Source organism: Bradyrhizobium sp. cf659, assembly GCF_900113725.1.
Classification (GTDB): domain Bacteria; phylum Pseudomonadota; class Alphaproteobacteria; order Rhizobiales; family Xanthobacteraceae; genus Bradyrhizobium.
On record NZ_FOQJ01000013.1, the window covers coordinates 115,344 to 173,014 of the forward strand.

Genomic DNA, 57,671 nt, shown 5'->3' on the forward strand with positions numbered 1-57,671 from the left:
ACCTGGCCGGCCGCAATCGAGTTTCCGCCCAGCACGAAGAAATCGTCCTCGCGATGCACCGCCGCGACGCCGAGCGCATCGCGCCAGATCGATGCGACGGCGCGCTCGGTCTCGGTCGCCGGTGCGGTCAAGACTGCGCCGCCGCGCCGACGGCCCTTCTCGAACACCATGAAGCTGTCGAGCGTGTCGTCGGCGAGGCCGGCCGCGCAGGCTGACCGCTGTAGCTTGCCGCTCGTGGTCAGCGGCATCGCTTGCGGGTTCAGCAGAACGATCACGGCCGGATATTCCTGCGCCTGCTGCAGCACGGCTGCGCCGATCGCATGTGCGAGCGCTTCCGGATTGCTGCGCTTGAGCACGGCGCGGCTGAATTCCGCCGCCACGCCGATGGCTTCGCGCCCATCGATCTCGACCGGAAAAGCGGCAACCCGTCCACTGCGGACGGACTCGACCTCGGCTTCGACCGCCTGCTCGACATCGGTCGGATAGACGTTCTGCCCGCGAACGATCAGCAGGTCCTTGAGACGCCCGGCCACCACGAGTACGCCGTCGCGAAGGAAGCCGATGTCGCCGGTACGCAGCCAACGCACGCCGTCCCGCTCGACGAAGGCCTGATGCGTGGCCTCGGAATTGTTCCAGTATCCAAGCGCGACGCTGGGGCCCGCGACCCAGATCTCGCCGACCTCATTCGCCCCGGCCGCGGCCGATCCGTCGACGCGCATGATGCGCACGGCGTGACCCGCGGCGGTTCGACCGCATGCCACGAGGTCGGTGCCTTCGCCGGCGCTCGCGATGCGGCCTGCGGCGAGCTCCGCGGTGTCGAGCGTATGGCTGACGGTGTCGGCCGTGATGTCGCCGGCCGTTACCAGCAGCGTCGCTTCGGCGAGACCATAGCAAGCCGTCAACGCCCTTCGATTGAACCCGGCCCGCGCGAACCGGTCGCCGAACTTCTCGAGGGTGGTCCGGCGGACGAACTCCGACCCCGAGAATGCGAATTTCCACCGGCTCAGGTCCAGGCGGCTGATGGTCTCATCCGAAATGCGGTCGGCGCACAGCGAGTACGCAAAGTCGGGGCCACCGCTCATCGTGCCGCCGTGACGGTCGATGGCCTCGAGCCAGCGTCGCGGCCGCTCGAGGAAACTCCGCGGCGACATCAGGACGCCGGTAAAGCCCGTGAACAACGGATTCAGAAGTCCGCCGATCAGTCCCATGTCGTGATAGAGCGGCAGCCAGCTCACAAAGACGTCGTCCGGCATTCCTCCGCCGGCCGCTTCAATGGCGCGCTCGTTGGCCGCAAGATTGCCATGAGAGACGCAAACGCCCTTCGGCTGCGAGGTCGAGCCGGACGTGTACTGGAGGAATGCGATCGCATCGGCCGCGGGCCTCATCTCGCGCCAGTCCGTTGCGAGTTCGGGCAGGATGGTATCCACCGCAACGACATGCACGTCGCCCAATTCGGGCAGCGCCGCCTCGATGAGCGCGCGCAGAGCCGTCTCCACCAGGATGAAGCGAGGCGCCGCATCCCGCAAGATGCCGTTGAGACGTCCTGCATAGCGTTCGGGGCCGCCCTCCGGCGGATAGGCCGGAACGGCGATTACGCCCGAATACAGGCAGGCATAAAACGCCACGGCATAATTGATCCCGCTCGGAAGCAGGATCACTGCCCGCTCGCCTGCGCCGCCCATCTGCTGCAACCACGCCGCAAGCGCCCTGATCCGCACGTCGAGCGCGGCAAACGTCAGCTCATCGGCGACGTCGTCGCCGTCCAGGAATCGCAACGCCACCTTCTCCGGTCGCAAGGCGGCGTGCTCTCGCAAGCGTTCGACCAGGTTGGCTCTGTCCATGTTCTCAAATCCTTGTCCGGCCGCAGCCGGAAATCCTCACCGCCCGAATGACGAGTGCCGCCGATCAACCCTGCCGATGAGCTTCGGCCATTGCGACAATGACCTTTCGCGGCCCCTTGAATGGAGCACGCGCGTGCGCGGTGAGCATGTTGTCGAGCATCACGACGTCGCCGGCCTGCCAGGGAAAGCTGATCTTGTGCTTCTCGAGAACGGTCCGGACCGTTGACAGCGTCTCATCCTCGATTGTCGAACCATCGCCGTAGAAGACGTTGCGCGGCAGATCGGCTTCGTCATCGACCACGTCGAGCAGACTGTCGCGTACCTCCGGCTCGAGATTGGAAACGTGGAACAGATGCGCCTGGTTGAACCAGACCCAGTCACCCGTGACCGGGTGCCGCGCCGTGCCCTGACAGACCTGGCGGGTGCGGAGCTCGCCATCCTCCTTCCACTCGCAATCGATGTCGTGGCGAGCGCAGTAAGCCTCCACCTCCGACCTGGAGTCCGTGCCGAACACCTGCTGCCAGTCGACGTCGAGACCGTTGCCGTAGTTCCGCACATACATCACGCCCTTGTCGGCGAACCGTTCGCGAATGGCCGGCGGCATGTCGCGATAGATGGCGCGGCTGTCGGCGATCGGCGTCTCCCCGCCTTCCAGCGCCGGCTGCATGCAATAGAACCAGATCTTCATCGGCCAATCGCGGGTATAGGCCTGCTCGTTATGCAGCGGGATATGCTGATGCGGCGGATACTCCGTGGACGTGTAGACCCCGGAGGTCACCTGCGAACGCGGCGTCGATCCGAACTCGTAGGTGAGCAGCGGGTGACCGAAATCGGCCGCAAATGCCCGAAACGCATCGGGACCATCGAGCGAGAAATCGCGAAACACGATGCCACCACTGTCGATCAGGTGCCGGTCGATCGTCTCGCGCAGCATGCGAAGTGCTTTGCCGAGCGGCTCCCCGGCCTTACCTGCCTTGAGCAGGAGGGGAAGAGTTCTGCCCTCAATGAGTGGCTGGACGGAGAACGCGCTCATGATCCTCGCTCCGATGCAAACCAATCGATCGCCCCGATTGCCGGGCCAGCGCCGCGCAGATCCGGTCGATCAGCTCAGCCTGCTGCGTGTGAATGAAGAAGTGATGCCCTGGCAGGATATCGAGCGCGAATGACGCCGAGGTCTCCTGTTGCCAGGCCTCGAGCGCTTCGCGCCCGGTCTCGTCATCTGCTCCGCCAAAGACGTGCACGGGGCACGGCAGCGGACGTCGCGGCCGGTAGACATAGGCCCCGCACATCAGAAAGTCGGCACGAAGCACGGGCAGCGCGGACCGCATCAGCTCTGCATTCGACAGCGCCTCGTCGGGCGTGCCCTGAAGATTGCGTAGCTCCTGCATCAGCGCCTCGTCGCTCAGCGGCTCGCGCCACTTGCTGCCGTCCCGAACGGCGGGTGCCTCCGCACCCGAGGCAAAGAGAATGGCCGGCGCGGCCGCGCCGCGATCGAGCAGGCCATGCGCGAGCTCGAACGCGATCACGGCACCGAGGCTATGCCCGAACAACGCGTAAGGCCCGTCCAGCTGCGCGGCGAGCTCGCCAGCGAGCTGCGCTGCCAACACGCGCGGATCGGTCGTCAGCGGCTCGTCCATGCGCGCGCCGCGCCCGGGCCATTCCACCGGCCGCACGTCGATCCACGACGGCAGAAGCCTGCGCCACCGCGCATAGAACATGGCGCTGCCGCCGGAGTAAGGCAAACAAAGAAGCCGCATCGGACGACCGTGCTCCGCTGACTACGCCGACTGCTGAGGCGCCGCGTCGTCCATGAATTTGCGCAAGCTGAGCGGGCGCATGTCGGTCCACACCTGTTCGATGTGGTCGAGACATTCCTTCTTGCTGCCCGTCTTGCCCACCGCCTTCCAGCCGCCAGGAATTTCCTTGAACGTCGGCCAGATGGAGTATTGCTCTTCGTGATTGATGACGACGGTGAAGGTGACGTCGTCTCTGTCGAACACCATCATGGCTCGGTCCCCTTTTCGGAAAGCGAAAGCAGAGACGTTTGACTAGGTCAGAAGCAGACGATGGTCAAAGCAATATCGACGCGACTCTTTGTAAGACCTCAAAACTGGCGACGGACGAACACAATGCAACCTCCGCGCTTGCGCACCAAGATGCAGGAAAATATCGCGATTCCAGAACACGTCGCAGATTGCTGCAATTCTAACGGCGCACGGAGGAACTTTTCCGATGCGACACGATCGCGCGTTTTGTCACGGGCGCTCTTCATCGGCCTGTCATCAATTGCATTGAGTGGCTCACGACGAGACGATGCCGCCGCGGATCAACCGCGGCGGCATGAATTCCGATAAGGAAGTGATTCAGAAATTGAAGGTGGTGGACACCAGATAGGTCCGAGGCGCACCAAGCGTGATAACTCCGCTATAAGCCGAAGCCCAGTACGCCTTGTTGCCGACGTTTTCGATATTTGCGCGCACGACGATCGGTTTTCCGTTCCAGGGGGACGTAAAGGTATATCGCGCCCCAATATCGACACGCGTCCATTCGGGCAAAGTCAGCGTATTCGTGACGTTGACGTACTGCGAGCCGGTATAGATGACCCTGCCCGTGAACGTGAGACCACGTACAAACGGCGTATCCCATTCCGCGCCCATATTGACATTGACGACGGGCACGCCGACCGCCTTCCTTCCGTCGTTTATCCCGCCTTGGGTCTGTTCCTGCACGCCGTCAATCAGTGCAACACCGCCGAGAACGCGAATATCGGGCGTGATCTCACCGAACACATTGAGTTCCGCACCCCGATTGCGCTGCCTGCCATTGAGTTGCTGGGTCGCGGACGTGCCGGAGCCAACCGTGATGATGCTCGGCTGGCTGATGTCGAACACGCTCAAGGTCGTTGTGAATCGACCTGCGTCGATCTTCATACCCACCTCGGCCTGCTTCGTCTGGGCCGGAGGAAAGACCGTCCCGACGTTCGCAAAAGCTCCGCTCACCACTACAGGCGTTTGGAGACCTTCAATGTAATTTGCATAGAGCGAGACGTTTTCGACCGGCTTGACAAGGAGCGCGTACGCCGGGCTCCAAACGGACGTGTCTTGTTCCGGTCGGCTCGAGGCGGGGACGAGAAAGTTCGTCACTTCCGTTCCAGCCGTCTGACGGCGAACGCCAAGTGTGAGCTGAACACGTTTGTCCAAGATCGACATCGTGTCGGAAACGCCGACGCTCGACAGCGTCACGCCGGTAGTCTGGCTGGCAGATAACGTCGAGAAGTTCGGTTTCGCTATGTTTGTCGGCTCGGTGTACAGATTCCAGAAGATCAGATCCGCAAGAGCACTGTTCGAGCGGGTCCAGACCTTCTGATTGTAGGTTCGGTCGTTGATCGAGTAGTTGACGTTCGCTGCATGATTGACCGGGCCGGTATCCACCGTTGCCCGGACGCCGGCCTCACCCGCGAGCGTCTCGAACGTTTCCTTTCCTGCAAACGGCCGCGACCACAAACCTCCCAACTGGAAGGCGCCAGGCGGAGACGTCAATGCCCCCGCCGCGACGTTGGAGATGTTGGGCGACGGATAGGCGTAGTTGATGTTGCTGTCGTGATAGCCGAATGCCCCATAAGCGGTCATCCAGTCAGTGACATCCACCTCACCTCTGGCGGTCGTAAAGAAGTCAGTCGGGGCGTAATAGGCCCACGGGACCTGGAAATTGAGCCCGGCTTTTGGCGGCGGAGGAATGATCGCTGTTGTGGTCGGGACATTGAAGAAGCGCAACGGCGGGTTCAGATTGTCGGCCTGATAGCCGATATCGACCGCCGCACGCACACGCTCTCCGCGATAATCAAGACCCAGAACCGCGTTGCCGAATTCGTCGGTCTGACGATTCCAGGGCGTGTTGCCGTTCGAATAGGTGCTGTTCAGCCGAACGCCCCACTCCTTGTGCTCACCGTACCGGCGGCTGACGTCAATATTCTCGCCAAACTGCGATTTTGAAACGTAGGTTGCCGTGAGCTGCGTAATGTCGACGTCAGGCGCGTGCTTGGTGATCAGATTGACGCTACCGCCAACCGCACCGCCGCTCGCGACTCCGGTGCCACCAGCTGTCATCCCGTTGAGTAGCGCACCCGGCCCCTTCAGCACCTCGACACGCTCCACGAAATTCGCACCCGAGGAATAATAAGGAGCGATTCCGTAGAGACCGTTCAATCCATAATCGCCGCTGTCGTAGTAGAAGCCGCGAATGAAGAGGCTATCTGCACCACCGCCCGCCGCTTGAATGACCCTGACCGAGGGATCGTTGGCGAGAACGTCACGGATCGTGCGCGCTTGCTGATTCTGCATGAGCTCGGCCGTATAGCTCGTCTGGTTGAACGGCGTGTTCATCACGCCGCGATTGCCCAGAAGACCGAGACTTCCGCCGCTTGCAACCTGACCGCCTGCATAGGCGGGCGGCACCGTGCCGAGCGTGCCGGTCGAAGGCACCACATAGGGAACGGGCGCAGCCTGGCGCGGAGCCGCCGCGGCAACTGATCTCTGTCCCCGCGACGCGCGCGTCGACTGTGATCTCTGGACCGGCTGCCGAACTCTCGGCTTGGGAGCGTCGACGGTCACCGGCGGCAGATTCGTTTGCGCAAATGCATGCTGAAGTTCACCCGACGATTCCAGCGACAGCGCAAGATAACTCACCGCTCCCAGCGATAGCGTACGCACAATTTTCCTGGCCGAGAGTTCACGCGTCATTCCTGCACCCCAATTCCACTAGCAAGCAAGTCCCCGCGCTTCGTAACATACGAGGGTGCTTCGAGAAGGGATTGGGAACTAGAAGTTATCTAAGGTTGTACGACAAACCGTCGCGATTGGAGGAGCGATCTCCGGTTTCGAATTTCGTTGCGCGATTTTGAATGCTTCTAGTTTCAACTCGTTCTAATCGTCGATCCGCGTGTGACATGCTGGCGATATTCTGTCACTCCCCCCGGAATTCTCCATTTGGCCGAGCAGGCTGCGCATCGTGCGCATGAATATTCGCGCACCAATTTCCATCAGCTGATCCGGAAAGTCGTAATTCGGCTGATGCGATCCGGAACGCTCTTTGCCCGCTCCCAGGAAAAACATCACCGACTTCGAACGGGTGCCAAAACGTCCGAAGTCCTCGGAACCACGCAGCGGCAGTCCCGGCGCAGAATGTCGCACCCCCTCTGCGTCCAGCGCGCTTCGAGAGGCCCGCATTGATCAAACGCACCGATGCTGGACCATGCGGGGCGATATGTCGGCGTGGTTCGGGAAACACCCCGATAGAACGTGAGCGATACGATGAAATTGGATCACGTCGCCGAACGGCTCGGCCTTCAATCGAAATGAACCGGTTCGGACCCGGGATAAGCAAGGGAGACGAACTCGCAAAAAGCGCGGGCTGCTGGGGAAAGCCGGGCCTTGCTTTTCCAGGCAAGGCCCACGTCCATGGTGTGAACATCGTCATCCAGCGTCTTGAGATCGATCCGATGTCCTTCCAGCGACCATGGCCGATAGACCATATCGGACAGGACCGTGATGCCCATGCCGGTGGCAACCATGCTTCGCACCGCTTCCACGGACAGGGTCCGGAAGATGACATTGGGAACGTGAGGTGTCCGCTGCCAGTAACGCATTGCGGAGCGTTCAGCCTCGTCGACGGTCAGCATCAAATAAGGCTCGCTGGCAAGATCAGCCAACTTGACGCTGTCCTTGTGCAACAGCGGATGGTTTGCGCAGGTCCACAGGCGGCGGGGCGAGCGCAAAAGAAGGCGAGAACGGATGGAACGCCGGTCGTGCAGGTTCGAGACGAGCATGATGGCGGCATCGACGCTGCCTTTCACGAGACTCTGCTCAATCGCGTCGCGCTGGAATTCGTGCAGTCGCACCGTGATACCGGGAAAGGATCGCCAGAACCGCGATAGCAGCGGCGGCAGGAAATAACCTGCAACAGTGTAGCTGACGGCGACATCCACGGTGCCGTCGACCTGGGTCCCCCAGCGATGCGGCCCGCGCATCGCGTCCGACACGCTGGCCTCGATGGCGCGAGCGCGCTGCAGGAATTCCTGGCCATCGAAGGTGAGCGTCACACCGTTCGAATGCCGGTCGAACAGTTTGCGGCCGAGATCGGCTTCAAGCGCCTTGATCGATGCAGTGACGGCGGATTGCGTCACGTTCAGCGCAGCGGCCGCCGCCGAGACCCGTCCGGACTCGGCGGTGGCGATGAAGTGGCGAACCTGACGGAAAGTCAGCGTCATCAATTTTTCCGATATCAGCGACCATTATTTCGAATTTTACAATCCCCCGCCGCAACGCAAAAATCAATCGTTGGCTCGCGTGTCAGAAGGCGTCTTGATGACTTCCCATGGATTGGAACTGGTCGCGCGCGATGTCAGTGTCCAATTCGACGGCTTAAAAGCCCTATCAGAGGTTGCGCTCGCCGTACCCCGCGGACGCATTACCGGTTTGATCGGCCCCAACGGCGCGGGAAAGACTACGCTCATCAACGTCCTGACCGGGTTTCAGCCCGTCGGGACCGGAAGCGTTGAGCTGGAAGGCGAAACGGTCAATGGCGTGGCGGCACACAAGCTGCGGCGCAGGGGCGTTGCACGCACGTTTCAATCGGGTCGACTGTTCCGCGATCTTCCAGTCATCGACAACCTCGAGGTGACCGGCGTCGGGCTCGGCCAAAGGCGACGCGACGCGATCGCGGAAGCCCAGCGCGTGATGGCCTGGCTCGGCATATCGCAGCTCGCCGGCACGATCGCCGGCGCGCTGCCCTACACCGACGAACGCCGCGTCGCCATCGGCCGCGCCATCATGTGCACGCCGCGCTATCTGCTGCTCGACGAACCCGCAGCCGGCATGTCCGAGCACGAAAGCCACGATCTCGCCATCATCATCAAGCGGATCGCCGGCGAGCTCGGAATCGGGGTGCTGTTGATCGAGCACAATATCGGCCTCGTCCTCGAATTGTGCGAGCGCATCTTCGTGCTCGACTCCGGCGAGATCATCGAGGTCGGGCCGCCGGACCAGATTCGCAACAGTGACGCGGTCCGCCACGCCTATATGGGCACCCAGCTCGACGAGGCGATCCCGGCGCTCGTGACCGAAGAGGCCGTCGCCTCATGACGCTGCTGGCAGTCGACGATCTTGCCGTCAGCTATGGGCGCCTCGCCGCCTTGCGCGGCGTCACACTGAAGATTTCCGAAGGCGAAATCCTGTTCGTGACCGGACCCAACGGCGCCGGAAAGTCGACCTTGCTGAACGCCATCGCGGGCGTCGTGCCGTCAGGATCGGGCACCATCACGATAGAGGGCCGAAACATCACGGGAGCGCCGCCCGAGGAGATCGCACGGCGTGGATTTTCGCTGGTGCCCGAAGGACGCAATGTCTTTGGCGCGCTGACCATCGAAGAGAATCTGAAGGTCGGCACCGGCATGCGCACCGACCGCAGGAAGATCGCCGCCGACCTCGATTCCGTCTACACGGAATTTCCGATGCTGGCGGACCGCCGCCACACCACGGCCGGCATGCTGTCCGGCGGCCAGCAGCAGATGCTGGTGATCGGCCGGGCGCTGATGGCTGCCCCGCGCATCATGGCGATCGACGAGCCGTCGCTCGGGCTTGCGCCCAAGATCATCGACCAAGTCTACGAAATTCTGATGCGTCTGCGAAGGCAGCGCAAGCTCACCCTCCTGATCGTCGAGCAGAGCTCGACGCGCGCCAAAATGACCGGCGGGCGGATGATCCTGATCCGTGGCGGCCGCATCGTGCTGGAGGGCGAGGCCGCCGACATGATGAAGGACGAGCGGCTGAGGCAGGCCTATTTCGGCTTCGGGGATCATTAGGCGATGACGGCCGTGCTCCAGATCATCTTCGACGCTTTGAGCCTGGGCAGCATCTATGCGCTTGGCGCACTCGGGATCGCAGCGATCTTCGGCGTCATGCGGCTGGTGAACTTCGCCCATGGCGACTTCATCGCGTTTTGCGTGTTCGCGATGCTGTGGCCCTCGGTCGATGCCGCCGCGATCGTGTTCGCCGGCAGGCTGCCTGCCTATCTCCTGATTCCGCTGCTGCTTCTCGTCGGTGCCGGGCTGTCGATGCTGTCGGAGGTGATCGTCTTCCGCCGCTTCCGCAACGCCAATCCGGCGACGATGATGATCGCCTCCTTCGCGCTCGGCTTCGTGATCCGTCATCTCTTGCTGATGCTGTATTCGAGCCGTCCGAAGTCGATCGCGCTGTGGCCCAATCTCGGCCTGCCCGTGGAGCTTTTCGGCGCCCACATCCCGATGCTCCAGGTCGTCACCATCATCATCACCCTCCTGGTGCTGGGCGCCCTCGTACTCTTCCTCAAGCGCACCCGCTACGGCCTGGAGATGCGCGCCGCCGCGGAAAACTTCACAATGGCCCGGATGCTGGGCGTGCGCGCCAACGGCGTCATCCTGCTGGCCTTCGCCATCAGCGGCATGCTGGCCGCAGCGATCGGCCTGATCCTTGCCACCAATTCCGGCACGGCCGACATCGGCATGGGCGCCAACGTCATGCTGATTGCCTTCATCGCAACCGTGATCGGGGGCCTTGGCAGCGTGCCGGGCGCGGTCGCCGCGGGCTTCCTGATCGGCGCCGCCAGCGTGGTTTTCCAGGCGACGTTGCCGCATGACGCCCGCGTATTCCGCGACGCCTTCGTCTATGGCGCGGTGATCGTGGTCCTGCTGGTGCGCCCGCAGGGCCTGTTCGCCCCCAAGTCCGCCAAGCAGAGGGTCTGATCGATGTCGCAGCCACCGTCAGTCATCCGGCAAACGATCGCGACGCCGATCGTGCTGATCGTGGTGCTGCTCGCAATGACGGCCTTGACCTATCAATTCGGCAGCCGGGCCTTCAACCGTACCGCGATCGAGATGTTCATCAACATCATGCTGGTGGTCGGCCTCTACGCCTTTGTCGGCAATTCCGGCCTGCTGTCGTTCGGGCATATCAGTTTCATGTGCCTCGGCGCCTACATGACGGCGTGGCTGGCCATTCCGCCGGTGATGAAGTCGATCACGCTCAAGGGGCTGCCGGCGTGGCTGCTGCACACGCAATTGCCGATGTGGGTCGCCACGCCGGTCTCCGGCCTGTTCGCGGCGCTGTTCGCGCTGATCGTCGGCCGCATCATCATGCGCCTGTCGGGGATTGCCGCCTCGATCGCCACATTCGGTCTGCTCGGGGTCGTCAACAACGTCTATTCGAACTGGGACTCCGTCACCGGCGGGCAAGGCTCGATCGTCGGGATTCCGCCCACCATGAACGTCTGGATCGGGTGGCTGGGGGCCGCCGTCGCCATCGTGATCGCCTATCTCTATTCGATCTCCCGCTCGGGCCTTGCGCTACGCGCGACGCGCGACGAGGCGGTCGCGGCAAGCGCCTCCGGCATCGACATCGTGCGCGAGCGGCTGATCGCCTTCGTCGTCAGCGCCTTCATCGTCGGCCTTGCGGGCGCGCTCTACGCGCATTTCCTCAGCATCGTCAATCCAGGTTCGTTCTACCTGCGTACGACCTTCATCTCGCTGTCGATGCTGGTGGTCGGCGGCATGTACAGCCTCAGCGGCGCCGTGACCGGCGTCGTCACGGTGTCGGTCTTGATCGAGCTGTTTCGCAATCTCGAGAAGGGCGTCAGCTTCGGCGGCACGACCGTCGCGCTGCCGAACGGCGCCCAGGAGATTGCGATCGGCATCGTCACGATCATCATCCTGATCTATCTGCCGACCGGCCTCACCCGCAACCGGGAGTTCTCCTGGCGCGGCTGGCCGCTTCAGCGACGCCTCGCACAACCCGTGCAGACGGCGCTGAAGGAGATGAGCTGACTTTCGATGCATCATTGGAGGAGTGGACTATGGGTTTCATGAAACTACCTGGCATACTCGCCGGCCTGACCGCGCTGTGGTTCACGCCGGCTCACGCAGCGAACGAGATCGTGGTCGGATTTGCCACGGCGGCGTCCGGCTTCATGCAGGCTTACGACAAGCCTGCCCAGGATGCCGCCTTGATCCGCATCGAGGAGATCAACAAGGCGGGCGGCCTGCTCGGCAAGAAGATCAAGCCGGTATTCGCCGACACCAAGACCGATCAGGCCGAAGGCGCCAAGGCGGGCCTCACGGTGCTCGACCAGGGGGCGGACCTCGTGATCGTCTCCTGCGACTACGATTTCGGCGCTCCGGCAGCCTTGCAGGCACAGGCGGCCGGCAAGGTCTCCTTCTTCCTGTGCGCCGAGTCGATCAAGGCCGGCATTCCCGGCGTCGGTCCGTTCTCGTTCTCGGCCTCGGTGCTGGCGGCCGTGCAGGGCGCGACCATGGCGGAGTGGGCCTACAACAAGAAGAACGCCCGCAGCTTCTACCGCCTGCTCGACAGCTGGACCGTCTACAACAAGGGCATCTGCGACGGCTTCGACTGGATGCTGCCGCGCCTGAAGGAGGCAGCCCTCGCCGGCAGCGACACGTTCAAGAACGATGACGCCTCGGTCGCATCACAGATCACGCGCATCAAAAGCCTGCCGAAGGAGCCCGATGCCATCATGCTCTGCACGATGATGCCGGGCGCCGTCTCCGCCATCAAGCAGATCCGCGCCGCCGGCATCAAGTCGATGATCCTCAACGGCTCGGGCGTCGACGGCAGCTACTGGCTGAACGCCGTGCCGGACCTGTCGAACTTCTACGTTCCGGTACAGGGGTCCGTCTATGGCGACGATCCGAACCCGGACGTCAATGCGTTCAACAAGAAGTACAAGGAGGTCACCGGCGGCGATCCGTCCAGCCAATATGTCTATCCGGGCTATGTCCTGATCGACGTCTGGGCCAAGGCGGTCGAACGCGCCAAGACGACGGATGCCGCAGGCGTCGTGGCCGAGCTGGAGAAGATGAACAACGAGCCCACGCTGTTCGGGCCCCGCACCTTCACCAAGAACATCCACCATCAGAACCAGGGCCGCTACCTGATCGTCGACACGGAGGCCGGCAAGCCGAAGGTGATCGATCAGTGGACGATCTCGGAGAAGATCCCCGTCGACTATCTTGTATCGAAATAGCCTCGGCGTGCGCCGCGCACCGGTGCGGATCGCACCGTGCGCGGCCCTGCCCTCGGATCACATGCAACAGCCCGGAAAGAAGGACAACGGGAGGACAATGAGAGATGGTCGTCATTAACTGCGACATGGGCGAAGCCTACGGCCTCTACAAGATGGGCGATGACAAGGCACTGATTCCCCATATCGACGTGGCCAACGTCGCCTGCGGCTTCCACGCTTCCGACTTCAATCACATGCGCAGCACCGTGCAACTGGCGAAGCGACACGGCGTCAAGGTGGGCGCCCATCCGTCGTTGCCGGATCTGCAAGGATTCGGGCGCAGGGAGATGAAGATCGGCCGCGAAGAGCTGACCAACTGCCTGCTCTATCAAATCGGCGCCCTCAAGGCGTTCCTGGACGCCGAAGGCATGACACTGAACCACATCAAGCCGCACGGCGCGCTGTACGGCATGGCGACGCGTAACGAGGATATCGCGGAAGCGGTCGCCGATGCCGCCGACGTCTACAAGGTGCCGCTGCTCGGCATGAAGGGCACACTGCATCAGAAGGTCTATGAGCGCCGCGGTCACACTTTCGTCGCCGAGTATTATGCCGATCTTGACTACAACGCCGACGGCAGCCTCATCATCACGCGCGAACATGACCCCAAGGATCCGGCCGACGCCGCCTCGCGGTGCACACGCGCCGTCAATGAAGGAAAGACCCGGACGGTCGCCGGCAATGACGTCACCGTGGGGGCGGATTCCATCTGCATCCACTCCGACACCCCCAATGCCGTCGCCATCGCGCAGGCGGTACGCGAGGCGGTCCGTCCCTATTTGACGGCGCCCTGAAGCACCGCACGATCCAGCCCGAAGCGAACACACAAGGAGCAGTTCATGGCCACCCAGCAGATATTCTCGCCGCTACCGGGCATCTTCTACCGCAAGCCGGCGCCGGACAAACCGGACTACAAGTCGGACGGCGACGTCATCACTGAAGACGACACGATCGGCCTGATCGAAGTGATGAAGTCTTTCAACGAGGTCAAGGCGGGCGCCGCAGGCAAGATCGTGCGCTTCCTCACCGAAAACGAGGAAGCCGTGATGGCGGGCCAGCCCATCGCAGAGATCGACGTTTGAGCCGCTTCAGCAGTCCATGACCATCAAGAAGCTCCTCATTGCCAATCGTGGCGAGATCGCCGTGCGCATCAACCGCGCGGCGCGCGAACTGGGTATTGCGACCGTGCAGGTCTACAGCAAGGCCGACAAGGACTCGCTTGCGGTCCGGCTCGCCGACGAGTCCGTCGAGATCGGTCCGCCGCAGGCGTCAAAATCCTATCTCGACCAGGCGAGAATCCTCGCCGCCGCCGCGAGCACGGGCGCCGACGCGATTCATCCGGGCTATGGCTTCCTGGCCGAGAACGCCGAGTTTGCCGCCGCCGTCGAGGCGGCGGGACTGGTCTTCGTCGGCCCAACGGCGCAATCGATCCGCCTGATGGGCGACAAGGTTGCGGCCCGTGAAGCTGCCGCAGCGGCCGGGGTCCCGACCGTCCCGGGCAGCCGTGGACGCCTGGACTCCGCCGAGGCGGCCTTCGCCCTGGTCGAGAGCACCGGCTTTCCCGTGATGATCAAGGCAGCGGCAGGCGGCGGCGGGCGCGGCATACGTATCGCGCGCACGGCCGAAGAATTTCATCACCTGATGCCGCAGGCGCAGGCCGAGGCGCTCGCGGCGTTCGGCGACGGTGGCCTCTATGTGGAGAAGCTCGTCGAAGGCGCGCGGCACATCGAGGTGCAGGTGTTGGGTGACGGGCGCGACGTCATCCATTGCTTCGAGCGCGAATGCTCGTTGCAGCGCCGCCGTCAAAAGGTGTGGGAAGAAGCCCCCTCGCCCTCGCTGGCGCCGGCCATGCGCGAGCGGCTCTGCGCATCGGCTGTCGCCCTCGCCAAGGCGGTGCACTACCGGGGCGCGGGGACGCTCGAATATCTCTACGACGACAACAGCCACGAGTTCTACTTCCTGGAGATGAACACGCGCATCCAGGTCGAGCATCCCGTGACCGAAATGGTGACCGGCATCGACCTGGTGCAGGAGATGATCCGGATCGCCGGCGGCGAGCCGCTGCGCATCCGCCAGGACGAGGTGAGGGTCAGCGGCCATTCGATCGAGGTCCGCATCAATGCCGAGGATCCCTCGAAGAACTTCCTTCCCAATCCCGGCACCGTCAGCGCGCTCGGCGTGCCCGGCGGTGAAGGTGTTCGTTTCGACAGCATGCTCTATACCGGCTACACCGTGCCGCCGTTCTACGACAGCCTGCTCGGCAAGCTGATCGTGCATGCCGAGGACCGGGCGAGCGCCATCCGGCGGCTCGACCGCGCCCTCGCCGAGTTGAACGTGGAGGGAATTGCGACCACCAAGCTCCTGCACCAGGCGCTTGCCCGCGATCCCGAGGTGCGGGCCGGACGTTTCCACACCGCCTGGCTCGAGCCGTGGCTCGCCGCACACGCCAACAGCCTCGGGGCCGCGGCCCCGCTGCCGCCCGACAACGTCGCCCCGACGATCGCACGATGACCCGCCCGGTCAGAAACAGGAGGCCGTAGTCCCATGCAAACTCGATTTTCCTTCGGCGGCGACGAGCACATCTTCGCCGAAGTGGATGACTCCATGTCGCTCGAGGCATTCTTCAAGAGCCTCTTCATCACCAATGCGGTACGCGACGCCAGGATCAAGGGCGTGACCGAGATTTGCCCGGCCAACGCCTCCTATCAGGTCAAGTTCGATCCTGGTCAAATCAAGCCCGACGACCTGCTTGCCGAGCTGAAGCGGCTGGATTCGGCGTCCGAAAAGTCCGAGCCGGTCATCAAGACGCGGATCATCGAGATCCCCGTGCTCTACAACGATCCCTGGACTCATGAGACGCTGATGCGCTTTCGCGAGCGCCATCAGAATCCCAACGGCACGGATCTCGAATACGCCGCTCAGATCAACGGCCTCGATGGGGTCGACGCATTCATCAAGGCGCATTCCAGCGCACCCTGGTTCGTCTCGATGGTCGGCTTCGTCGCCGGCCTCCCGTTCCTCTACCAGATGGTCGAGCGCAAGCGGCAGATCCAGGCGCCGAAATATCTGCGCCCACGCACCGACACGCCGAGGCTCACGGTCGGCCACGGCGGATGCTTCAGCTGCATCTATTCGGTGCGCGGCGCCGGCGGCTATCAGATGTTCGGCATTACCCCCATGCCGATCTATGATCCAAACCAGAAGATCAGCTATCTCCGGGACTTCATGTGTCTGTTCAAGCCGGGCGACATCGTGAAGTGGAAACCGATCGACCGGGCCGCCTATGACACGGCGGTCGCCGACGTCGACGCGGGCCGCTTCGCGCCGGTCATCCGCGACGTCTCGTTCTCACTGACCGAATTCAACCGCGACGTCGATGCCTACAATCGCAAGCTCGAGGGGGTTCTCCATGGCCATTAAGGTTCTGAAGCCGGGCCTTGCGACGACCGTCCAGGATCTCGGACGTCCCGGGTACTATCACATCGGCATCCCGCTCTCCGGCGGCATGGATCGTCACGCGCTCGCGGCGGCCAATTTACTCGTCGGCAACGCGGAGGGTGCGGCCGTGCTCGAAGCCGTCTTCATGGGACCCGAGCTCGAGTTCACCGATGACGCGAGGGTCGCGATCACGGGCGCCGAGCTGCCGCCGAAGCTCGATGGCACGCCGCAGGAGACCTGGACCAGTTTCAAGGTGAGGCGCGGCCAAAAGCTCTCCTTCGACTTCCTCAAGCAGGGCGCACGCGCCTATATCGCGGTATCCGGCGGAATCGACGTGCCGGTGGTGCTCGGTTCGCGTTCGACCTACGCGCTCGGCGCACTCGGCGGGTTCAAGGGCCGTAAACTCGAAGCCGGCGATGAATTGCCGATCGGCACGGACGCCACGTCCGTCAAGGAAGGCCGCACGATCGCAAAGGAACTGCGCGGCCTGCCGACGACGATGCCCACCGAGTTGCGCGCCATGCCGGGCCTCTATTGGCACCGCATCACCGAGCAGGCCGGCAACGGCTTCTTCTCCGACACCTGGAAAGTCGCGCCGGAGGCCGACCGGATCGGCTATCGCTTCAAGGGCGGCAAGCCGCTCGCGTTCGTGCCGCGCGAGCCGCCCTTCGGTGCGGGCTCCGATCCGTCCAACATCACCGACGCCTGCTATCCCTATGGCTCGATCCAGGTGCCCGGCGGCACCGAGCCGATCGTATTGCATCGCGATGCGGTGTCCGGCGGCGGCTATTTTATGGTTGGCACGGTGATCTCAGCGGACATGGATCTGATCGGCCAGCTTCAGCCGAACACGCCGGTCAGGTTCGTGAAGGTCGGGATGGAGGAAGCGCTTGCCGCACGACAGGCTCGTGCCGGGCTCTTGAGCAGACTTCGCAGTTCCCTGGCGTGATCGCCAGACTGCTTTGACAACGGGCAACCTCCCGGCCTGAACTTCGTCCGGGAGGTTGTTGTCGACGGCGGCTTCCATCTTTCGGCCGCCCTCATGGAAATTGAGCACACGGCCTAAAATATCGGCTTCCCCTTCTATTGGACTTGACGTCATCCTGCCGTGCTCGCCAAGCCGATGACGACGGCGAGAGTGCAGTAACGGGAGTGCAGTCCACATGCGGCCATCAACGATCGGGATGACGACGCGTTCCGCGTTCTTGCCGCCACCAACGGTACACGGCCAGGAGAGACGATAAGACGCAGCAGTCGAGGGCAGTGACGGAGCGCAAGATGCAGACCACTTTCGCGACCAGTGACATTCCCGCCCATCATCGCCGCCAGTTCTGGCAGCAGATCGTCTCCGACATCTACTACTCGCTGGACCTTCGTTTTCTCGGAGGTCACGACTTCCACGGCAATTTGGGCGCCTGGTCGCTCGGGCCGGTCTCGATCTCGCGCAACGTCTCGGACGGCCTGCTCTATAGAAGACACGAACGCCACCTCCTCAACGAACGCGAGGAGTGCTTCCTGATCACGGTGCCCGAACTCGCCGAGATCCGCTTCGAGCAGGACGGCAAGGACATCCGCTGCCGACCGGGCTCCTTCCTGATCGAGCGCAGCCATTTGCCTTACGAATTCAGCCACAGTGATCCCGCCGCACTCTGGGTGCTGAAGATCCCGAGCGCCGTGCTGCGCGGGAGGATCTCCGGCCCTGAACGCCTGGCGACGCTGCAATTCGACGCCAGCCGCAGTGTCGGCGCGCTGTTCGTCGACACGCTGCGCCTCGCCGGCGAGCGTATCGCGGAAATGGACGAGACCGCCCGCACCATGATGGGCAAGCATCTCATCGATCTCCTGGCGATGGCGGTCGAGTCCGACGAGCGCGTGCTGGCGGGTCACTCGTCCACCGTCCGCAACGCGCACCTGCACCGCTGCGAACAATTCATCCGCACGCGCCTCGACAACATGCGCCTCGCGCCGCAAATGGTGGCCGACGCCTGCGGCATCTCGCTGCGGTATCTGCACCAGATCTTCGAGAGCGAGGGCATCACCGTGAGTGCCTATATCCGCAATCAGCGCCTGCTGATGTGCGATGCGATGTTGCGTGATCCGAACTGCCGCAAGAGCATCTCGGAAATCGCCTATCACTGGGGATTTGGCGACCAGGCGCAGTTCAGCCGGAATTATCGCGGCCGGTTCGGCTGCACGCCAAGCGAAGCCCGTGCCGCGTCGCGTGCGTAACCTTGCGCCATTCGGCGTCGCAGCTCCAGCACTGATCGCCAGTTGACCGGCCCGGCCGATTTGAGCGGTTCGTGCTCTCTGGCACAAATTGTCCTGCGCTCAGCGTCAAGAGTGCCGACGACGACCTGCCTATAGTCCTTCCGACATCTTGCGAAATCCGCCGGTCCAACGGGCGGTTCGCGGCACCCGGATCGTCGGTCCGGGTCGGTCCGCGTGCTCGCCCGACCTCCGCCCGGCAGGCATGTGCTGGAAAGGAAATCGTATCGTGCAGACCCTTCGCGTGGCCGTTGACGTCGGCGGCACCTTCACAGACATCTGCATCATGGACGAGACCACCGGCCTCATCCGCATCGAAAAGACCTCGTCGACGCGTGATCCCATCGAGGGAATCATGGGTGGGGTCTCAAAGGCCGGCATCGACCTCTCCAAGGTGGCGCTGTTCTCCCACGGCACCACGGTCGCGACCAACGCACTGATCACGCGCCGCCTTCCCCGCACCGCCGTGGTGACGACCGAAGGCTTCCGCGACGTCATCGAGATCCGGCGCGCCAACAAGGAAGACCTTTGGGACACCTACAAGGACGTCGTCAGGCCCTACGTGCCGCGGCGCGACCGGCTCACAGTTCCCGAACGCATCGACGCGGGCGGCAAGGTGATCCAGCCGCTCGACGTCGAGGCGGCGCGCGAGGTCGCGCGCATCCTCAAGCGCCGCGGCGTCGCAGCGATCGCGGTCTGTTTCATGAACGCCTATCTCAACGGCGAGAACGAGCGCGCGATGCGCGATATTCTGCTGGAGCAGATGCCGGATATTCCGGTCTCGATCTCGTCGCAGGTGTTGCCCGAGATCTTCGAGCATGAGCGGTTTTCGACGACCGTCGTCAATGCCGTGGTGAGTCCGGTCGTCGTCAGCTACACGAGCCGGCTCGGCGACCGTCTCGCCCAGGAAGGCTATTCCCGCGATCTCCTGCTGCTGCACACCGGCGGCGGGGTCATGACGCCGGCGAGCGTCAAGGATTTCGCCGCCCGTCTGGCCGGCTCCGGGATCGCCGCGGGCGCCATCGCCAGCCGCTACATCGCCGGCCTGTGCGGTTTCCCCAATTCGATCGGCCTCGACATGGGCGGCACCTCGACCGACGTGTCGCTGGCCTATGAGGGCCAGTCGCGCATCACCAAGGACTGGTACATCGAGTTCGGCTATCCGATCCGCTTTGCCTCCATCGAGGTGCTCACCATCGGCGCCGGCGGAGGATCGCTGGCCTGGACCGATCCGGCCGGCTCCTTGCGCAACGGCCCGCAATCGGCGGGTGCCCATCCGGGCCCGGCCTGTTACGGCAACGGCAATACCCAGCCGACCAACACGGACGCCAACGTCACCCTGGGCCGGCTCGGCACCAATCTCGCCGGCGGCAAGGTGAAGCTCGATCCCGCTCTTGCCCGGCAGGCCGTCGAGGAAGGCGTCGCAAAGCCGTTCGGCTTCGGCCTGCACGAGGCGGCGGATGCGATCGTCAGGGTGGCCAACGCCAACATGTCGGACGCGGTACGGCTGATCTCGATCAGCCGCGGTTACGATCCGCGCGATTTCGCGCTGGTCGCCTTCGGCGGCGCCGGCGCCCTGCATGGCGTCGATGTCGCGCGCGAGCTGGCGATCCCCGTCGTGATCGTGCCTCCCAACCCGGGCGTCACCTCGGCCCTCGGCTGCCTGCTGGTCGATATGCAGCACGATTTCTCGCAGAGCTGCATGGTCGGTGCCGACGAGGCCAATTCCGCCGACATCGAGGCGCAATTCGCTGCGCTGGAGAAGGAGGCGCTGGCCCGACTGACTCACGAGGGCGTCGCGGAACGGGACATCGTGCTGCAGCGGTCGATCGACATGATGTATCGCGGCCAATGGCGTTCGCTCGCGGTGCAGGCGCCGCGCCCGATCGGCGCCATCGCCGATCTGGTCCAGAGTTTCCACGCCGAGCACAAGCGAGAATACAATTTCCGGCGCGACGACTCGCCGGTGAGCTTCTTCCGTCTCAACCTGAAAGCCATCGGCGTCGTGCCCAAGGCCGAGTTCGCCGTCCACCAGCCGACCGGCGTGATCCCTGAGCCGGTCAGCCACCGCAGGGTATGGTTCGAAGGCAACGGGCTCGATACGCCCGTCTACGAGCGTGACGACCTGCCCTGCGGTTTCTCCTTCCAAGGCCCCGCGATCGTCGAGCAGGTCGACGCGACCACCGTCGTGCCGCCCGGCGCCAGCGCCGAGGTCGACAAATATCTCAACATCATCATCCGCGTGAAGGAATGAGCCATGGCCGGAGATCTCCCGCTCGACCCCGTCACCTTCGAGGTTCTGAAGAACTCCTTCATCACCAGCGTCGACCAGATGGGCGAGCAGGTGCTGCGGACCTGCTACTCCTTCGTCATTTACAACCGCGACTTTTCGAGCGCGCTGCATGACGCCAAGGGCGAATGCGCCGCACAGGGCAATCAGGACATCGCCGTCCATGTCGGCACGCTGCACTTCACCTGCCAGGACGTCATGCGCCACTTCGAGGGCGACATGCACGAAGGCGACGTGTTCGCGATCAACGATCCCTATGCCGGCGGAACGCACTTCTCCGACGTGCGGTTGATCCGGCCGATCTTCGCCGATGGCAAGATCATCGCCTTCAGCCAGTCCAACGGCCACTGGTCGGATGTCGGCGGCAGCGTGCCGGGCTCGTTCGACGTCGCCGCGCGCGAGATGTTCCGTGAGGGCCTGCGCATCACGCCGATCCGGTTGTTCGACAAGGGACGCTTCTGCAAGGACGTCGCGCACTTGCTCGCGTCCAACACGCGCGACCCCGCGTCGATCATCGGCGACATCCAGGCACAAGCCGAGGCGACAGCGGTTTGCGAGCGCGAGATATTGCGCCTCGTCAACAAGTATGGCCGCAATACGGTCGAAACGGGTCTCGCCGCCGTGCAGGACTATGTCGAGCGGTCGGCGCGCCAGCGCATCGCCGCGCTGCCCGATGGCGAATGGGAGACGGTCGACTTCATCGATCGCGACCCCGCCGGCGGCGAAGGCATGATCCCGATCCGGATCAAGATGACCATCAAGGGCGACAAGGCGATCTACGACTTCACCGGCAGCCACCCGACCATCGGCTCGATCTACAACTCCGCCTTCGGCGCGACCTTTTCGGCCGTCGCGGCCGGTATGAAGACGTTCTTCCCGGACCTGCCGCTCAACTCCGGCTTCTATCGCTGCTTCGACATCATCGCGCCGGAAGGTTCGATCGTCGATGCGAGATGGCCGATCGCGGTCACCGGCTTCCTGATGCCGTTCGAGAAGATCATGAACTCGATCTACGAGATGTGGTCGAAGCTGATGCCGGAGCGGGCCCTCGCCTGCGCCTTCAATCTCGAATATCTGCTCACCGGCGGGCTCGACGCCCGCAGTTCCGACAAGCCGATCTTCATGTTCTACGACTGGCTGCCCGGCGGCTGGGGCGGCCGCAACGGCAAGGACGGCAGCAACGTCACGACGGCCTGCTTCGGCACCGGTCTGATGTCGCAGCCGGTCGAGGGGCAGGAACGCGCCAACCCGATCCTGACCACCAAATGCGAGATCCTTAGGGACTCGCCAGGACCCGGCAAATGGCGCGGCGGCGCCGGCGTGATGAAGACCTCACGCATGCTGGAAGCCGAGAAGACCGTGATCTCCTACATCTGCGACCGCGAGCGCGCCGTGGTGTGGGGCATCGAGGGCGGCCTGCCTTCGATGCCGCATGGCCTGACGCTGAAGCGAAGCGGCAGCGATGGCGAGGAGCGGCTCGGCTCGATCTTCTCCGACGTGCCGATCGGCGAAGGCGATGTGTTCTCGCGACCGACGGCCGGCGGCGGCGGGTTCGGTGATCCGCTGGAGCGTGATCCGCGTCTCGTGATCGAGGACATCAAGGATGACTACGTCTCGGTCGAACGTGCCGCCAAGGATTATGGCGTGGTCGTGCAGACCATCGACGCCGAGCTCTGCGAGTATGAGGTGGACAGGGCCGCGACCGACGCGCTCCGTGCCAAGATCGCGGCTGAGCGCGTCGCCAACGTCCGGCTCGATCCGGAGGTCGTGGCGCAGCGCTATCGCAGCGGCGCGATCGATGCGTTCGACGTCATCCGCCAGCACGCCGTGATCCTCGACTGGGGCAACGGCGATCTCCTCCCCGAATCCACGCGCCAGTTCCGCGAAGTGTTCGAGCGGCGCTCGACCGCGAAGTGGGCGGCGCGCTGATCCCGATCGGCAACCGCATCGCCCACGGGCGGTGCGGCACGCATGCAGAACGAGGATCCGAAGCCGTCGGCCCTCGCCCGTTCATCGAACCATGAGGATTGAGCCATGACCCGTATGACGTGCCTTTCCATCAACCGACTTCGCCCGATCCGCTCCACGCTCGGTATCGCCGCAGGCCTCGCGCTTGTCTCCGCGGCCACACCGGCAGCCGCCGAGACGCCATGGTTCCCGATGAAGGTGTACGACGCCTCATCGGGCACGCCGAAGCCGGCGGAGTACACGCCGTTGCCGAAGGCCGAGAAGCCTTACAAGCTCTGCATCCTGTTTCCGCACATGAAGGACAGCTTCTGGGTGGCGGTCGCTTACGGCATCGTGAAGCAGGCCCAGGCGATGAACGTCAACATGACCCTCTACGAAGCCGGCGGCTATGAGAACCTGCCCAAGCAGCTCTCTCAATTCGACGATTGCATGGCGAGCAACCCCGACGCGATCGTCGTCGGCGCCATCTCCGGCGCGGGTCTCAGCAAGAAGTTCGAAGAGGCCAAAGCCAAAGGCGTGCCGGTGGTCGGCGTCGCCAACCCGCTGCCACCGAATGCCCTGCCCGCTGCCATCTATGTCGATTTCGTCGCAATGGGTGAAGTCACCGGCGAGGGCCTGTTGGCGCAGGCCAAGCCCGGCGACAAGCTCAACATCGTGACCTTCCCCGGCCCGGCGGGCTCGGGCTGGGCAGAATCGTTCAACGAAGGCTTCAAGAAGGCGGTGGCCAAGAATCCGAACGCCAAGATTCTTGCCGAGAAATTCGGCGACTCCGGCGTTGCGGTCCAGCTCCAGCTGATCCAGGACGCGCTGCAGGCCTATCCCAACATGAACGTGATCTGGGGCACCGCTCCGACCGCCGAAGCCGCCATCGGTGCGGTCGCCGAAGCCGGGCGGAGCGACATGAAGATCATGTCCTCCTACGAGAACCAGGCCATGCTCGACGCGCTGAATCGCGGCGACATCCTCGCCTTCGCGACCCAATACCCGGTCGGCGAAGGCGCCATCTCGGTCGACCAGGCCGTGCGCCTGATCGAGAAGAAACCGGTGATGAGCCTGGCCCAGCCGCTCGCATCCGCGGTCGACAAGACCACCGTGCCGAAACTGCAGATGGACCTCGTGCTGGCGCCGGGAAGCTGGAAACCGGTCTATTCGGTCAAGGCCAAGTAGGCCCGGACACCTCGTCGAGGCGGGAGACGCGTGCTCCCGCCTGTTTGCCCGCCGCCGACGGAGAGGGAGATGGACGTCGACATCGACGCGAAACCGACCGAGCCCCTGCTCGTCTTGCGGGGCATCTCGAAGCGATTCACCGGCGTTCGGGCCCTCGACCGGGTCGATCTCGACGTCCGCGCCGGCGAATTGCACGTTCTGTTCGGCGAGAACGGCGCCGGCAAATCGACGCTGATCAACGTGGTGTCGGGGACGTTTCCGCCCGACGAAGGCACCTTCCATTTCGGCGGCGAGGAGATCCGCCATCTCACGCCGCAGCGGGCGCGCGCGATCGGCATCAGTCCGGTGTTTCAGGAATTCTCGTTGGTTCCTAGCCTCACGGTGGAAGAGAACCTGTTCCTCGGTCGCGAAGTTGCGCACGGCGGCGTGTTGCGCACGCGCGATATGCGAAAGCGCGCGCAGGCGCTGATCGACGAGCTCGGCTTCGACCTCGATCCGTCGCAGCGGGTCGACGACCTCTCGCGCGCGCATCAGCAGATGGCCGAGATCGCCAAGGCCCTGCTCGGCCGGGTGCGCCTCTTGATCCTCGACGAGCCGACCGCTTCGCTGACCGAGCGCGAGACCGGGCGGCTGTTTGAGCTGATTGCCCGGCTGAAGAGCCAGAACGTGGGGCTGATCTACGTCTCGCACCGCATGCGCGAGATCCGCGCGCTCGCTGATCGCGTGACCGTGCTGCGCGACGGCCGTCACATCCGCACCCTCGACGCTGCGAACTCGAGCGACGGCGAACTGGTCGAGCTGATGACCGGCCGCAGGATCGACCTGCTGTTTCCGGCGATCGCGCACACGCCGGACAAGGTGATGGTCGACGTCGAAAACCTCACGCTCGCCGATGGCAGCGTGCGGGACGTGAACTTCCACGCGCGCGCAGGCGAAATCACCGGCATCGCAGGCCTCGTCGGTTGCGGCAAATCGGAGCTGATCCGCGCGATCTACGGAATCGAGCCGATCGCCTCCGGTACGGTCCGGATCGACGGTCTGCCTTACGAATTTCCGGCGCCGCGGCGCAGCTTGAAGCACGGCATCGCCTACTTCCCCGCCAACCGGATCGCCGAGGGACTCGCACTGTCGCGCCCGATCCGTGAGAACGCCTCGATGACCGGGCTCGACCTGCCCGCCTTCGCTCGCTTCGGCGTGCTGCGGCAGGCCGCGGAACGCGCGACGATCAAGGGCATCATGGAACAGCTCCAGCTCAGGCCACCCAATATCGAGCGGACCGTCGGCGCACTATCCGGCGGCAATCGCCAGAAGGTGATGCTCGGCCGGGCACTGACGCGCGAGCTGACCGTATTCCTGTTCGACGAGCCGAGCGTCGGCATCGACGTCGGAGCCAAGCTCGAGGTCTACGAATTCATGAAACGCCTCGTTGAAGCCGGAGCCGCCGTGATCGTGGTGTCGTCGGAATTGCCGGAAGTACTGGCGCTGTCGAACCGGCTTTACGTCATGCACAACGGTCGCATCGCCGCCGAACTGAAGGGCGCCGAGAAGACTGAGCAGAACGTGCTGGCGAGCTTCTTCAAGGACCATCTCACGGCGGAGGTCGCATGAGCACGGCGCTGACGGCCGGCCAACCAAGTATCCCGATCGGGCTGGGTCGATCGATCGCCGGCCGGATCGGGTTCCTGCCGGCCCTTCTGCTGGCGCTGATCGCCGGCATGTCGGCCGTCGATCCCCAGTTCTACGGCCTCGTCAACATTCTCAACATCCTGCGCAATGCCTCGTTCCTGGCGATCGTTGCCTGCGGCCAGGCGCTGGTGATCGTCGCAGGCGGCTTCGATTTGTCGGTCGGCGCCGTCGTCGCGCTGGCGAGCGTGGTGACTGCCAAGACCATGGCGGCCACGGCGACCGCGTTTCCCGACAACAATGCGCTGATCATCGCAAGCGGCGTCGCCGCGGGGCTCGGCAGCGGGCTGATGGTCGGGCTGGTCAACGGCTTCTGCGTTGCGAAGCTCAAGGTCTCCGGCTTCGTGGTGACGCTGGGCACGATGTCGGCCACCGCCGGCGTCGGCCTCATGATCACGAGCGGCATCCCGGTCTACGGCATGCCCGACATCTTCGTGAAGGGATTTGGGCGCGCCCAGATGTTCGGCCTGCCGACCGCAATATATGTCGCGCTTGCCGTCATCCTGGTCATGATGTTCACGCAGCGGCGTACGCTGTTCGGCCGCTACGTCTATGCGATCGGCGGCAATGTCGATGCGGCGGTGGTTTCGGGCGTGTCGATCCAGCGTCACATCGTCGGGACCTATGTCGTCTCGGGCGTGCTCGCGGCCCTGGCCGGCATTTTACTGACCGCGCAGGTCGGCTCCGGTCAGGCGAGTTTTGGCGGCGACCGCATGATGCTGCAGTCGATTGCCGCGGCCGTGATCGGCGGGGTCAGCCTGCGCGGCGGCGTCGGCCGGGTCGAGGTCGTCGCCGTCAGCGCGCTGTTCCTGACCATCCTTGGCAATGCGCTCAACCTTCTGCACGTCAACTCCCGCCTGCAGCCGGTCTTCCTCGGCGTCATCATGGTGGCCGCCGTGGCGCTGGATGAATTCAGCCGACGGAGGAAGTCCCGTGTCTGACCTCGAATTGTCGGTCGCCAAGGACACGGGCCGTGCAAAGCTGGTGCCGGGCCAATGGCTCGCGCGCGCGATGCTGCCGATCGCGCTGATGGTGCTGTTGCTCGGCTTCGCCGCCGTCGATCGGGGCGTGCTCTCGCCAGCCAATCTGCTCAACGTCGCGCAGCAGACCAGTTACCTGGCTCTCTTCGCCATGGCGCAGACCGTGGTCATCCTGACACGTGGCTTCGACCTCGCGCTCGGCCCGACGGTGTCGGCGGTGAGCGTCGGAACCGCGCTGGCGATGGCCGGCACCACGGGGGCCGGTTATGACACGGGCAGTGTGCTGCTCGCCGGACTCGGTGCCGGCTTCGGCCTCGGCATCGCCTGCGGACTTTTCAACGGCGTGGTCGTCGCGCTGCTCGGCGTCAGCCCCTTCGTCGCAACGCTCGGCAGCTACAATATCGCGATCGGCGTTGCGACCACCCTCTCCTCCGGGCGACCGGTCCAGGGCGTGCCCGAGCTGTTCTCGCGGATCTTCTACGGCGGCAACGTCTTCGGTGTTCCTGCCGCCATCGCGATCACCGTCGCCGTCGGCATCCTGCTGCAGCTGATCCTGGCTCGCACGGTGTTCGGCCGGTCGCTCTACATCATCGGCACCAACCCGCGCGCGGCGGCGGTGGCGGGCCTGCCGGTCAAGCGCATCCTGGTCGCGACCTATGTGCTGTGCTCGGCGCTCGCCGCGCTCGGCGCCATCATGATGACGGCGCGGACCGGCTCGGGCGAGCCGAATCTCGGCGGCTCGCTGTCGCTGCAAGCGATCGCCGGCGCCGTGGTCGGCGGCACCAGCCTGGCCGGCGGACGCGGCGGTGTCGGCACCGCGGTGCTCGGTGCCTTGTTCGTCACGATTCTGTCCAACGGCATGAACCTCACCCGCATCGATGGATACGTCCAGATGGTCGTGCTCGGCGCGATCGTCATCATCGGCGTGCTGCTCGATCGGCTGCGGCTGGAGGGGCGTCAATGATGACTGGATCTCTCATGCAAGGCTCACTGCCTGAAACCCGCGGTTCGGCGGGCTCGATCTACGTTGCACCGTCGCTGGCGGCCGCCCTCGATGCCTTGAACGACTACGGCCCGGCCGGGGCTCCCTTTGCAGGCGGCACCTGGATCATGAGGTCGCCGATCCGGCACGAGCCGCTCCGGGAACACTACGTCGCGATCGGGAAGATTACCGAGCTACGCACAGTCCAGATCGGCAATGACGCCGTCGAGATCGGCGCGGCGGTCACCCACGCGGCGTTGGCGACAGCCTTGGCCGGGCTCCCGGAGTTCGACGTTCTCGCGACGGCCGCCGGCAGCGCTGCCAATCCCGCGATCCGCACGATGGCGACGATCGGCGGCAATCTCTCGACGCCCAATTTCGCTGCCGCCGATTGCGTGCCGGCGCTGCTTTGCCTTGATGCCGAGGTCGAGGTCTCGAGTCGCGGCGATCGCGAGCGAATGAGCCTGAACGATTTCCTGAAGGCCCGGCCGACATTGGCGCCCGGCCGCTTGCTGACCAGCATCGTCGTGCCGCGCACCAGGCGCAAGACCGCTCACACCCGCCTGCCGCTCCGCAGGTCGGGTGACTATCCGGTTGCCATCGTCAGCTTCGCCGCAAGGCTCGATGCGCTCAACCGCGTCGAGCGCGTGCGGGTCGCGGTCGGCTCGGTCGAGCCAGTCGCGCGCCGCTGGGAACGGCTCGAAGCGGCACTGCTTGGCCGCGCGCTCGAGCCGACGCAGGCGGCGAACATCGCCGCCGAGTTGGCCGGCGAGTTCACTGGCCGCGACAGCGTCGAGGCGCCCGCCTGGTACCGTGTCAACGTGTTGCCGAGCCTCGTGCGTCGCGCGACCGCCGCCGCGCTTGGCTCCTGAACGACATTGCTGGAGGTGAACATGGTCCTGAGCCTGACGGTCAATGGCGATCGGCGCGCATCCGTCGCCGATCCGGTCACTCCGCTCGTCGACGTCTTGCGGGAAGAATTTCACCTCACGGGCGCCAAGCCGGTTTGCCGTGAAGGTTTTTGCGGAGCCTGCATGGTGCTGGTCGACGGCCAGCCCACACCGTCGTGCCTGATCCCTGTCGGCCTGGCGCAGGATTGCGAGATCCGGACGGTCGAAGGGCTCGCCGCAAACGACGCGTTGAATCCGATCCAGCAGGCGCTGGAGGCCTGCGACGCCGTGCAATGCGGCATGTGCTTTCCCGGCATGGTGGTGACGTTGACGCATCTTCTGACGACCACGCCCCGTGCGATGGGCGACGACATCCGCGCAGCGCTGACCGGCAACATCTGCCGTTGCACCGGATATGAGCGCATCGTCGAGGCAGCTGCCGCCTTGACCACAAAGTAATCGGGGGCCATGCATGTCCGACGTCCCAGCAACCATGGATTTTCGCCGCCGTGATGCCCGCGACAAGCTGCGCGGCCGCACACGCTACACCGTCGATCGCTATCTGCCCGGCATGCTGCACGCAGCGGTGCTGCGCGCCAGCGTGCCCTCGGGGCGCATCCTCCGTCTCGACACCGGCAAGGCCGCGCGCATGCCGGGCGTGCGTGCGATCGTTACCGCGGCCGACGCGCCCGGCAAGATCGGAATCGGCATCGCCGATCATCCGCTGTTTGCCCGCGACGTGATCCGCTATGATGGCGAACCGCTGGCGGCCGTCGCCGCCGACACGCTTGCGCAGGCGCAGGCGGCGCTTGCGGCGATCGATGTCGAGATCGCGCCCCTGCCGGCCGCGCTGACCATGGCGGAGGCCCTCGCGCCCGATGCCCCGCTCGTCCATCCCGACTGGCGCCAGTACGAGGTCCTGTTCGAAGGCGGGGCGCGCGAGGGCAATGTCGCCTGGGAAGCAACGGTCGTACGCGGCGACGTCGATGGCGCCTTCGCCCGACCGGACGTCGAGATCATCGAAAGCACATTCCGCGTCGGTCGCCAGAACCACGTCGCCTTCGAGCCGCGCGCGGTGGTCGCGAGCTACGAAGACGGGCGCTTTCATATCGAGACATCGACCCAGGTACCCTGGAGCATCCGCAACGCGACCGCGCGCATCCTTGGCATCGCCCCGTCGCAGGTGCGGGTCACGGTGCCGCCGGTCGGGGGCGGCTTTGGTCTCAAGTTCGATCTCGCGGTCGAGCCGTTCGCCGCCCTGCTCGCCCGCGCCAGCGGACGGCCGGTGCGGCTGGTCAATTCGCGCGAGGAGGAGATGCTGACCTGCCTGTTCCGCGAGAATGCCGAAATCCGCATGCGCTCGGCGGTGACACGTGACGGCGAGATCGTCGGGCGCGAAGCGGTCGTCCTGATGGATTGCGGCGCCTATGGCGGGGAACAAATCTTTCTCACCACGATGACCGCCCATACGCTGGGCGGCAACTATCGGCTCGGCGCGGTGCGGCTGATCTCGCGCGCGGTCTACACCAACACCGCCCCGAACGGCGCGTTCCGCTGCTGCAACGGCGTCTACAATACGTTCGCGCTGGAGCGACATACCGACGAGATCGCCGCCCGGATCGGCATGGATCCCCTCGCCTTCCGCCGCCGCAACGTGCTCGGCGACGGCGATCTCGGCGCCACCGGACAGGTGTTCGAAGCCGACGTGCTCGGCCCGATGCTGGACCGGATGGATACGCTGCGCAACGCGGCCGCGCCGCCCCGCGAGCTCGCCGACGGCCGGCTGTTTGGCCGCGCGACCACGGTCGGCACCTGGTTCGTCTTCGTCGGCCCGTCGGCGGCGACCGTGAACATGAACGCCGACGGGACGGCGACGCTGGTGACATCCGGTGTCGAGATCGGCTCAGGCTCGATGATGCAGAGCCTTCCGCAGATCGTCGCGAGCACGCTCGGAATGAGGCCCGACGACGTGATCGTGCGCGCAGCCGACACCGATGCGGCCGGCTACGACGTCGGCGTCGGCGGCGGCCGCACCACGGTCTCGCTGGGTGCAGCGAGCCTCTCGGCCGCGCAGGAGGTGCGGACCAAGCTGCTGAAGGTCGCCTCGGAGATGATCGAAGCGGCGCCCGAGGACCTCGTGATGCGCGAGGGGCGGATCGAGATCGCCGGCGCGCCCGGCTCCGGTCGCACTATCACCGAAGTTGCGACCCGCGCACAAGCCCAGCTCGGTCCGATTTCCGGCACCGGCGCCTTCACGGGTGCCGGCGTCCCGGCGATGCCAGGTTGCGTCGCCGGCCACTTCATCGACGCGATCGACATCCCCGTCTTCGCCGTCCATGACTGCGATGTCGCGGTCGATCCGGAAACCGGGCAGGTCGAGGTGCTGAACTATCGCGTCGTGCAGGATGTCGGCCGCGCGCTGAATCCGCGCGCGATCAATGGCCAGATCCAGGGCGGCGTGGTGCAGGGACTGGGCTATGCCTTGCACGAAGAGGTGACGATCGGCGCAAATGGCCGCGTCTGCCAGAACGGCTTCGAAACCTATCGGGTGCCGCTCGCGCTCGATGTCGTGCCGGTCGAAATCAGCCTGTACGAAGGCGCGCCTTCGGTCGGACCGCTCGGCACCAAAGGCGCCGGCGAGGTGCCGATCCTGAACGTCGGCGCGGCTATCGCCTGCGCCGTCGCCAACGCAACGGGAAAGCGCGTCCAGGAACTGCCGCTGACGCCGCCGCGGGTGCTCGAACTGCTGCTCGACCGCAAGGGTGAGCTCGGCCTCCCCCACATCGCGAAGGCCTGGGCCGACAATCTGGTGCGGCCGCACGGCACGGCTGCACAAAATTGAAAGTGACGCATTTTGGCCATCGAAACCATCAAGTCCGCCGCGTCGTTCGATCCAGTCACCCACGAAATCATCCAAGGCAAGCTGCTCTCCATCGTCGACGAAATGGCAATCGTCATGACCAAGACCAGCATGAGCCCGGTGATCTACGAGGTGCTGGATTTCGCGTGCGGCATCTGCAATGCGCACGGCGAGCTCATCGCCCAGACCAACGGAATCACACTGTTTACCGGAACGTTCGGCGCGCAAATTCGAAGCATCATCGACCGGTTCGGCGCGTCGATTTTCCCGGGCGATGTGGTCGTCACCAACGACCCCTTCCGCGGCGGCACCCATCCCTGTGATTTCGCGATCGTGCGTCCGGTCTTTGCCAAAACCCGACTGATCGCGTTTGCCATCAATGTCGCGCATTGGCTGGACGTCGGCGGCGCGATTCCGGGAAGCCTGCCGCCCGATGCGACCTCGATCTTTCAGGAAGGGCTGCGGCTGCCCTGCGTGAAGATCGCCGAAAGCGACCAATTGGTCGAAAGCATCGTCGAGATCATCCGCGAGAACGTCCGGCTTCCCGACATGGCCATCGGCGACCTCCATGCCCAACTCGCCACCGTCCGAATCGCCGATCAGCGGCTGCAGGAGGTGGTCGGCCGATACGGTGCCGACACGCTGCTGGCTTCATTCGATCAGCTGCTGCGGGATTCCGAGAAGAGAGCCAGGGACATCATCCGGTCGCTGCCGGACGGCGAGTACATCGCCACCGACATCGTCGACGGCGACGGCGTCAATCCACGTCCCATCGAGGTCAAGGTTGCGGTCCGTATCGCCGGCGACAGCATGGAGGTCGACTTCACGGGCTGCCCCCCGGCGTGCGCCGGTCCGATCAACTGCGCCCGCGGCGCGCTGCACTCCGCGGTGAAGACGGTCTTCAAAGCCCTGGTCGCGCCCTACGAACCCTCAAACGAAGGCTGGTTTCGTCCGCTGTCGGTCCTTGCCCCGCAAGGCACGCTGTTTACCGCCGAGCGGCCCTCTCCCACCGGTTGGTACTATGAAGGGTCGGTGCAGGCCTCCGAACTGGTCTGGAAGGCACTCGCGCCGATCTTGCCCGAACGATTTTCTGCCGGCTCCTATACCAGCCTCTGCGTCACTTACATCGCCGGACATGATGAGGCCGGCGAATTGTTCGTCCACATCGAACCCGAGCACGGAGGCTGGGGGGCCTGTCACGACAGCGATGGCGCCAATGCGCTGATCGCGCTTACTGACGGCGATACCTACAACTATTCCATCGAACTCATTGAGGCCAAGTTTCCGCTGCTGGTCGAGCGCTACGGCTTCAATGTCGAAGGCGGCGTCGGCGCCGGCCGCTTTCGTGGCGGATACGGTCTGGTGAGGGAGTATCGGGTGCTGGCCGAGCGCGCCGAGGTCTATTGCGGCTTTGGGCGGACGGTCACGCCGCCATGGCCGATGGATGGCGGCCAGTGCGGATCGGTAAACTACCTTGAACTCGTGAAGGCCGATGGAAGCGCCTCGAGGCTCGCGCGATCACCGACCAGGCCGGTCGGCCGAGGCGACCGTGTCAAGATCGTGACGGGCGGCGGCGGCGGTTGGGGAGCGCCATCGGACCGGGCCCCCGCAGCAGTGACGGCCGATGTCGAGAGCGGGCTGATCTCTCCGGAAGACGCACGGCGCATTTACGGAAGACCGCAATAACGCTTGGGCAGGAGTGCAGCTGCATGATTCGCGTTGCCACGGATGTGGGCGGTACATTTACCGACCTGATTGCATACGACGACGCCAGCGGCGCCGTCGTCTTCTCGAAGAGCCTGACAACCGTCGATGACCAGTCGATCGGCGTACTCGAGGCCATCGCTATGGCCGAGCAATCCGGTCTGGGCGTTGATGACGTCGGCTTCTTCGTGCATGGCGGCACGACGGTTATCAACGCCATAACCGAACGCAAAGGCGTCAAGACCGCACTCGTCACCACGGCTGGTTTCCGCGACGTGCTTGAAATCGGCAGGGGCAACCGGCCCGATCTGTATAATTTACGCACCAGGACTCCGGCGCCCTTCGTACCGCGTCATCTGCGGTTCGAGGTGAGAGAACGCATGAGCGCTTCGGGCCAGGTCCTGCAACCGCTGGACGAGGAAGATGTCGCGCGCTGCGCCCGGCAATGCCGCGAGCAGAACGTTGCTGCGGTCGCGATCATCTTTCTTCACAGCTATGCGAATCCCGCCCACGAGCAGCAATGCGCCGAACTGCTGCGCAAGGAGCTGCGCGGGATATCGGTATGCGCCAGTCACGAAATCTCACGGCAATGGCGGGAATACGAGCGGTCCAACACGGTCGCGCTCAATGCCTATGTTCAACCCATCATCCGCAACTATTTCGACAACCTCGATGGCGCACTGCAAAGGAAGCGGTTGAATTGCCCTTACTATGCGATGCAATCGAACGGCGGCATCGCGAGCTTCGAACAGGTGGTGACAGCCCCCCTCACGCTGGTCGAATCCGGTCCATCCGGCGGCGTGGCTGGCGCGGCGCGCATCGGGTCGGAAATCGGCGAAACCGACGTTCTGTACCTGGACGTCGGCGGTACGACCGCGAAATGCTCACTGATCAAGGCGGGACAGCCCAAGGTCGACGCAGAATATCGCCTCGAGAAGACGCGACGCTCCCCCGGCTACACCATTCAAGTCCCGGTCGTTGATATCGTAGAGGTCGGCGCTGGCGGGGGCTCGATAGCCTGGCTCGACCCGAGCGGCAGGCTGCGGGTCGGCCCCCAAAGCGCGGGATCCAGCCCTGGGCCGGCCTGTTACGGCAGAGGTGGCGTCGACCCGACGGTGACAGATGCCAAACTGGCCCTCGGAATTCTGGACCCGCTCACCTTCGCCGAGGGCCGTATGCCGCTCGACGTCGATCGTGCGCGCACGGCGATCACCCGTGTTTCCCTGCCGATGAATCTTTCCGTCGAGCAGGCCGCGCTGGCGATCGTCAAGGTGGCCGAGGAATCCATGACCAACGCACTGAAGTTGATCACGATACAGCGGGGCCACGATCCGCGCGACCTCGTGCTGATCGTATCCGGAGGCGCGGGACCGTTGCTGGCTGCCAGCCTCGGGCGAGAACTGAACGTCAAGCGGACCGTGATTCCCACGCATCCCGGTATTTTTTCGGCCTGGGGAATGCTTGCCGCGCGGCCGCGTGCCGATATCAGGCGTACGGTGCTGAAAACGGTCAGCGAGCAGGAAATGAATTCGATCTCGCAATGGTTTGCGGAGCTCGAACGGGAGGCCAGCGAATATTTCGCAGGAACCAGCACGGAGAGATTGAAATTCCATCGCCATGGCGAGATGCGATATCGCGCCCAGGAGCACAGCGTCTCGGTGGCCCTTTCCGGCGGCAGCGCGGAAGAATTGTTATCCGACTTCCATGCCGCCCATCAGAAGGCGTTTTCGTTTGCGTTGATGGAGGCAACGGTCGAGATCACGATGCTTCATCTCCAGACCGAGGTGCTCAGCGAAGTCATCGCCCTGCCGAATATTCAGGGTAACGGGCACAACACGTTCGACAACGCCCTCAAGGGCCAACGCTTCGTTTTCTTTGCAAGGGAGAATGGCTGGGTCGCTTGCAACGTTTATGATCGAAACCGGCTTCCGATCGGATCGTTGATCCCGGGCCCGGCGCTCGTCGAGGAACCCACGACGACGACGTTCGTGCCGTCCGACCAGACGTTCACGCGCGACGAGACAGGTCAGCTCATCATCTGGGGTCATAGATCGACGACTGGTTCGGAAGCTGGAGCGGCCTGACAGTTCGGCCTGCATTGTTCAAGCTCGACGCCAGATGCGGAAAACCCCTGCCGGGTCTTCCCGGCAGGGGGCTGTCTTGCAGCGCGACCACGGTGGCCTCGGATGCGCAGCCAAGCACCATCCGAGCCCCACCGACCGATATGTCCCGCGAAAGATGCAGAATGGCTACTGCGACCGATCCGACGTCCACCCCTTGTACTCGGCGATATTGTCCCGGGTCACAAGCTTCGACGGAAGGAGCTCGACGGTCGATGCCGGCTTCTGGCCATTGAGAATGCCGACACCGACCTGCACGGCGCGCCGCGCCATGAAGAACGGGTCCTGAGACGCGGAAGCCTGGATCTGCGGCGATGCGGGATCCTTCAGCGCGGCCTCGATGTCGGGCGCACCGTCCACCGCGGTGATGACGATGCCGGTGCGATTTTGCTGGCGCGCCGCGAGGTCGGTGCCGATCGCCTGCGGATCGTTGATGGCAAAGATCGCGTCGATCTTGGGGAAGCGGGTCAGATAGCCTTGCGCGACGGTGAGGCCGCCTTCGCGCGAGCCCTTGCCGTCCTGGTCGCTGGACAACACCTTGATGCCGGGATTCTTCGAGAGGACGTTCTTGCAGCCGACAACGCGGTCGATCACCGCGGAAACCTGCGGCCCGTTCTCGATGACCACGTCCCCCTTGCCGCCCAGCTTGTCCACGATGTACTGGCAGGAAATCTCGCCGGCCTGGACGTTGTTCGTGGTCACGGTGGCATCGGCGCCTTCGGCCGCGGTGTCGACCGCGACGACGACGATACCCGCCGCCTGCGCCTTCTTGATCGCCGGCCCGATCGCCTTGGGGTCGCCGGGGTTCAACAGGATCAGGTCGACGCCGGCGGCGATGAAATTGTCGATCTGGGTGACCTGCTTGCCGAGGTCGTATTCGAACCCAACCGTGGTGACCTTCACATTGGGATTGGCCTTCTTGGCCTCGAACTCGGCGCCCTTCGACAGCGCGACGAAGAACGGGTTGCCCAGCGAGCCGAGCGAGACACCGATCGACTTGAGCTCCTTGGCGAAGGACGGCGCGGTGCTTAGGGCAAGCGCCGTCGCGGCGCCGGCGAGCGTGATCGTCTTCAACATTGGCTTCCTCCCTGGTCTGTCTTCATCTCCGGCACGGCTGACCAGTTGCCGTAGCGGAATCTCACATCGAACCGCCCGCGCTCAGGTGCGCGCCGAGCCTTTCAGGTTCTCGCAGAGCCTTGCAGCCGGTAGCGGTCCAGCGCCACGGCGCCGATGATCACCAGGCCCTTGATCACATATTGCCAAATATCAGAGACGCCGGTGAGGATAAGGCCGTTCGACAGGACCGCGATGATCAGCGCGCCGACCAGGGTGCCCCAGATCGAGCCGATACCGCCGACGAAGGAGGTGCCGCCGAGGATCACCGCGGTGATGGCGTCGAGTTCATAGGACTGGCCGAGCTGAAGTCCGTTGGCCGCATAAAGCCGCGCCGCCTGCATGGCGCCGCCGAGCCCGGCCAGCAGTCCGGACACGCCGTAGACGAAGATCAGCACGGCCCAGACCTTGATGCCGGCAAGCCGCGCCGCGCTCTCATTGCCGCCCACCGCGTAGATGTGCACGCCGAGCACGGTCCGGCGCAGCACCAGCCACGAGGCGAGGATGACGAGCAAAGCGATCACCGAGAGCCACGGGATCGAAGCGACGCCGGGAACGAGCGTCAGCGAGCCGTTGCCGATGAAGGCGTAGGGAATGGAAGGATTGAACACCGTGGTGTCGGCGCCGAGCAGGCGCGCCAGACCGCGCACGGCGGTGAGCGAACCCAGCGTGACGATGAACGGCGGCAGGCGCAAGAGCGCGATCAGCGCGCCATTGATGACACCGAAACCGAGACCGGTGAGAACGGCGGCCGGCAGCCACAGCGCCCCGAGCTCCGGCAGCTTCGAAATCGTCAGGCCGGCCATCGCGGACGCCGCCAGGATCGAGCCGACCGAGAGATCGATGCCGCCGGTCAGGATGACGAAGGTCATGCCCGCGGCAAGCACGGTGTTGACGGCGGCCTGCTGCAAGACGATGCCGAGATTCTGTCCGGTGAAGAAACGGCCGTCCGACAGGTAGTGAAAGCCGGCGCATAGCAGCAGCAGCACCGGCAGCATGCCGGCCGCGCGGATCAGCAGCCTGATGCGTTGACGCCTGGTCTCCTGGGCGGCGGCGAGGCCGTTTGCCGTGGCGGCCTTCGCCTGCGTCGATCCGTTATCAGGCATCGAGATGCTCCATCCCCGTAGCAAGTGCCATGATTTCCTCCTGATTGAGCGGCGCCGTCTCGGTTCGGTTGACCTCGCCCGCGATATGTCCCGACCGCATCACGATGACGCGGTCGCAGATTCCGATGATCTCAGGCAGGTCGGACGAGATGACCAGGATCGCGGTGCCGGCCTTGGCGAGATTATCGATGATCGAATAGATCTCCGACTTGGCGCCGACATCGACGCCGCGCGTCGGCTCGTCGAGGATCAGGATCTTTGGCGCGATGGCGAGAAGCCGCGACAAGAGCACCTTCTGTTGGTTGCCGCCGGACAGGCCCCCGGCCGGCACGCCGGCATTGGCGGCGCGGATGCTGAGCCCCGCGAAGGCCCTGTCGGCACGCTCGCGCGCCTTGTCACCATCCAGGAACCAGCCAAGCTTCGCATCGCGCCCGAGTACCGCGAGATTGATATTGTCCAGGCATGACATGTCGAGAAACAGGCCGAGCGCCTTCCTGTCCTCCGTCAGATAGGCGATGCCGGCCTCGAGAGCCTCGCCGGGCGTGCGGATGTCGATCGGGCGGCCTTCGAGTTCGAGACGGCCCGACGTTTTTGCCGCCGCGCCGATGATGAGATGCGCAAGCTCCGTGCGGCCGGCGCCGATCAGGCCGGCAAGCCCCACCACCTCGCCGGCATGCACGGTGAGCGAGCAGCCCTTGACGCGCTGGCCGTCGGACATGTCGATCGCACTGAGCACGGGGTGTCCCCGCCCCGCCTCCGGGTCATGGTCCTTCTTGTAGAAAGAGGAGACGTCGCGCCCCACCATCAGCCGCACGATGGTATCGGCGCGGATCTCCGGCTTGTCGAGCGAGCCGACCAGCCGGCCATCGCGCAGGACGGTGACGCGGTCGCCGAGCGCGTAGACCTCGTCCATGCGGTGCGAGATGTAGATGATGGCAAGCCCCTCGGCGCGGAGCTGACGGATCAGCGCGAACAGCCGCTCGCTCTCGCCGGCCGACAGCGCAGTGGTCGGCTCGTCCATGATCAGGATCTTCGACCTCGCGTGCAGCGCACGCGCGATCTCGACGAGCTGGCGCTGGCCCATCGACAGATGCGCCACCAATGTCGATGGCTGGAAGTCCGCGCCCAGCCGCTCCAGGATGGGGCCAACGCCCTGGCGCATGGCGCCGCGCGCCAGCAAGCCCGAGCGCGATATCTCGCGGCCGAGATAAATATTCTCCGCGACACTGAGATTGGGAGCCAAAGACAGCTCCTGATAGATGATGGAAATGCCCGCGGCGCGGCCGCCGAGCGGGCCTTCGATCCGCACCGGCTTGCCTTCGATGCGGATCTCTCCGCCCGGATCGGGCCGGTAGGCCCCGGACAATATCTTCATCAGCGTCGATTTGCCGGCGCCATTCTCGCCCATCAGGGCATGGATTTCGCCGGGATAGACGGTGAGATCGACGGCACGCAGCGCCTTGATCCCGAAGAAGCTTTTCGAGACCCCGCGCATCTCGAGGATCGGATCGTTCATCGTGCCTCCCGACGCACAATGCGTTTCCCACCCGCGTCTCGTTTTGTCAGCGCGGTTCGCGCATTAAACAAAACGCCGCGGCACAGGGCAATACCGAACAGACGGGAAAGCGAAATCGAAACGGCGCTATTGGCGTGGCCGATACAGTTCGCGCCAGGCGGGAAGCCGATCGGCATAGGCATCGACCAGCACGCGGTCGGGTTCGAATGTCTCGATGCGTGGCGGCGGCGTGCAGACGGTGTCGATTGCCTCGCCCGTGACAGCAAGACGCCCCAATCTCGCCGCACCGAACGCCGCTCCCGTTTCACCTTCGGCAAAGCGGTGGATCGGAACATTCAGAACGCTTGCCAGCACCGCCAGCCAGAACCGGGACCGTGAACCGCCTCCGATGGCATCGGCTTCAGCGATCCTGATGCCGGTATCCGCGAGCACGTCCCGGCAATCTGCGAGCGCGAAGGCGACGCCTTCGAGCACGGCCTGCACGATCGCCTCGCGATCGGTGCCGTGGCTCAAGCCATCGAGCATGCCGCGCACGACGGGGTCATCATGCGGGGTCCGCTCGCCCGCCAGATAAGGCAAGAAGCTCACCGGCGAGGGCAGCTGCGGGCGCGACCCAAGCGGTGCCAGCAATTCCGCCTCGGCAATGCCGAACAAGCGCGAGATCCAGGCAAGACAGGAGGCCGCGGAAAGGATCGCGCCGGCCTGAATCCACATGGCGGGGATGGCGTGGCAGAACGTATGCACCCCGCGATCCGGGTTGGCGGCAATCCTGCTCGTCGGCACCAGCAAGGCGCCCGAGGTTCCCAGCGATATGAACGCGGTTCCCGCCCTGATCGCGCCGATGCCGACGGCACCCGCCGGATTGTCACCGGCACCGCCCGCGAAAATCGGCCGTCTGACCATGCCCCAGCGTTGCGCGAGCTCGCTGCGCAGCGTTGCCGCGGGCGCGCAGCCCTCGACCAGTCGCGGCATGTGATCGCGCGACAGGCCGGTCGCGGCCAGTGCCGCATCCGACCAATCCCTGCGCGCGGCGTCGAGCCACAGCGAGCCCGATGCGTCCGAGACATCCTCGACGGCTTCGCCCGTCAGGACCAGGCGCAAATAAGCCTTCGGAAGCAGGACGAGTTTCGTCGCTGCAAAAACCTCAGGCTCGTGCATCGCAATCCAGAGCAGCTTCGGCGCCGTGAATCCGGGCATCGCCTTGTTGCCCGTCGTCGCACGCAAGGCGGGCCAGCGTTGCTCCAGGATACGGCATTCAGCGACGGACCGTCCGTCGTTCCAGAGGATGCAAGGCCGCAACGGTCTTGCGCTCGCGTCTAGCAGCGTGGCGCCATGCATCTGACCGGACAGTCCGATGCCTTCGACCACGGCCAACGCGCCGGCATGCGTCGCCTTCAAGGCATCCAGCGTGGCAAAGGTCGCATCGACCCACTGCGCGGGATCCTGCTCGGAATAGCCTGATAGCGGCGAGGCGGTCGTCAACGGCCGGCTTTCGCTCGCAATCACGCGCTGCGCGGAGTCGACGAGAACGGTCTTGACCGCCGAGGTGCCGAGATCGATGCCGAGATACATGGATGCATACAATTGCCGACGTCGGATGGCCGACGGCGTGGCGAGGTCGGATGGCCCAATCAATCCAAGAAGCCTGATCGCGTCAAGGCAAGCCCTGCCATTCGTCGATCCACAGGCAGAAAGAGCGGCAGTGCCGCCCCGCTTACCTGCGAGGTAATCGAATTCGGCATCGCCGCGGCGCATCTTCCCGGGCACAGGAGATGACCATGATCGCGCTGCTGCTCTACCGGACCGTCGCAGACCACCTTCTTCCCTGGGCCATGGCGCTCGCGACCCGCATGCTGGCGCGCAGCCTCAACATGCCCGAGCCGCTGGTGCATTCGACCGGCGACTACGTGGTCGCGCAGGTGCTCGCCTTCGAGCACGGCGTCGGCAGGAGCCTCTGCCCGTTCCGCATCGCCCGCCTGCTCCGCGCCTGGTGGCGCGGACTGCGCTGAATTCCACCCCAAGATTTCATCCCCAAGCCCAACCCCAGCAAAGGAGACCTACGATGATTGACGCATCCACCTTCCTGCGCCGCGCCCTGCTCGCGGACGCGATCTTCAGCGGCGTGGCCGCCCTCGGCTTCACTTTCGGCGCAGGCGCCTTCGCAACGCTGTTCAACCTGCCCGAAGCGCTGCTGCGCGAGACCGGCCTGTTCCTGATCGCCTACACCGCGCTGGTCGGCTGGCTTGCCGCACGCGCCGCGGTGCCGAAGCCGCTCGTGCTGCTGGTCGTGATCGGCAACGCGGCCTGGACGGTCGGCAGCATCGCGCTGCTGCTCTCGGGCGCAGTCTCGCCGAACATCGCCGGCGAGCTCATGGTGGTGGCCCAGGCGATCGCCACCGGCGTGTTCGCCGAGCTGCAATATGTGGGATTGCGGAAGAGCAGGCGTATCGTGGCGGCGTGAGGCCGCATCCGCTGCTGTCGTCGCCCGGTTTAGCCGGGCGACCCAGTATTCCAGACACGTTGAGGGATACGGAGAAGCCGCGGCGTACTGGATGCCCCGCTTTGGCGGGGCATGACACCGCGGTTAACGGCTACGCCCGCGCACGGCCGTTGGCCTTGCCGAGAGCGTGGCCGTTGAGCTTCTTCTTGGCGCTCTTGGCGCCCGCCTTCTTGGCCTTGGCTTCCGTGCGCACCTTCACCTTGGTGCGCTCGGCCCGCGCTTCGGCGCGCAGCTTCTTGCGCTTCTTCTCGCAAGACTCGCACTTGCAGCCGATCGGCTTCAGATAGGCTTTGAAATAATCGGTGCCGTAGTCGTAGTTGATCTCGTCGCCCGGCTCGATGTTCCGGATGGCGCGGATGAAGACCTTGCGCTCGCGCGGGCGAACGTCGGACTCGGCGTTAGGCCGGCAGGAATGGTTGATGTAGCGCGCGAGGTTCTTGCGCACCGAGCCGTCGATGGTCCAGCGGCCGTTGAGCTCGAAGAGATATTTGTTCTCGATCTCGTCATGCGCCGGGATTCGCGAGTCCAGGATCGGTCCGAAATAACGGATGATCCGGGATCCCTTCTTGATCGGTTTGGTGGCGAAGAGGCCGAGCCCGGTCTTGGAGCGGCCGACGCGATAAGGTTTGTTCGACGATGTGGCTGGCATGATCTGGAGAACGAGGACGCGAACGAGGCCGGACGGCCCAAGCGAAGCCGCTCTTCTAGAACGATTCCGCGCCGCTGTCAGGTCTTCGGTGCACCTGTTTGAACCTTGCCCACAATCAAGACGTCTGATGGTACGGAGTTCCCGATGCATCAAGGCCTCATGATGACCCGCATCACCACAACGTGCCTGGCCATGTTGCTGATGTGCACCGTTCTCGGTGGCGCGAACGCCCAATCCGTGGGCAGCACCTACACTTCGACGGCGCCCAAGGACTGCCGCAAGGTCGGAAAACCCAGCGAACTCGACGGCAGCACGACGCGCGTCTGTCCCGGCAAAGACGGCCTGATGGTGCTGATCGCCGAGGACGATCTTCGCGAGATCGTCTCGGTCGGGCGCAATCGCAAGGAAGCGGCCGAGGAACCGGCGGCCAAGATCTGGTTCGCGCCGTTCAATTCATCCGAGACCACCGTCGAATGGCGCGCCGCCGGCCCAAAGCCGTTTGCGATCATCCAGCGCTGGCACATCGCCGACGGCAGCGATCCCGACAAGGAGGGACGGCCGAACACCAAGGCCATGCTGGTCGTGACGCGGCTGCCGCCGGGCCCGGTCTGCCATGTCGCCTATGTCGACGCGATCGCCAACCCGAACGCCAACGAGCTCGCGCGCAAGGCCGCGGACGATTTCGCCCGCAGCTTCACTTGCGGCAAGGACGAGGTGAAGATCGTCGGCACGCGCGGCCGCGCAGTCGAGCTTACGACGATGCGCTAGGGGCTGCACCTGTTCGAAAGCGCTATGTCGGCAAACTTCCCCGTCACGGGCGCCATCAGCATCGCCTCGAGCAGCCGCTCGGCCGTCGTCCCCTCGGGCAGCCGCTCCAAAATATCCGAGAGCCGCCCGTCGAGCAGCAGCGTGGTGAAGCCGTGCACCATCGACCAGGCCCGCGCGATCGCGGCGCCCTGGTCGAGCGTCAGCGCGTCGCCGCTGATCTGCTCCTGCCGCATCGCGCCGATGGCATTGGCAAGTCCGGCGAAGGAAGCCTCGGCCGCCTCGTGCAGCGAGGGCCTGGAATAGTCGAGCCGCTCGGTGCGGAACATGATGCCGTACATGCCGGGATGGGCCTGCGCATAGGCGACATAGGCTTTCGGCCGCGCCAATGCCCGCGCGAGCGGCGTGGTGGCGGTGTCGCAAGCCGACGCCATCGCCGCGTTGAACTGGCGGAAGCCGACGGCCGCGAGCTCGCTGAGAAGGCCGGTGAGATCGCCGAAATGATGGGTCGGCGCGGCGTGCGAAACGCCCGCCTCGCGCGCCACCGCGCGCAATGTCAGGCCGGCAAGCCCGTCGCGCTCCAGCACCCGTTCAGCGGCCTGGAGCAGCGCTTCGCGCAGGGCGCCGTGATGATACGGCGTCTCCGTCTTCGCACTGGCCGGACGGCGTGCAGGACGCCCGCTCGTTGCCGATGATGTCTTCCTCGGGGCGCGCGCGATGCGCGCCGCCTCGGTCCTGGTTTCGCTCTTCGGATCGCTCTTGCCCATGAGCCAACCTATATGACGCAATATTGACAGTGTAAAGATTTCGCTTGACCGGCGCGGCGATCAGCCCTATTTGATCTTTACGATGTAAAGATAGGGAGGGATATGCCGTGCAGCAGAACGCCGTCACTGAGCGCCACAACAATATCGCGCCGATCCCGTTCGAAGCCGACGCGCCCTTCCTCAGGATCGTCGGTGAATTGCCGCGCGAGCTGAACGGCACGCTCTATCGCAACGGCCCCAACCCGCAGTTCGATGCGCCCGGCGCGCACTGGTTCGTCGGCGACGGCATGCTGCACGCCTTTCACCTCGAGAATGGCCGCGCCAGCTACCGCAACCGCTGGGTCCGCACGCCGAAATGGCTCGCCGAGCACGACGCAGGCCGCGCCTTGTTCGGCGGCTTCGGCCGCAAGCTGCCGGATGCCCCGGCTGATCTCACCGACGGCGGCGTCGCCAACACCAACATCATCTTCCATGCCGGCAAGCTGCTGGCGCTGGAAGAAGCGCATCTGCCGACCGAGATCGAGCCGGGCACGCTGGCCACGCGCGGCTATCACAACTATCAGGGCCGCGTCGCCGGCAGCTTCACGGCGCATCCGAAAGTCGATCCCGTCACCGGCGAGATGCTGTTCTTCGGCTACAACGCCGCGGGGCCGCTGACGCCTGCCCTCTCCTTCGGATCGATCGACGCATCCGGCAAGGCGACGCGCTTCGAACGTTTCGAGGCGCCCTATGCCAGCATGGTGCACGACTTCATCGTCACCGCGAACCATGTGCTGTTTCCGATCCTTCCCATCACCGGCAGCATGGAGCGCGCGATGAGCGGACGGCCGCCCTATGCCTGGGAGCCGGACAAGGGCGCCTATGTCGGCGTGATGAAGCGCAGCGGCACGGCAAAAGACATCGTCTGGTTCCGTGCTGAGGCCTGCTACGTCTTCCACGTCATGAATGCGTGGGAGGACGATGGCCGCATCATCGCCGACGTCATGCAGTTCGAGGAGGCGCCGCTGTTTCCGCATCCCGACGGCCGGCCGACCGATCCGGAAAAATCGCGCGCCCGCCATTGCCGCTGGACGTTCGATCTCTCAGGCAACACCGATCGCTTCCAGCAGACGTATCTGGACGATCTCACCGGCGAATTCCCGCGCATCGATGATCGCCGCGCCGGGCTGAAGAACCGTCACGGCTGGTACGCCTGCGCCAATCCAAGACTGCCGATGTTCGGCGCACTCTCCGGCATCGTCCATGTCGACGGCAACGGCAAACGGCTCGGCCATTATCTGCTTCCGGCCGGCGATACCATCTCCGAACCGGTGTTCGTCGAACGGTCGGGCGATGCAACCGAGGGCGACGGCTGGCTGCTCGCGGTGGTCTGGCGCGCCCGCGAGAACCGCAGCGACCTCGCCGTGTTCAATGCCACCGACATCGAGGCCGGCCCCGCCGCCTTGGTGCAACTCGGCCACCGTGTGCCGGACGGCTTTCACGGCAATTGGGTGGGAGCGGCGTAGCTCTCACCGCGTCATTCCGGGGCGCGCCACTCGGCGCGAACCCGGAATCCATTTCGCCACGTGGTCTGAAGCCCGATGGCTTCCGGGCTCGACGCTTCGCGTCGCCCCGGAATGACAGAAAGAGGAGTTTCCCATGCATATGTCCTCGGTCAACGGCCGCATCTTGCTCGTCGCCGGCTTCGTGATCGGCTGCGCGCTGCCGATCCTGTCGCGTCTGCCCTGGGCGGAATTCGCCGAAGAGGCCTCCGAGCAAGCCATTGCGGCAATTCACATTTTACAGGTCACCTATATCATTTTGACACTGTAAAGATTTCGCTTGACCCGCTTTATTGCCTCGATTATCTATCTTGACGCTGTAAAGATTGGCCTGACCGAGGCGGTCCATGACGATTTTCCTGATCCTCGCGCCCTACGGCGCCTATACGTTCCTGATGCTGGTGACGTCGGCCAAGGTCAGCGTGTTCGCGGCCTCCGCGATCTGCCTCGCCACCGTCGCGATTGATGTCGCGCAGGGCCGCTCGGTGAAGATCCTGGCTGCGGGCTCGGCGATCGTGTTCGCCGCAATCGGCCTCTACCTCGCGCTGCGCGGCCCCACGCTGGGCACGCTCGGCGTCAAGCTGTCGGTCGATGTCGGGATCTTCGTCATCTCGCTCGGCTCGATGCTGCTCCGCCGTCCTTTCACGCTGCAATATGCGGTTGAATCGGTCCCGGCCGAGACCGCGGCGATGCCCGGCTTTCTCTATGCCAATTACGTCATCACCGGCGCATGGACTGGGGCCGCGCTGCTGATGGCGGCCGCCAATCTCGTGCTGCTCTACGTCCCCGGCCTCCCCCTCTGGTCGAGCCTGGCGGTCGCCTTCGCCGCCCGCAACAGCGCGATCTACTTCACAAAATGGTATCCCGAATATCGCCAGATCAAGTACGGTACGCCGGCCGCCGCACTGCCCAACGCCCGCTGAACAGGATCGACGATGAAGGACGTATTCGCCCGCCTCGCCTCCGACTTCCTCTCCGCCATCGTCTTCCTGGTCGTCTACCTCATCACCGACAACGTCGTCCTGGCAACGTCGGTGGCGATTGCCGGTGCGATCGCGCAGGTGGTCTACGCCCGCGTCAAGGGGCAGCAGCTCAACTACATGACCTATGCGAGCCTCGCACTCGTCATCGTGCTGGGCACGGTCACGCTGCTGACCAATGATCCCCGCTTCATGCTGGCAAAGCCCTCGATCGCGCATTTCGCGATCGGCGCCATCATGCTCAAGCGCGGCTGGATGCTGCGCTACATGCCGCCGATCGTCGCCGAGACCGTTCCGGAATATGTCACCGCTGCGGGCTATGCCTGGGCGGTGCTGATGTTCGTGATCGGCGCTGGCATGATCGCGGTCGCCTCCACGGGCGATCTGAAGCTGTGGGCGTTCTACATCACGGTGGTCGCGGGCGGCGCCAAGATCCTCGCCTTTGCCGTGCAGTATGTCGTTCTGCGGCTCATCGTCACCAGCCGCCGGCGCGCCGCCGCCCGCGCCTAAATGCCTCCAATGCAGCGTTAGGCAGGCGCGCCGAGTTGGGTTATAGGCTCGCTCAGGACTGGCCGCGGATCGTCGCGGCTCGCCGGGATTTGTTCGGGAGACGGGAATGGCCGTAGACGGCAACTGGAATCTGACCACGACGACGCCCATGGGCGAGCGCCAGACGACGCTGAGCCTGAAGGCCGCGGGCAGCACGCTCACGGGCACGCAGAGTGCGGAAGGTGATACCACCGAGATTTTCGACGGCACCGTCAGCGGCGACAACGTCTCCTGGAAAGTGTCGATCGACAAACCGATGCCGCTCACGCTCGAATTCACCGGCACCGTCTCCGGCGACAGCATCAACGGCGAGATGGGCATCGGGCCGATGGGCAGCTTCCCGTTCACGGGCGCGCGGGCGTAAGGCCGCGCAGCCATGCGCGTGCTCCGTCTCATCGCGGCGGCGATGCTGTGTGTCGTGACACAAGCCGCGCGCGCGGATGACGCCGAACCGGCGTGGCGCGCAAGCGCGCTCGCCATGGTGCCGGCGGGCTTCGTGGCCGGCACCGCCTATCGGACCGATGGCTCGACCGGTTATCTCGCCGTTTATCCGGCGACGTCGAATGATCCGAAGACGCCCGCAAGCGTGTTCACCGCGCGCCAAGCGCTCGTGGTCACGCTGACGCCGGATGCGACGCGCGCGGTCTCTGCCGAGCTGCAGCCGCGCACCGGGCCGGATCCTGACAACGACGACACCGATTTCGCCAAGTTGCACGCAGAGCTCGCGGCCAAGCGCGCAACGCTCCCCGATGGCACCGAGCCCTGCGATCTCGGCGCATGGTCCATCGACAAGGATCCGAGCGGCCTCAACGTCCGTGCAGAGCCATCGGTGAAGGCGCGCGTGCTCGGCACGCTTCCGCCACCCTACCGGCTCAAGCTCGGCGGGGCCGAGAACACGCCCGAGGGCGGCTGGCTCACCGAATTCCGCATCATCGGCTTCAAGGATGGCTGGTTTCTGATCGAAGGCGCCAAGCCGCCGGGCAAGGACTACGAGGACGACAAGAAATATCCGCGTAGCGCGCCAAAGCCCTATGCCGGGCGCGGCTGGGTCGCGTCGAACAAGGTCGGCGCGAACTACGCGAATGGCTACACGCGCGCAGGCGGGCTGTTCCAGGCGCCCTTCGTGGACGCCAAATGGATGCCGGCGCAGCGCGAACTCGGCGGCCCGATTGACGGTGACGGTGGACCGAAGCGCATCTTTGCCTGCAGCGGGCTCTGGGGTCTGGTCGAGAGCGCGGACGGCGTCCGCGGCTGGTGGCGCTCGCTCTGCTCCAACCAGGTCACGAATTGCAGTTAGCAGAGACAGCTGACGCGCATTATTTGCGTCCCTCCCTGTCCGGCCTACCCGAACCAGCTCTGAGGAGCTGTACACCGCAGTGCGGTGAGAAACCCGCGTGAATCGCCCCGATTGAGCGATCTATGTTGTCTCCAGCGGCAAGAATGGACTAAGCTAGCTAAGATTGCAGCAAGAATATTATCAACCCGGAGGAGATCCGTGTTTGGAAAATTGGAGGAAATTTATACTTCGAACATTTTGACCACGACTGATTTGAAGAACGCTCTCGAAAACGCCCTCGAACTCCCCAGTTTGGAACTGACGATTTACGGGGCCGACCCCTACATTCCAGGGCGATGGTGTCTATCCCTCCCCGACCGGGACGCTATTCAGGATCGAGACTTAGTCATCGACGGTGATGAGACGCTGGTTGTTCGCGGCTTTCGCATCGTCGATTTTGCGAACTACGCGATCTTCGAAAAGCAAAAATCCACTCGTCTCGCATACAAGTCGAACGCGGAGCATGACCCGCAGTTGCTTGATCTTCTCGTCAAGACCGCCTTCGTACATCTGAGCTACAACATGATGTACCTCATCCGCTCGCGGATTATCGTACAATCGTATCGCTCCAAAGACCTCGATACGTTTTGGCATAGAGCGATAAACGACGTCATTCTGCCAATCGTGAAATGCGAGGCTGGCTCCGTCTTCATCCGGGATGATCGCAACCACCTGCTCAAGCTTCGCGGCACATCGGGACTGGAAGCTCTTTGGCGCGCCAATCGGAAGAAGCTCCAAAAGAGAGATGTCTTCTATCTCCCCGATGAACAGTCGTGGGTGGTGCAATCATTGAAAAGGCGACAATCCATCTATGAGTTCAACAACTTCTTGCCGCTTCCAAAAGGACGATATTGCGAGCGCGTCAATTCCGAGATCTGGTCCCGGGCCTACGTGCCAATGCTGATACGGTCTCATGAGGCGGCAGGACCTCTTGATCCAACATCGTCTGATGGCACCAACGAGATCGAATATCCCGCAGGTCTCCTGCGGCTGGCAAATCCAAGATTCGATACCGGCAGCAACAGCAAGAGACAATTTTCATGGCATGACAAGTTCATCATCGATTTTGTCGTCGACGTGAACACGGTTCTGACGCGAAGGTATCTCGAGCTCAGCAAAGCCCATGACGATATCGAGCAGGTTTGTCACGCCTTGGGCTCCGAAATCGCCACGATCACTCGAAACGCGGAATTCATCAGAGACAACCTGTTCGGCTCCGATGAATTTTCAGCGATCTATGACCCGTCACAGATCAAGCTCGCAGCCACTTTTAAGAACCTCGACATCGCCCTAAGCGACATCAAACTCTATGTCGACGATATTCACTTCCAGTTCGAGAAAGTTCGAAAGCTGGCGATCGATGAGGATATCCAGGGGAAGACGACCGACCGCCTCTTCTCCGACGTTCTCATGAAACTCGTGAATTCCGCGGATGCGCTTGCCCGCATCTATGGACGAAAGCGGGTTACGATAAACAACCTCAAGGAAAGCAAGTTGGATGAGCTCCCCAAAGTCGTGGGCACCTCAGCCGCATGGCTCTCCATTTTCAGGAACCTGTTCGAGAATAGCGTCAAATACGCTAGCTTGGGCGACGATCCCGACATCAAAATCACCTGGGCCGAGGTCGATGAGAAATTCGTTGTTATCGACTTCTGTGACAACGGTCCGGGAATTCCGGACGAGGAACGCGATCGCATTTTTCTGGATGGCGTGAGGGGCCGCCTCGCGATCGAGTCAGGACAGAAGGGTACGGGAATTGGTTTAGCCTATTGTCGCGAAGTGGCATCAAAGTGCGGCGGGCGCATTGAACTCGCCAAACATGCACACGGCGCCCGATTCCGCGTCTTCATGAGGAGAGGCTAGTGTCGATATACTGGATTGACGAAGATAGTCCGCAGTTTGAATTTGATCGCGAGCGCCTTCGAGCCAGAGGATCAGACGTCGACGACATTTTAGACGCGACGACCGCTTACGCGAAGCTGACCGAAACCAACCCATCCACCGTGACCGGCATGATCGTCGACGTCATGTTACGGCCCGGCCGCGATCTCGCGAGATTCTCGCCTGAAAAGTGCGATGGCACGCGGCGGGTCGGCCTCGTTCTCATTGACGAACTGAGATCTTTCTGGGGAGAGCAACTGCAGCGAAAATTCATCATCTACACATGCGCGACAGCAGAGGATATTCGGGGCGCCATTCGAATAACTCAGAAGAAATATAGCATCCCAGTTCTCCCCAAGAGCCCGGAAGTGGTGGGAGCAAAATTCGCCAAGCTCGTACTGACCTATTTCAAAACCGGAGAAATTGAGGATGAATTCATCCGACGCTAGTCACATGATAGAAATATTGATCCTCGTGGTCGCGCTGGTCACCGTGATCACGACGATAGCAATTGGAGTCTTCGCTTTTCGAGGCTGGCGAGAAACCCGGGAAATGATGCGCCGTGTCGAGAACGGCGAAAAGAAGGTCGCAGAGCTGCGACAGACGCTTCGCTCTTATTCCATCGTCGTCGATCTCGTATTGGTGAAGACCTCCTTGATTCGTAAATTGATCGCAGGAGACAGAATGCAGCAATATCTCCTGACGCTCGACCCCCGGATCGCCCGTGACGAACTTGGCGAAGACATGGATGCACGGGAGAGCTTCAAGGAATTAGTGTCGCGCTTAAATGAGATAGAGTGGCTTCTCGCCAAGAACGATCACGAACACCGCCTCTTTTCATCCGACACGACCGATGTCGGGCTGGCGATCGAAGCACTCATTCAAAACTACGGAGACGGCGGCACAGTCGAAATGTTCGACAAGCTTGCCCGTCTGTCCAAGGAAGACGAGCGTCGTTACCAGCGAGCAAGATCACAACTCCTGGAGCGAATGACCCGAGTCAATGGAGTTCACCGCCTTCACCCCTCCAGCGCCTGGACCGGCTAAGCCTGCTCAGCCCAAATTCAACTCCTTGAAGAAGTCGTTCCCCTTGTCGTCGATGATGATGAACGCCGGGAAGTCGACGACTTCGATGCGCCAGATCGCTTCCATGCCGAGCTCGGGATATTCGAGCACCTCGACCTTCTTGATGCAGTGCTCGGCGAGGTTCGCCGCGGCGCCGCCGATCGAACCGAGATAGAAGCCGCCATATTTCTTGCAGGCCTCGCGCACGGCCGGCGCGCGGTTGCCCTTGGCCACCATCACCATCGAGCCGCCCGCGGCCTGGAACTGGTCGACGAAGGAATCCATGCGGCCCGCGGTGGTCGGACCGAACGCACCGGAGGCGTAGCCCTCCGGCGTCTTGGCGGGACCGGCGTAATAGACCGGGTGGTTCTTGAAATAATCCGGCAGCGGCTCGCCCTTCTCCAGCCGCTCGCGCAGCTTGGCATGGGCGCTATCGCGCGCGACGATCATGGTGCCGGTCATCGAGACCCGGGTCTTGATCGGGTATTTCGAGAACGTCGCCAGGATGTCCTTCATCGGCTGGTTGAGGTCGATCTTGACGACCTCGCCGCCGAGCGACTGCTCCACCTGCGGCAGATACTGCGCCGGGTTGTGCTCGAGCTCCTCGAGATAGATGCCGTCCCTGGTGATCTTGCCGAGCACCTGGCGGTCGGCCGAGCAGGACACGCCCAGGCCGATCGGCAGCGAGGCGCCATGACGCGGCATGCGGATCACGCGCACGTCGTGGCAGAAATATTTGCCGCCGAACTGCGCGCCGACGCCGAGCGACTGCGTCATCTTGTGGATCTCTTTCTCCATCTCGACATCGCGGAAGGCGTTGCCGTCGGGCGAGCCGTGGGTCGGCAGTGCGTCGAGATAGCGGGCGGAGGCGAGCTTCACCGTCTTCATGCAGAGCTCGGCCGAGGTGCCGCCGATCACGATGGCGAGGTGATAGGGCGGGCACGCCGCGGTGCCCAGGGTGAGGATCTTCTCCTTCAGGAACGCGAGCAGCCGGTCCTTGGTCAGCACCGAGGGCGTCGCCTGGAACAGGAAGCTCTTGTTGGCGCTGCCGCCGCCCTTCGCCATGAACATGAACTTGTAGGCGTCATCGCCCTCGGCGTAGATCTCGCACTGCGCCGGCATGTTGTTGGCGGTGTTCTTCTCCTCGTACATCGACAGGGGCGCGACCTGCGAGTAGCGCAGGTTGCGGCGCAGGTAAGCATCACGCGCGCCTTCCGACAGCGCCGCCTCGTCGTCACCGTCGGTGATGACGTTACAGCCCTTCTTGCCCATGATGATCGCGGTGCCGGTGTCCTGGCACATCGGCAGCACGCCGCCGGCGGCGATGTTGGCGTTCTTCAGGAAGTCGAGCGCGACGAACTTGTCGTTGGGGCTCGCCTCGCCGTCCTCCAGGATCGCGCGGAGCTGCTTCAGATGGCCGGGGCGCAAATAATGGTTGATGTCGCCGAAAGCCGCTTCCGACAGCGCCCGCAGCGCCTCGCGCGACACCACCAGCATGTCTTTCCCCAGGACCTTCTCGACCCTGATACCCTCGGACGAAATCTTCCTGTAGGGCGTCTCGTCCTTGCCCAGCGGGAACAGCGGGGTGTGCTTGTAGGGCGGAACGGGCTTTGCGGGGTCGGGGAAGGCGGTGGGAGCGTTCATGGTCTGGTCTCGGGGTTTGGGACCGGGACGGCCGTGGCAGCCATCCCAGAATAGAGCCGTTCTAAGCACTTTTGAGCCAAAGGGAAGGTCCCGATCCCGCGAAAATTGGCCCAGCCTTTCGTGCTTTGCCGGCGTCGCCACGACTGATAACCGAGCCGGCGCCCTCCCGCGCGGCTCGGTTCTTCATCCTGACAGTATCGGCGCAGCTATGTCTTCGGTTTCTCTACGGTGAACCCGTTGCAGTCATAATCAAATGATGGGTTGCTGAGCACCGATGTCACGTACTTTCGATTAAAGGACACGATGAAAGTCGTGATGATCCGATCCTTGAACAACGGACGAAGAACAAGGGCCTTATCTACGGTAGTACTGGTAGCGTCACTTGGCGCGTTGAAAACAAGAAGCATCACCGGCGAACCGTCGAGTCCCTTGTCGGTAGCATCCGTCGTCGCCGCATAGCACCCGAAACGGATGTACCCTTTGCTGGTCAGGTCTTCGATGGCCTTGAACCTGTCCATCGGGTCGACAGATTCCGTGATCTTGAAATCTGCTGTCTTGTCGATGATCGACACATTCGCCGCGAGGTACTTGGAAAGCGTTGCGATTGCCGATGGCGGCTTTGGGGTATTCCGCGCGTATTGTGCAAGCGCAGTCACCGTTTGATCAAAGCGAGTGTGAATGGCATCGAATTCGGGCTGCGAAGGGCCGGAACTCTCAGGCAGCACGTTCTCCATGACGGCCTGATCGAACCTGAGCTCAGTGGGAAAACTGATCCACACCGAGTCCGGAAATTTAGTCGCCGCGGGTGCATAGTCGAGCGTCAGGCATTTCAGGATATCGTTCCGCGCGAGGCCCACTCGCGCGCCCAGGGCGATCAGCGCGTAGGCGATGTCCTCGCGAGCCGTGAACGAACTTTGCGTCAATCCCCCTCGAACGGCTCGACAACTTTTATCGAGATTTGTCGTGTCGATCTTTTCGGGAGCCGCGTTGATCTTGTCGCGAAAATCGACCCGAAACACCGAATTTTCGTCGAGCACGATAGAGGGAACAGGGCGGACGGTCACGGTCACCGACGTATAGTTGGTTGTAATCTCATAGGTACCAACTCGAAGACCATCGATAATCTTGGTGCTGTTCACACCGCGATTGAGAGCCGCGAGAATGTTTTGAAACGGCGTCACCAGCGATTGGACATTTGACATCTTCGTTGAAACGATTGCAGGAAGCGGATCGCCGGTGAAGAGAGAGAACAATGGTGTAGCGATCGCGGCGAGATTGCTCAGCACTGTGCCTGCCGGTGAACTTGCGAAATCGTCGAGAATATTGATCGCGCCTACAAGATAATAGCGCTTTCCTCCCGCCAGCAGAAAATGGTGATCGCAATCCGTGCGATCGACAAATGTCGTCGCCTTGTCGACAGAAAAGACCTGCACGGCTGCCAGCGTCGCGTCCGGCAATTTATCCCCTCCGGCGGCCGACGTAGGCGGTGCAGTGGAAATCAGCACCATATGCGTTCGAGTATTTGTGAAAAAGATATTGCGATCGATCGCATCTTCCAAATTACCGGTCTTCTTGCATTTGATATCGACCGCATAGATCTTGCCATCGAGAAGCGGCCCCTTCGTTACCTTGGGGGTGACATTCATCGGAATAAATGATTGAGCCGAACTGGGCTGCGGGAGCCAGGCTGCCATCCAGAACGAAACGATCAGAAACAAGGTTGCGCGCATCTATATCCCCAAAAAACGTCAAAAAACAACCCAGGGTGATGCAGCCTGAGATACACGTCAAGCGCGAACTAATGCCATTGACGGCCCGGCGACCGCTTCCGAAGTACCCAAAGCCTGCACGTCTGCGACTGCGGAATCGCCACTTGACGTAGATCGGCGGGTATAACAGAGCTCGTCGCACGGGACAGACCGCATTGAAAGCACGTGGAAAAATGCTCTGGCTGCCACCTTGCACTTTGCGCCCTCCAACGCTTCAATGTGGCATTGAAGGGGCTCTCTCATCATGACTTTGAAACCGAACGTCCGCGGCGCGATCCTGGTCGCCGCCGCCATCACCGGCCTTGTGACCCTCGCCTCGCCTGCCCGCGCGGACCAGTGCGACGACATCGCAAAGCAGCTTGCGAGCGGCATCGACAAACTGAAGGTCAACTTCAAGGCCGCCAATATCATCTACCTCACCCACCCCGCGGCGAAGGAGCTCTCGCTCGGCTGCCGCACGCAGGGACAGAACTATTCCAACGAGCTCTATGCCAAGGGCGACCGCAAGCCGACGCCGCAGTTCTATGACCTCGTCGCGTCCGCGGCCGCGATCATCTTCACGGTGCCGAAGGACGACACCGCGAAGGGCGCGACGCGCTGCCTGAAGCGCATGGGCCTGCTCCGCGGCGACAAGGTGTCGATGCGCTTCAAGCGCCTCAACATGGACTGCTCGCGCACCAAGACGGAAGCCTCGATCGCGATCACGCGTCCGAAGGACGAGTAGGGGCATCTCCACTCTTGCCGCAGGCGCGTCCTACGCGCGTCGTAACGCCGCCCGTCACAAACTCCGTCATTGCGAGCGCAGCCTCCTCCCACCGTACCAGATCCCTCGCATTTTAACGATTGGCTTGAAGGAAACTTCGCTCCTCGCAGGGCAGACTCAATTGTTTCCATGTGTGAGGATTTGTGGATGAGCGTTTCTACCGTTGCGCCGCCGCCGATCGCGATCGTGGTCCCGAGCTACGACACGACCAAGCAGCAGGACGATCAGGCCAAGACTAAAGATACCGACCCGACCTACAAGCCGCAGCCGCCCGCGCCGCTGCCGCCGGGCCAGGGCACGCGGATCGATCAGCTCGCCTGATCGGACCGTTCCCAGTGAAGTGAGCGCCCGATCCGGTTGATCGGGCTTTTCGCGTGTCCGGCCGCATCTTCGCCGGATAACAGGGCCAGTATCGTGCGCGGCTCTCCCGGAACCTGCGCATGATCGCAAAACTGCTGTTGCAGAACACGATCACCACCATCGCAATGGGCGCGCTGTTGTTCGCGTCCGCGGGCACGCTGCATTGGCCGTCCGCCTGGGTGTTTCTGATCATTTGCATCCTGCTCGGCCCGCTCTGCGGCTGGTGGCTCTACCGGATCGACCCGGCGCTGCTGGCCGAACGCCTGCGGCCGGTCCTGCAGAGGGGGCAGCCCGCTGCCGACAAGGCTTTCATGATCGTCTTCGTCATTGCGATGCTGGCCTGGCTGGCCGCGATGGGGCTCGACCAGCGCACGCTATCCTCCGACATGCCGGTTGCGGTGCAGGTGCTCGGCTTCGCGCTGTTCGTGCTCTCGACGCTGTTCATCCTCTGGGTATTCCGCGAGAACTCGTTCGCCGCGCCGGTGGTGAAGCTGCAAGCCGAGCGCGCGCAGCACGTGATCTCGACAGGGCCCTACGCGCATGTGCGCCATCCCATGTACAGCGGCATGATCCTGTTCTTCGCCGGCGTGCCGCTGCTGCTGGGCTCGTGGTGGGGCCTTGCGATGGTGCCGCTCTTCCTCGTGCTGTTCGCGGTCAGAATCCGCATCGAGGAGCGCACGCTGCGCGAGGGTCTGCCGGGCTATTCCGACTATGCGGCGCGGGTGCGCTACCGTCTGCTGCCCGGCGTGTGGTGAGCGCGCATCACCGTCCCGTGCAAAGGTCGAAACTCCTAGGAAAGCGCCTGCCCTCCTCCGATCGACTGACGTCGCCACAGCCGAACCCCGCTAGAGGGAGCCCACGTGAACGGGAGACGCGACGATGTTCTGCAAGCCCCCCCCTGCCCTGACGAGCATGACCTCGCTCCCGTCGCCGATGCTTCAAACGATCGATCTGGTCCGGAGCGTTCACGGACGCTCGGGAGCCACGACGCGTTCGGGCGATTGATCGCGCCCGAAACGGCCGGTCCGGAACGGGGGCTGCCGCCAGCTTCCGTCCGGACCGGCTAATGATCGAGTTCCTTGTAGCGGCGGAAGATGCCCTGCTCGTTGAAGGCAATGCGACGCTCGCTCGCAAGATAGGCCTTGATGTTCGGCCGCGCGGCAACGCGGTCATGCAGGCCGACGAGGCCTGGGATGTCTGCCTCGAACACCTTCATGCGCCTGGGAAACGCGTAGCGCAGCCCGGCGACGATCTGGAACAGCGAGAGGTCGACATAGGTCAGCCGGCGGCCGGTGACGTAAGTGCCGCCATTGCCGGCGAGCAGCTGTTCGAAATAGCCGAGATATTTCGGCACGCGCTCGCTCCAGAACTCGGCCGTGCGCTTCTTCGCTGCGGGCCGCGCGTCCTCGTAATAGAGCGAGGGCCCAAGTGGATGATGGGTGTCGTGGATCTCGACCACGAAGTCGGTGATGGTGAGTTGGAGCTGGTGCACCCAGAGCCGGCCCGCCTCCGTCTTCGGCGCAAGGGCGTGGCGGGCGCCGAGATAGAGCAGGATGTTGGCGGTCTGGCCGATGACGAGCTTGCCCGCTTTCAGGAACGGCGGCGTGAAGGGCGGCGTGCCCTTGTCCGCATCCATCATCTTCATCATCGCAGCTGTTCCGTGCGGGCCGCGCGCGACATCGACGTAAGCCGCACCCGCCTCCTCCAGCGCCAGCCGCACATATTCGCCGCGGCCCTGAATCTCGGGCCAGTAGTAGAGTTCGTATTTCATGGGAGGGGTCCGTGAGGGTGGAAGCAACGGAACCAGTGTAGCATGTGGCGCAACGTCCCGTCAGGGTGGAACGGAATGGCGCGCCACATACTCCGTCATTGCGAGCGCAGCGAAGCAATCCAGAAGTGCCTCTACGGAAAGGCTCTGGATTGCTTCGTCGCATCAGCGCAAAATTGCTTTGCAATTTTGTCGCGAGCTCCTCGCAATGACGAGGAGAGAGCTCAGCGCCTCAATTCGCCGCAAAGCAATACAGCAGCCCGTCGCCACCCGTGCTCTTCAAGTCGGCCTGCGAGCAGCCG

General features: G+C 63.7%; 53 protein-coding genes and 1 pseudogene (2 of these 54 cut by a window edge). 37 read left to right on the top strand and 17 right to left on the bottom strand.

Going from position 1 to position 57,671, the window contains the following annotated elements; genetic code table 11:
- The 7 genes and pseudogenes from BM118_RS34810 to BM118_RS34835 form a co-directional block, all read right to left on the bottom strand.
- Positions 1-1,841 carry the 5' end (the start) of a non-ribosomal peptide synthetase gene (locus BM118_RS34810; RefSeq protein WP_092191786.1) on the bottom strand. Its footprint begins 7,900 nt before the window's first position, so 1,841 of the gene's 9,741 nt are visible here — the first part of the coding sequence; its start codon is at positions 1,839-1,841; its stop codon lies off the left edge, out of view.
- A gap of 64 nt (positions 1,842-1,905) precedes the next feature.
- Positions 1,906-2,874 carry a TauD/TfdA family dioxygenase gene (locus BM118_RS34815; protein ID WP_092191788.1) on the bottom strand — a complete coding sequence of 323 codons (969 nt, stop codon included), beginning with the start codon at positions 2,872-2,874 and terminating at the stop codon, positions 1,906-1,908.
- Entirely contained in the window at positions 2,843-3,598 is a 756-nt protein-coding gene (locus BM118_RS34820; protein WP_092191790.1) for a thioesterase II family protein, read from the bottom strand. Before BM118_RS34820 ends, BM118_RS34815 begins: the two co-directional genes overlap by 32 nt.
- A 21-nt stretch (positions 3,599-3,619) precedes the next feature.
- The gene (locus BM118_RS34825) at positions 3,620-3,847 is read right to left on the bottom strand and encodes an MbtH family protein (RefSeq protein WP_092191792.1); all 228 of its coding nucleotides are present in this window, start codon (positions 3,845-3,847) and stop codon (positions 3,620-3,622) included.
- Between the two features lie 357 nt (positions 3,848-4,204).
- Positions 4,205-6,580: a TonB-dependent receptor gene (locus BM118_RS34830; RefSeq protein ID WP_092191794.1), complete on the bottom strand. Its 2,376-nt coding sequence runs from the start codon at positions 6,578-6,580 to the stop codon at positions 4,205-4,207.
- Positions 6,581-6,829: 249 nt separating this feature from the next.
- A pseudogene (locus tag BM118_RS42710) lies at positions 6,830-7,048 on the bottom strand (M20/M25/M40 family metallo-hydrolase); the annotation flags it as partial.
- Positions 7,049-7,185: 137 nt separating this feature from the next.
- The gene (locus tag BM118_RS34835; protein WP_092191796.1) at positions 7,186-8,106 is read right to left on the bottom strand and encodes a LysR substrate-binding domain-containing protein; all 921 of its coding nucleotides are present in this window, start codon (positions 8,104-8,106) and stop codon (positions 7,186-7,188) included.
- A 112-nt stretch (positions 8,107-8,218) separates the two neighbouring features.
- On the opposite strand from BM118_RS34835, the gene BM118_RS34840 reads away from it, so the two are divergent.
- From BM118_RS34840 to BM118_RS34945, 22 genes are all read left to right on the top strand, one after another.
- Positions 8,219-8,980: an ABC transporter ATP-binding protein gene (locus BM118_RS34840; protein WP_244550307.1), complete on the top strand. Its 762-nt coding sequence runs from the start codon at positions 8,219-8,221 to the stop codon at positions 8,978-8,980.
- On the top strand, positions 8,977-9,699 hold the full coding sequence (locus tag BM118_RS34845; RefSeq protein ID WP_092191800.1) for an ABC transporter ATP-binding protein: 723 nt from the start codon (positions 8,977-8,979) through the stop codon (positions 9,697-9,699). Before BM118_RS34840 ends, BM118_RS34845 begins: the two co-directional genes overlap by 4 nt.
- A 3-nt stretch (positions 9,700-9,702) precedes the next feature.
- Positions 9,703-10,617 (top strand): branched-chain amino acid ABC transporter permease, encoded by a 915-nt coding sequence (locus BM118_RS34850; RefSeq protein WP_092191802.1) that lies wholly within the window; start codon positions 9,703-9,705, stop codon positions 10,615-10,617.
- Positions 10,618-10,620: 3 nt separating this feature from the next.
- A complete protein-coding gene (locus tag BM118_RS34855; RefSeq protein WP_092191804.1) occupies positions 10,621-11,694 on the top strand; it encodes a branched-chain amino acid ABC transporter permease in 1,074 nt (357 codons plus the stop codon).
- A 38-nt stretch (positions 11,695-11,732) separates the two neighbouring features.
- Complete coding sequence (locus BM118_RS34860) at positions 11,733-12,911, top strand: ABC transporter substrate-binding protein (protein WP_177234966.1); 1,179 nt, start codon at positions 11,733-11,735, stop codon at positions 12,909-12,911.
- 104 nt (positions 12,912-13,015) lie between these two features.
- The gene (locus tag BM118_RS34865) at positions 13,016-13,744 is read left to right on the top strand and encodes a LamB/YcsF family protein (RefSeq protein WP_092191808.1); all 729 of its coding nucleotides are present in this window, start codon (positions 13,016-13,018) and stop codon (positions 13,742-13,744) included.
- Between the two features lie 45 nt (positions 13,745-13,789).
- On the top strand, positions 13,790-14,032 hold the full coding sequence (locus BM118_RS34870; protein WP_092191810.1) for an acetyl-CoA carboxylase: 243 nt from the start codon (positions 13,790-13,792) through the stop codon (positions 14,030-14,032).
- Positions 14,033-14,048: 16 nt separating this feature from the next.
- On the top strand, positions 14,049-15,461 hold the full coding sequence (locus BM118_RS34875; protein ID WP_092191812.1) for an acetyl-CoA carboxylase biotin carboxylase subunit: 1,413 nt from the start codon (positions 14,049-14,051) through the stop codon (positions 15,459-15,461).
- A 33-nt stretch (positions 15,462-15,494) separates the two neighbouring features.
- Positions 15,495-16,370, top strand: a complete 876-nt coding sequence (locus BM118_RS34880) for a 5-oxoprolinase subunit B family protein (RefSeq protein WP_092191814.1) — start codon at positions 15,495-15,497, stop codon at positions 16,368-16,370.
- Positions 16,360-17,337 (top strand): 5-oxoprolinase subunit C family protein, encoded by a 978-nt coding sequence (locus BM118_RS34885; RefSeq protein ID WP_092191816.1) that lies wholly within the window; start codon positions 16,360-16,362, stop codon positions 17,335-17,337. The genes BM118_RS34880 and BM118_RS34885 overlap by 11 nt, the downstream gene beginning before the upstream one ends.
- A gap of 329 nt (positions 17,338-17,666) precedes the next feature.
- Positions 17,667-18,617: an AraC-like ligand-binding domain-containing protein gene (locus BM118_RS34890; protein WP_092191988.1), complete on the top strand. Its 951-nt coding sequence runs from the start codon at positions 17,667-17,669 to the stop codon at positions 18,615-18,617.
- A 265-nt stretch (positions 18,618-18,882) separates the two neighbouring features.
- Entirely contained in the window at positions 18,883-20,907 is a 2,025-nt protein-coding gene (locus BM118_RS34895) for a hydantoinase/oxoprolinase family protein (protein ID WP_092191818.1), read from the top strand.
- Between the two features lie 3 nt (positions 20,908-20,910).
- Entirely contained in the window at positions 20,911-22,872 is a 1,962-nt protein-coding gene (locus BM118_RS34900) for a hydantoinase B/oxoprolinase family protein (protein ID WP_092191820.1), read from the top strand.
- Between the two features lie 105 nt (positions 22,873-22,977).
- Positions 22,978-24,078 carry a TMAO reductase system periplasmic protein TorT gene (gene torT, locus BM118_RS34905; protein ID WP_092191822.1) on the top strand — a complete coding sequence of 367 codons (1,101 nt, stop codon included), beginning with the start codon at positions 22,978-22,980 and terminating at the stop codon, positions 24,076-24,078.
- A gap of 69 nt (positions 24,079-24,147) precedes the next feature.
- Entirely contained in the window at positions 24,148-25,686 is a 1,539-nt protein-coding gene (locus BM118_RS34910; protein WP_092191824.1) for a sugar ABC transporter ATP-binding protein, read from the top strand.
- Positions 25,683-26,702, top strand: a complete 1,020-nt coding sequence (locus BM118_RS34915) for an ABC transporter permease (RefSeq protein ID WP_092191826.1) — start codon at positions 25,683-25,685, stop codon at positions 26,700-26,702. The genes BM118_RS34910 and BM118_RS34915 overlap by 4 nt, the downstream gene beginning before the upstream one ends.
- On the top strand, positions 26,695-27,705 hold the full coding sequence (locus BM118_RS34920; RefSeq protein ID WP_092191828.1) for an ABC transporter permease: 1,011 nt from the start codon (positions 26,695-26,697) through the stop codon (positions 27,703-27,705). The genes BM118_RS34915 and BM118_RS34920 overlap by 8 nt, the downstream gene beginning before the upstream one ends.
- A gap of 14 nt (positions 27,706-27,719) precedes the next feature.
- On the top strand, positions 27,720-28,595 hold the full coding sequence (locus tag BM118_RS34925) for an FAD binding domain-containing protein (RefSeq protein WP_092191830.1): 876 nt from the start codon (positions 27,720-27,722) through the stop codon (positions 28,593-28,595).
- A gap of 21 nt (positions 28,596-28,616) precedes the next feature.
- Positions 28,617-29,072, top strand: a complete 456-nt coding sequence (locus BM118_RS34930; protein ID WP_092191990.1) for a (2Fe-2S)-binding protein — start codon at positions 28,617-28,619, stop codon at positions 29,070-29,072.
- A 13-nt stretch (positions 29,073-29,085) separates the two neighbouring features.
- Entirely contained in the window at positions 29,086-31,455 is a 2,370-nt protein-coding gene (locus tag BM118_RS34935) for a xanthine dehydrogenase family protein molybdopterin-binding subunit (protein ID WP_092191832.1), read from the top strand.
- Between the two features lie 12 nt (positions 31,456-31,467).
- Positions 31,468-33,159 carry a hydantoinase B/oxoprolinase family protein gene (locus tag BM118_RS34940; RefSeq protein ID WP_244550308.1) on the top strand — a complete coding sequence of 564 codons (1,692 nt, stop codon included), beginning with the start codon at positions 31,468-31,470 and terminating at the stop codon, positions 33,157-33,159.
- A 23-nt stretch (positions 33,160-33,182) separates the two neighbouring features.
- On the top strand, positions 33,183-35,261 hold the full coding sequence (locus BM118_RS34945) for a hydantoinase/oxoprolinase family protein (protein WP_092191834.1): 2,079 nt from the start codon (positions 33,183-33,185) through the stop codon (positions 35,259-35,261).
- A 165-nt stretch (positions 35,262-35,426) separates the two neighbouring features.
- Here BM118_RS34945 and BM118_RS34950 read toward each other — a convergent pair whose 3' ends face one another.
- The 4 genes from BM118_RS34950 to xylB form a co-directional block, all read right to left on the bottom strand.
- Positions 35,427-36,374: an ABC transporter substrate-binding protein gene (locus tag BM118_RS34950; protein ID WP_092191836.1), complete on the bottom strand. Its 948-nt coding sequence runs from the start codon at positions 36,372-36,374 to the stop codon at positions 35,427-35,429.
- Positions 36,375-36,475: 101 nt separating this feature from the next.
- On the bottom strand, positions 36,476-37,516 hold the full coding sequence (locus tag BM118_RS34955; RefSeq protein ID WP_092191838.1) for an ABC transporter permease subunit: 1,041 nt from the start codon (positions 37,514-37,516) through the stop codon (positions 36,476-36,478).
- Complete coding sequence (locus BM118_RS34960) at positions 37,509-39,032, bottom strand: sugar ABC transporter ATP-binding protein (protein ID WP_092191840.1); 1,524 nt, start codon at positions 39,030-39,032, stop codon at positions 37,509-37,511. Before BM118_RS34960 ends, BM118_RS34955 begins: the two co-directional genes overlap by 8 nt.
- 126 nt (positions 39,033-39,158) lie before the next feature.
- Positions 39,159-40,604: a xylulokinase gene (xylB, locus tag BM118_RS34965; protein ID WP_092191842.1), complete on the bottom strand. Its 1,446-nt coding sequence runs from the start codon at positions 40,602-40,604 to the stop codon at positions 39,159-39,161.
- A gap of 206 nt (positions 40,605-40,810) precedes the next feature.
- Here xylB and BM118_RS34970 point away from each other — a divergent pair, with 206 nt between their 5' ends.
- Complete coding sequence (locus BM118_RS34970) at positions 40,811-41,041, top strand: hypothetical protein (RefSeq protein WP_092191994.1); 231 nt, start codon at positions 40,811-40,813, stop codon at positions 41,039-41,041.
- 53 nt (positions 41,042-41,094) lie between these two features.
- Positions 41,095-41,493, top strand: coding sequence for a hypothetical protein (locus BM118_RS34975; protein ID WP_092191844.1), 399 nt, complete (start codon positions 41,095-41,097; stop codon positions 41,491-41,493).
- A 130-nt stretch (positions 41,494-41,623) separates the two neighbouring features.
- Here the strand turns inward: BM118_RS34975 and BM118_RS34980 are convergent, their stop codons facing one another.
- Entirely contained in the window at positions 41,624-42,181 is a 558-nt protein-coding gene (locus BM118_RS34980; RefSeq protein WP_092191846.1) for an SET domain-containing protein, read from the bottom strand.
- 162 nt (positions 42,182-42,343) lie between these two features.
- Here BM118_RS34980 and BM118_RS34985 point away from each other — a divergent pair, with 162 nt between their 5' ends.
- Entirely contained in the window at positions 42,344-42,949 is a 606-nt protein-coding gene (locus BM118_RS34985) for a hypothetical protein (protein WP_177234980.1), read from the top strand.
- Here BM118_RS34985 and BM118_RS34990 read toward each other — a convergent pair.
- Positions 42,946-43,713 (bottom strand): TetR/AcrR family transcriptional regulator, encoded by a 768-nt coding sequence (locus BM118_RS34990; RefSeq protein ID WP_092191850.1) that lies wholly within the window; start codon positions 43,711-43,713, stop codon positions 42,946-42,948. The genes BM118_RS34985 and BM118_RS34990 overlap by 4 nt on opposite strands.
- Before the next feature lie 107 nt (positions 43,714-43,820).
- Between BM118_RS34990 and BM118_RS34995 the strand changes: the two genes are divergently transcribed.
- The 9 genes from BM118_RS34995 to BM118_RS35035 all read left to right on the top strand — a co-directional run bounded on the left by BM118_RS34995 (position 43,821) and on the right by BM118_RS35035 (position 51,047).
- Positions 43,821-45,218, top strand: a complete 1,398-nt coding sequence (locus BM118_RS34995; protein ID WP_092191852.1) for a carotenoid oxygenase family protein — start codon at positions 43,821-43,823, stop codon at positions 45,216-45,218.
- A 133-nt stretch (positions 45,219-45,351) separates the two neighbouring features.
- Positions 45,352-45,525: a hypothetical protein gene (locus BM118_RS41915; RefSeq protein ID WP_177234968.1), complete on the top strand. Its 174-nt coding sequence runs from the start codon at positions 45,352-45,354 to the stop codon at positions 45,523-45,525.
- Positions 45,526-45,601: 76 nt separating this feature from the next.
- On the top strand, positions 45,602-46,177 hold the full coding sequence (locus tag BM118_RS35005) for a hypothetical protein (protein WP_092191854.1): 576 nt from the start codon (positions 45,602-45,604) through the stop codon (positions 46,175-46,177).
- 12 nt (positions 46,178-46,189) lie between these two features.
- Positions 46,190-46,744 (top strand): inner membrane-spanning protein YciB, encoded by a 555-nt coding sequence (locus tag BM118_RS35010; protein WP_092191856.1) that lies wholly within the window; start codon positions 46,190-46,192, stop codon positions 46,742-46,744.
- A 106-nt stretch (positions 46,745-46,850) separates the two neighbouring features.
- Positions 46,851-47,147 (top strand): hypothetical protein, encoded by a 297-nt coding sequence (locus BM118_RS35015; RefSeq protein ID WP_092191858.1) that lies wholly within the window; start codon positions 46,851-46,853, stop codon positions 47,145-47,147.
- 12 nt (positions 47,148-47,159) lie between these two features.
- Positions 47,160-48,080, top strand: a complete 921-nt coding sequence (locus BM118_RS35020; RefSeq protein WP_092191860.1) for an SH3 domain-containing protein — start codon at positions 47,160-47,162, stop codon at positions 48,078-48,080.
- A gap of 198 nt (positions 48,081-48,278) precedes the next feature.
- Positions 48,279-49,982, top strand: a complete 1,704-nt coding sequence (locus tag BM118_RS35025; RefSeq protein ID WP_143099568.1) for a sensor histidine kinase — start codon at positions 48,279-48,281, stop codon at positions 49,980-49,982.
- The gene (locus BM118_RS35030; protein WP_092191864.1) at positions 49,982-50,449 is read left to right on the top strand and encodes a hypothetical protein; all 468 of its coding nucleotides are present in this window, start codon (positions 49,982-49,984) and stop codon (positions 50,447-50,449) included. The genes BM118_RS35025 and BM118_RS35030 overlap by 1 nt, the downstream gene beginning before the upstream one ends.
- On the top strand, positions 50,430-51,047 hold the full coding sequence (locus BM118_RS35035; protein ID WP_143099569.1) for a hypothetical protein: 618 nt from the start codon (positions 50,430-50,432) through the stop codon (positions 51,045-51,047). The genes BM118_RS35030 and BM118_RS35035 overlap by 20 nt, the downstream gene beginning before the upstream one ends.
- Positions 51,048-51,053: 6 nt before the next feature.
- On the opposite strand, the gene BM118_RS35040 is transcribed toward BM118_RS35035, so the two are convergent.
- Both BM118_RS35040 and BM118_RS35045 read right to left on the bottom strand, forming a co-directional pair.
- Positions 51,054-52,709: a fumarate hydratase gene (locus BM118_RS35040; RefSeq protein WP_092191868.1), complete on the bottom strand. Its 1,656-nt coding sequence runs from the start codon at positions 52,707-52,709 to the stop codon at positions 51,054-51,056.
- 206 nt (positions 52,710-52,915) lie between these two features.
- Entirely contained in the window at positions 52,916-54,439 is a 1,524-nt protein-coding gene (locus BM118_RS35045) for a hypothetical protein (protein WP_092191870.1), read from the bottom strand.
- Between the two features lie 283 nt (positions 54,440-54,722).
- On the opposite strand from BM118_RS35045, the gene BM118_RS35050 reads away from it, so the two are divergent.
- The 3 genes from BM118_RS35050 to BM118_RS35060 all read left to right on the top strand — a co-directional run bounded on the left by BM118_RS35050 (position 54,723) and on the right by BM118_RS35060 (position 56,356).
- Entirely contained in the window at positions 54,723-55,202 is a 480-nt protein-coding gene (locus tag BM118_RS35050; RefSeq protein ID WP_092191872.1) for a hypothetical protein, read from the top strand.
- Between the two features lie 186 nt (positions 55,203-55,388).
- Positions 55,389-55,562, top strand: coding sequence for a hypothetical protein (locus BM118_RS41920; protein WP_177234969.1), 174 nt, complete (start codon positions 55,389-55,391; stop codon positions 55,560-55,562).
- A 119-nt stretch (positions 55,563-55,681) separates the two neighbouring features.
- The gene (locus tag BM118_RS35060; protein WP_092191876.1) at positions 55,682-56,356 is read left to right on the top strand and encodes a methyltransferase family protein; all 675 of its coding nucleotides are present in this window, start codon (positions 55,682-55,684) and stop codon (positions 56,354-56,356) included.
- 308 nt (positions 56,357-56,664) lie between these two features.
- Here BM118_RS35060 and BM118_RS35065 read toward each other — a convergent pair whose 3' ends face one another.
- Positions 56,665-57,372 (bottom strand): glutathione S-transferase, encoded by a 708-nt coding sequence (locus BM118_RS35065; protein WP_092191878.1) that lies wholly within the window; start codon positions 57,370-57,372, stop codon positions 56,665-56,667.
- Between the two features lie 229 nt (positions 57,373-57,601).
- Positions 57,602-57,671: the 3' end of a lectin gene (locus BM118_RS35070; RefSeq protein WP_092191880.1), read on the bottom strand. The gene runs 605 nt beyond the window's last position; the window shows 70 of its 675 coding nt (coding positions 606-675); the start codon falls outside the window, past its right edge; the stop codon is at positions 57,602-57,604.

Coding starts and splice junctions, on each gene's coding strand:
- BM118_RS34815 (WP_092191788.1), bottom strand. CDS start 2,874: ATGAGCGCGTTCTCCGTCCAGCCACTCATTGAGGGCAGAACTCTTCCC.
- BM118_RS34820 (WP_092191790.1), bottom strand. CDS start 3,598: ATGCGGCTTCTTTGTTTGCCTTACTCCGGCGGCAGCGCCATGTTCTAT.
- BM118_RS34825 (WP_092191792.1), bottom strand. CDS start 3,847: ATGATGGTGTTCGACAGAGACGACGTCACCTTCACCGTCGTCATCAAT.
- BM118_RS34830 (WP_092191794.1), bottom strand. CDS start 6,580: ATGACGCGTGAACTCTCGGCCAGGAAAATTGTGCGTACGCTATCGCTG.
- BM118_RS34835 (WP_092191796.1), bottom strand. CDS start 8,106: ATGACGCTGACTTTCCGTCAGGTTCGCCACTTCATCGCCACCGCCGAG.
- BM118_RS34845 (WP_092191800.1), top strand. CDS start 8,977: ATGACGCTGCTGGCAGTCGACGATCTTGCCGTCAGCTATGGGCGCCTC.
- BM118_RS34850 (WP_092191802.1), top strand. CDS start 9,703: ATGACGGCCGTGCTCCAGATCATCTTCGACGCTTTGAGCCTGGGCAGC.
- BM118_RS34855 (WP_092191804.1), top strand. CDS start 10,621: ATGTCGCAGCCACCGTCAGTCATCCGGCAAACGATCGCGACGCCGATC.
- BM118_RS34860 (WP_177234966.1), top strand. CDS start 11,733: ATGAAACTACCTGGCATACTCGCCGGCCTGACCGCGCTGTGGTTCACG.
- BM118_RS34865 (WP_092191808.1), top strand. CDS start 13,016: ATGGTCGTCATTAACTGCGACATGGGCGAAGCCTACGGCCTCTACAAG.
- BM118_RS34870 (WP_092191810.1), top strand. CDS start 13,790: ATGGCCACCCAGCAGATATTCTCGCCGCTACCGGGCATCTTCTACCGC.
- BM118_RS34875 (WP_092191812.1), top strand. CDS start 14,049: ATGACCATCAAGAAGCTCCTCATTGCCAATCGTGGCGAGATCGCCGTG.
- BM118_RS34880 (WP_092191814.1), top strand. CDS start 15,495: ATGCAAACTCGATTTTCCTTCGGCGGCGACGAGCACATCTTCGCCGAA.
- BM118_RS34885 (WP_092191816.1), top strand. CDS start 16,360: ATGGCCATTAAGGTTCTGAAGCCGGGCCTTGCGACGACCGTCCAGGAT.
- BM118_RS34890 (WP_092191988.1), top strand. CDS start 17,667: ATGCAGACCACTTTCGCGACCAGTGACATTCCCGCCCATCATCGCCGC.
- BM118_RS34900 (WP_092191820.1), top strand. CDS start 20,911: ATGGCCGGAGATCTCCCGCTCGACCCCGTCACCTTCGAGGTTCTGAAG.
- torT (WP_092191822.1), top strand. CDS start 22,978: ATGACCCGTATGACGTGCCTTTCCATCAACCGACTTCGCCCGATCCGC.
- BM118_RS34910 (WP_092191824.1), top strand. CDS start 24,148: ATGGACGTCGACATCGACGCGAAACCGACCGAGCCCCTGCTCGTCTTG.
- BM118_RS34915 (WP_092191826.1), top strand. CDS start 25,683: ATGAGCACGGCGCTGACGGCCGGCCAACCAAGTATCCCGATCGGGCTG.
- BM118_RS34925 (WP_092191830.1), top strand. CDS start 27,720: ATGCAAGGCTCACTGCCTGAAACCCGCGGTTCGGCGGGCTCGATCTAC.
- BM118_RS34930 (WP_092191990.1), top strand. CDS start 28,617: ATGGTCCTGAGCCTGACGGTCAATGGCGATCGGCGCGCATCCGTCGCC.
- BM118_RS34935 (WP_092191832.1), top strand. CDS start 29,086: ATGTCCGACGTCCCAGCAACCATGGATTTTCGCCGCCGTGATGCCCGC.
- BM118_RS34945 (WP_092191834.1), top strand. CDS start 33,183: ATGATTCGCGTTGCCACGGATGTGGGCGGTACATTTACCGACCTGATT.
- BM118_RS34950 (WP_092191836.1), bottom strand. CDS start 36,374: ATGTTGAAGACGATCACGCTCGCCGGCGCCGCGACGGCGCTTGCCCTA.
- BM118_RS34955 (WP_092191838.1), bottom strand. CDS start 37,516: ATGCCTGATAACGGATCGACGCAGGCGAAGGCCGCCACGGCAAACGGC.
- BM118_RS34960 (WP_092191840.1), bottom strand. CDS start 39,032: ATGAACGATCCGATCCTCGAGATGCGCGGGGTCTCGAAAAGCTTCTTC.
- xylB (WP_092191842.1), bottom strand. CDS start 40,604: ATGTATCTCGGCATCGATCTCGGCACCTCGGCGGTCAAGACCGTTCTC.
- BM118_RS34970 (WP_092191994.1), top strand. CDS start 40,811: ATGATCGCGCTGCTGCTCTACCGGACCGTCGCAGACCACCTTCTTCCC.
- BM118_RS34975 (WP_092191844.1), top strand. CDS start 41,095: ATGATTGACGCATCCACCTTCCTGCGCCGCGCCCTGCTCGCGGACGCG.
- BM118_RS34980 (WP_092191846.1), bottom strand. CDS start 42,181: ATGCCAGCCACATCGTCGAACAAACCTTATCGCGTCGGCCGCTCCAAG.
- BM118_RS34985 (WP_177234980.1), top strand. CDS start 42,344: ATGACCCGCATCACCACAACGTGCCTGGCCATGTTGCTGATGTGCACC.
- BM118_RS34990 (WP_092191850.1), bottom strand. CDS start 43,713: ATGGGCAAGAGCGATCCGAAGAGCGAAACCAGGACCGAGGCGGCGCGC.
- BM118_RS41915 (WP_177234968.1), top strand. CDS start 45,352: ATGCATATGTCCTCGGTCAACGGCCGCATCTTGCTCGTCGCCGGCTTC.
- BM118_RS35005 (WP_092191854.1), top strand. CDS start 45,602: ATGACGATTTTCCTGATCCTCGCGCCCTACGGCGCCTATACGTTCCTG.
- BM118_RS35010 (WP_092191856.1), top strand. CDS start 46,190: ATGAAGGACGTATTCGCCCGCCTCGCCTCCGACTTCCTCTCCGCCATC.
- BM118_RS35015 (WP_092191858.1), top strand. CDS start 46,851: ATGGCCGTAGACGGCAACTGGAATCTGACCACGACGACGCCCATGGGC.
- BM118_RS35020 (WP_092191860.1), top strand. CDS start 47,160: ATGCGCGTGCTCCGTCTCATCGCGGCGGCGATGCTGTGTGTCGTGACA.
- BM118_RS35035 (WP_143099569.1), top strand. CDS start 50,430: ATGAATTCATCCGACGCTAGTCACATGATAGAAATATTGATCCTCGTG.
- BM118_RS35040 (WP_092191868.1), bottom strand. CDS start 52,709: ATGAACGCTCCCACCGCCTTCCCCGACCCCGCAAAGCCCGTTCCGCCC.
- BM118_RS35045 (WP_092191870.1), bottom strand. CDS start 54,439: ATGCGCGCAACCTTGTTTCTGATCGTTTCGTTCTGGATGGCAGCCTGG.
- BM118_RS35050 (WP_092191872.1), top strand. CDS start 54,723: ATGACTTTGAAACCGAACGTCCGCGGCGCGATCCTGGTCGCCGCCGCC.
- BM118_RS41920 (WP_177234969.1), top strand. CDS start 55,389: ATGAGCGTTTCTACCGTTGCGCCGCCGCCGATCGCGATCGTGGTCCCG.
- BM118_RS35060 (WP_092191876.1), top strand. CDS start 55,682: ATGATCGCAAAACTGCTGTTGCAGAACACGATCACCACCATCGCAATG.
- BM118_RS35065 (WP_092191878.1), bottom strand. CDS start 57,372: ATGAAATACGAACTCTACTACTGGCCCGAGATTCAGGGCCGCGGCGAA.